General features: G+C 63.5%; 53 protein-coding genes. 14 read left to right on the top strand and 39 right to left on the bottom strand.

Translation table 11 applies throughout. The annotated features are described in order from the left end of the window. Positions 1-777: cbb3-type cytochrome c oxidase subunit I (locus tag CIK75_RS03415; protein WP_198962387.1), on the bottom strand; the 777-nt coding region annotated here is incomplete at its 3' end. A gap of 127 nt (positions 778-904) precedes the next feature. After that, complete coding sequence (locus CIK75_RS03420) at positions 905-2,335, bottom strand: replication-associated recombination protein A (protein ID WP_241895265.1); 1,431 nt, start codon at positions 2,333-2,335, stop codon at positions 905-907. A gap of 83 nt (positions 2,336-2,418) precedes the next feature. Here CIK75_RS03420 and dtd point away from each other — a divergent pair, with 83 nt between their 5' ends. After that, positions 2,419-2,859, top strand: a complete 441-nt coding sequence (dtd, locus tag CIK75_RS03425) for a D-aminoacyl-tRNA deacylase (protein WP_087000171.1) — start codon at positions 2,419-2,421, stop codon at positions 2,857-2,859. A gap of 40 nt (positions 2,860-2,899) precedes the next feature. On the opposite strand, the gene CIK75_RS03430 is transcribed toward dtd, so the two are convergent. From CIK75_RS03430 to hisS, 3 genes are all read right to left on the bottom strand, one after another. Next, the gene (locus tag CIK75_RS03430) at positions 2,900-3,817 is read right to left on the bottom strand and encodes a hypothetical protein (protein ID WP_096223222.1); all 918 of its coding nucleotides are present in this window, start codon (positions 3,815-3,817) and stop codon (positions 2,900-2,902) included. Between the two features lie 28 nt (positions 3,818-3,845). Then, complete coding sequence (gene aspS, locus CIK75_RS03435) at positions 3,846-5,657, bottom strand: aspartate--tRNA ligase (RefSeq protein WP_087000163.1); 1,812 nt, start codon at positions 5,655-5,657, stop codon at positions 3,846-3,848. A gap of 145 nt (positions 5,658-5,802) precedes the next feature. Next, complete coding sequence (gene hisS / locus CIK75_RS03440; RefSeq protein ID WP_096223223.1) at positions 5,803-7,140, bottom strand: histidine--tRNA ligase; 1,338 nt, start codon at positions 7,138-7,140, stop codon at positions 5,803-5,805. A gap of 231 nt (positions 7,141-7,371) precedes the next feature. On the opposite strand from hisS, the gene CIK75_RS03445 reads away from it, so the two are divergent. Beyond that, entirely contained in the window at positions 7,372-8,964 is a 1,593-nt protein-coding gene (locus CIK75_RS03445) for a DUF349 domain-containing protein (RefSeq protein ID WP_096223224.1), read from the top strand. A gap of 140 nt (positions 8,965-9,104) precedes the next feature. Then, positions 9,105-9,704 carry a type IV toxin-antitoxin system AbiEi family antitoxin gene (locus CIK75_RS03450; RefSeq protein WP_096223225.1) on the top strand — a complete coding sequence of 200 codons (600 nt, stop codon included), beginning with the start codon at positions 9,105-9,107 and terminating at the stop codon, positions 9,702-9,704. Positions 9,705-9,729: 25 nt separating this feature from the next. On the opposite strand, the gene CIK75_RS03455 is transcribed toward CIK75_RS03450, so the two are convergent. The 10 genes from CIK75_RS03455 to CIK75_RS03500 all read right to left on the bottom strand — a co-directional run bounded on the left by CIK75_RS03455 (position 9,730) and on the right by CIK75_RS03500 (position 20,782). Then, positions 9,730-11,958, bottom strand: coding sequence for a bifunctional (p)ppGpp synthetase/guanosine-3',5'-bis(diphosphate) 3'-pyrophosphohydrolase (locus CIK75_RS03455; RefSeq protein WP_241895272.1), 2,229 nt, complete (start codon positions 11,956-11,958; stop codon positions 9,730-9,732). A 251-nt stretch (positions 11,959-12,209) separates the two neighbouring features. Next, the gene (gene secF / locus CIK75_RS03460) at positions 12,210-13,217 is read right to left on the bottom strand and encodes a protein translocase subunit SecF (protein WP_086996805.1); all 1,008 of its coding nucleotides are present in this window, start codon (positions 13,215-13,217) and stop codon (positions 12,210-12,212) included. Then, entirely contained in the window at positions 13,210-14,928 is a 1,719-nt protein-coding gene (gene secD, locus CIK75_RS03465) for a protein translocase subunit SecD (RefSeq protein WP_086996808.1), read from the bottom strand. The genes secF and secD overlap by 8 nt, the downstream gene beginning before the upstream one ends. 93 nt (positions 14,929-15,021) lie before the next feature. After that, a complete protein-coding gene (yajC, locus tag CIK75_RS03470) occupies positions 15,022-15,438 on the bottom strand; it encodes a preprotein translocase subunit YajC (RefSeq protein WP_241895266.1) in 417 nt (138 codons plus the stop codon). 130 nt (positions 15,439-15,568) lie between these two features. Further along, positions 15,569-16,645: a Holliday junction branch migration DNA helicase RuvB gene (gene ruvB / locus CIK75_RS03475; RefSeq protein WP_096223227.1), complete on the bottom strand. Its 1,077-nt coding sequence runs from the start codon at positions 16,643-16,645 to the stop codon at positions 15,569-15,571. A 9-nt stretch (positions 16,646-16,654) separates the two neighbouring features. Next, the gene (ruvA, locus tag CIK75_RS03480; protein WP_096223228.1) at positions 16,655-17,278 is read right to left on the bottom strand and encodes a Holliday junction branch migration protein RuvA; all 624 of its coding nucleotides are present in this window, start codon (positions 17,276-17,278) and stop codon (positions 16,655-16,657) included. Between the two features lie 110 nt (positions 17,279-17,388). Then, the gene (ruvC, locus tag CIK75_RS03485) at positions 17,389-17,973 is read right to left on the bottom strand and encodes a crossover junction endodeoxyribonuclease RuvC (RefSeq protein ID WP_086996816.1); all 585 of its coding nucleotides are present in this window, start codon (positions 17,971-17,973) and stop codon (positions 17,389-17,391) included. 6 nt (positions 17,974-17,979) lie between these two features. Then, positions 17,980-18,738 carry a YebC/PmpR family DNA-binding transcriptional regulator gene (locus tag CIK75_RS03490; RefSeq protein WP_086996819.1) on the bottom strand — a complete coding sequence of 253 codons (759 nt, stop codon included), beginning with the start codon at positions 18,736-18,738 and terminating at the stop codon, positions 17,980-17,982. Between the two features lie 2 nt (positions 18,739-18,740). Beyond that, complete coding sequence (gene pdxT, locus CIK75_RS03495; protein ID WP_096223229.1) at positions 18,741-19,418, bottom strand: pyridoxal 5'-phosphate synthase glutaminase subunit PdxT; 678 nt, start codon at positions 19,416-19,418, stop codon at positions 18,741-18,743. A 128-nt stretch (positions 19,419-19,546) separates the two neighbouring features. Next, positions 19,547-20,782: a CapA family protein gene (locus CIK75_RS03500; RefSeq protein ID WP_241895267.1), complete on the bottom strand. Its 1,236-nt coding sequence runs from the start codon at positions 20,780-20,782 to the stop codon at positions 19,547-19,549. A 51-nt stretch (positions 20,783-20,833) separates the two neighbouring features. Here CIK75_RS03500 and CIK75_RS03505 point away from each other — a divergent pair, with 51 nt between their 5' ends. Further along, positions 20,834-22,855 carry a M3 family metallopeptidase gene (locus tag CIK75_RS03505; RefSeq protein WP_096223230.1) on the top strand — a complete coding sequence of 674 codons (2,022 nt, stop codon included), beginning with the start codon at positions 20,834-20,836 and terminating at the stop codon, positions 22,853-22,855. Next, the gene (locus tag CIK75_RS03510) at positions 22,852-23,562 is read left to right on the top strand and encodes a GNAT family N-acetyltransferase (RefSeq protein WP_096223231.1); all 711 of its coding nucleotides are present in this window, start codon (positions 22,852-22,854) and stop codon (positions 23,560-23,562) included. The genes CIK75_RS03505 and CIK75_RS03510 overlap by 4 nt, the downstream gene beginning before the upstream one ends. A 59-nt stretch (positions 23,563-23,621) precedes the next feature. Here CIK75_RS03510 and pdxS read toward each other — a convergent pair whose 3' ends face one another. From pdxS to CIK75_RS03565, 11 genes are all read right to left on the bottom strand, one after another. Further along, positions 23,622-24,536: a pyridoxal 5'-phosphate synthase lyase subunit PdxS gene (gene pdxS, locus CIK75_RS03515; protein WP_086996830.1), complete on the bottom strand. Its 915-nt coding sequence runs from the start codon at positions 24,534-24,536 to the stop codon at positions 23,622-23,624. A gap of 154 nt (positions 24,537-24,690) precedes the next feature. Beyond that, positions 24,691-25,251 (bottom strand): HIT domain-containing protein, encoded by a 561-nt coding sequence (locus CIK75_RS03520; protein ID WP_086996833.1) that lies wholly within the window; start codon positions 25,249-25,251, stop codon positions 24,691-24,693. A gap of 3 nt (positions 25,252-25,254) precedes the next feature. Next, positions 25,255-27,258: a threonine--tRNA ligase gene (gene thrS, locus CIK75_RS03525; RefSeq protein WP_096223232.1), complete on the bottom strand. Its 2,004-nt coding sequence runs from the start codon at positions 27,256-27,258 to the stop codon at positions 25,255-25,257. Between the two features lie 140 nt (positions 27,259-27,398). After that, entirely contained in the window at positions 27,399-28,160 is a 762-nt protein-coding gene (locus CIK75_RS03530; RefSeq protein WP_096223233.1) for an SDR family oxidoreductase, read from the bottom strand. A 629-nt stretch (positions 28,161-28,789) separates the two neighbouring features. After that, positions 28,790-29,242: an SRPBCC family protein gene (locus CIK75_RS03535; protein ID WP_086996841.1), complete on the bottom strand. Its 453-nt coding sequence runs from the start codon at positions 29,240-29,242 to the stop codon at positions 28,790-28,792. Between the two features lie 341 nt (positions 29,243-29,583). Continuing rightward, positions 29,584-30,837, bottom strand: coding sequence for an APC family permease (locus CIK75_RS03540; protein ID WP_096223234.1), 1,254 nt, complete (start codon positions 30,835-30,837; stop codon positions 29,584-29,586). Continuing rightward, positions 30,830-31,534, bottom strand: coding sequence for a GNAT family protein (locus CIK75_RS03545; RefSeq protein WP_241895268.1), 705 nt, complete (start codon positions 31,532-31,534; stop codon positions 30,830-30,832). The genes CIK75_RS03540 and CIK75_RS03545 overlap by 8 nt, the downstream gene beginning before the upstream one ends. A gap of 28 nt (positions 31,535-31,562) precedes the next feature. After that, positions 31,563-32,186, bottom strand: a complete 624-nt coding sequence (locus CIK75_RS03550; RefSeq protein WP_158225886.1) for a maleylpyruvate isomerase family mycothiol-dependent enzyme — start codon at positions 32,184-32,186, stop codon at positions 31,563-31,565. 32 nt (positions 32,187-32,218) lie between these two features. Next, positions 32,219-32,692, bottom strand: coding sequence for a DUF1990 domain-containing protein (locus tag CIK75_RS03555; protein WP_096223237.1), 474 nt, complete (start codon positions 32,690-32,692; stop codon positions 32,219-32,221). Between the two features lie 72 nt (positions 32,693-32,764). Beyond that, positions 32,765-36,391, bottom strand: coding sequence for a DNA polymerase III subunit alpha (gene dnaE / locus CIK75_RS03560; protein ID WP_096223238.1), 3,627 nt, complete (start codon positions 36,389-36,391; stop codon positions 32,765-32,767). Beyond that, positions 36,388-36,699: a DUF6504 family protein gene (locus tag CIK75_RS03565; RefSeq protein ID WP_086996855.1), complete on the bottom strand. Its 312-nt coding sequence runs from the start codon at positions 36,697-36,699 to the stop codon at positions 36,388-36,390. The genes dnaE and CIK75_RS03565 overlap by 4 nt, the downstream gene beginning before the upstream one ends. Before the next feature lie 177 nt (positions 36,700-36,876). On the opposite strand from CIK75_RS03565, the gene CIK75_RS03570 reads away from it, so the two are divergent. Next, positions 36,877-37,275, top strand: coding sequence for a polyketide cyclase (locus CIK75_RS03570; protein ID WP_096223239.1), 399 nt, complete (start codon positions 36,877-36,879; stop codon positions 37,273-37,275). 92 nt (positions 37,276-37,367) lie between these two features. Here CIK75_RS03570 and CIK75_RS03575 read toward each other — a convergent pair whose 3' ends face one another. From CIK75_RS03575 to CIK75_RS03590, 4 genes are all read right to left on the bottom strand, one after another. Continuing rightward, entirely contained in the window at positions 37,368-37,943 is a 576-nt protein-coding gene (locus tag CIK75_RS03575) for a GNAT family N-acetyltransferase (protein WP_086996861.1), read from the bottom strand. Between the two features lie 70 nt (positions 37,944-38,013). Then, complete coding sequence (locus tag CIK75_RS03580; protein WP_086996864.1) at positions 38,014-38,421, bottom strand: VOC family protein; 408 nt, start codon at positions 38,419-38,421, stop codon at positions 38,014-38,016. A gap of 10 nt (positions 38,422-38,431) precedes the next feature. Then, positions 38,432-38,872 carry a helix-turn-helix transcriptional regulator gene (locus tag CIK75_RS03585; protein ID WP_096223240.1) on the bottom strand — a complete coding sequence of 147 codons (441 nt, stop codon included), beginning with the start codon at positions 38,870-38,872 and terminating at the stop codon, positions 38,432-38,434. Positions 38,873-38,881: 9 nt separating this feature from the next. Then, positions 38,882-39,646, bottom strand: coding sequence for an SOS response-associated peptidase (locus CIK75_RS03590; protein WP_096223241.1), 765 nt, complete (start codon positions 39,644-39,646; stop codon positions 38,882-38,884). A gap of 35 nt (positions 39,647-39,681) precedes the next feature. On the opposite strand from CIK75_RS03590, the gene CIK75_RS03595 reads away from it, so the two are divergent. The 3 genes from CIK75_RS03595 (at position 39,682) to CIK75_RS03605 (ending at position 41,772) form a co-directional block, all read left to right on the top strand. After that, entirely contained in the window at positions 39,682-39,951 is a 270-nt protein-coding gene (locus CIK75_RS03595; protein WP_086996987.1) for a glutaredoxin domain-containing protein, read from the top strand. A 103-nt stretch (positions 39,952-40,054) separates the two neighbouring features. Further along, positions 40,055-41,140, top strand: a complete 1,086-nt coding sequence (locus CIK75_RS03600; protein ID WP_086996989.1) for an S-(hydroxymethyl)mycothiol dehydrogenase — start codon at positions 40,055-40,057, stop codon at positions 41,138-41,140. Further along, positions 41,140-41,772: an MBL fold metallo-hydrolase gene (locus tag CIK75_RS03605; protein WP_096223242.1), complete on the top strand. Its 633-nt coding sequence runs from the start codon at positions 41,140-41,142 to the stop codon at positions 41,770-41,772. The genes CIK75_RS03600 and CIK75_RS03605 overlap by 1 nt, the downstream gene beginning before the upstream one ends. Before the next feature lie 96 nt (positions 41,773-41,868). On the opposite strand, the gene CIK75_RS03610 is transcribed toward CIK75_RS03605, so the two are convergent. Both CIK75_RS03610 and CIK75_RS03615 read right to left on the bottom strand, forming a co-directional pair. Continuing rightward, a complete protein-coding gene (locus CIK75_RS03610) occupies positions 41,869-42,360 on the bottom strand; it encodes a hypothetical protein (RefSeq protein ID WP_143413257.1) in 492 nt (163 codons plus the stop codon). A gap of 147 nt (positions 42,361-42,507) precedes the next feature. After that, positions 42,508-43,260 (bottom strand): lipoate--protein ligase family protein, encoded by a 753-nt coding sequence (locus CIK75_RS03615; RefSeq protein WP_241895270.1) that lies wholly within the window; start codon positions 43,258-43,260, stop codon positions 42,508-42,510. 36 nt (positions 43,261-43,296) lie between these two features. On the opposite strand from CIK75_RS03615, the gene CIK75_RS03620 reads away from it, so the two are divergent. Next, entirely contained in the window at positions 43,297-43,923 is a 627-nt protein-coding gene (locus tag CIK75_RS03620) for a hypothetical protein (protein WP_086996879.1), read from the top strand. Here the strand turns inward: CIK75_RS03620 and CIK75_RS03625 are convergent. Together CIK75_RS03625 and CIK75_RS03630 are read right to left on the bottom strand one after the other, a co-directional pair. Continuing rightward, positions 43,920-44,783 (bottom strand): thioesterase family protein, encoded by an 864-nt coding sequence (locus tag CIK75_RS03625; RefSeq protein WP_086996882.1) that lies wholly within the window; start codon positions 44,781-44,783, stop codon positions 43,920-43,922. The genes CIK75_RS03620 and CIK75_RS03625 overlap by 4 nt on opposite strands. Positions 44,784-44,887: 104 nt before the next feature. Further along, positions 44,888-46,363 carry a YdiU family protein gene (locus CIK75_RS03630; protein ID WP_096223244.1) on the bottom strand — a complete coding sequence of 492 codons (1,476 nt, stop codon included), beginning with the start codon at positions 46,361-46,363 and terminating at the stop codon, positions 44,888-44,890. A gap of 42 nt (positions 46,364-46,405) precedes the next feature. Between CIK75_RS03630 and CIK75_RS03635 the strand changes: the two genes are divergently transcribed. Beyond that, positions 46,406-46,876, top strand: a complete 471-nt coding sequence (locus CIK75_RS03635) for a DUF2809 domain-containing protein (RefSeq protein ID WP_086996887.1) — start codon at positions 46,406-46,408, stop codon at positions 46,874-46,876. Positions 46,877-46,918: 42 nt separating this feature from the next. On the opposite strand, the gene CIK75_RS03640 is transcribed toward CIK75_RS03635, so the two are convergent. Next, positions 46,919-47,860 carry a LysR substrate-binding domain-containing protein gene (locus CIK75_RS03640; RefSeq protein WP_096223245.1) on the bottom strand — a complete coding sequence of 314 codons (942 nt, stop codon included), beginning with the start codon at positions 47,858-47,860 and terminating at the stop codon, positions 46,919-46,921. A gap of 120 nt (positions 47,861-47,980) precedes the next feature. On the opposite strand from CIK75_RS03640, the gene CIK75_RS03645 reads away from it, so the two are divergent. From CIK75_RS03645 to CIK75_RS03655, 3 genes are all read left to right on the top strand, one after another. Beyond that, positions 47,981-50,023: an NADH:flavin oxidoreductase gene (locus CIK75_RS03645; RefSeq protein WP_096223246.1), complete on the top strand. Its 2,043-nt coding sequence runs from the start codon at positions 47,981-47,983 to the stop codon at positions 50,021-50,023. 65 nt (positions 50,024-50,088) lie between these two features. After that, positions 50,089-51,444 carry an aromatic ring-hydroxylating dioxygenase subunit alpha gene (locus CIK75_RS03650; RefSeq protein WP_086996895.1) on the top strand — a complete coding sequence of 452 codons (1,356 nt, stop codon included), beginning with the start codon at positions 50,089-50,091 and terminating at the stop codon, positions 51,442-51,444. A gap of 26 nt (positions 51,445-51,470) precedes the next feature. After that, the gene (locus CIK75_RS03655; protein ID WP_198962388.1) at positions 51,471-52,604 is read left to right on the top strand and encodes a hybrid-cluster NAD(P)-dependent oxidoreductase; all 1,134 of its coding nucleotides are present in this window, start codon (positions 51,471-51,473) and stop codon (positions 52,602-52,604) included. A 104-nt stretch (positions 52,605-52,708) separates the two neighbouring features. Here CIK75_RS03655 and nrdF read toward each other — a convergent pair whose 3' ends face one another. From nrdF to nrdH, 4 genes are all read right to left on the bottom strand, one after another. Beyond that, on the bottom strand, positions 52,709-53,710 hold the full coding sequence (gene nrdF / locus CIK75_RS03660; RefSeq protein WP_256382346.1) for a class 1b ribonucleoside-diphosphate reductase subunit beta: 1,002 nt from the start codon (positions 53,708-53,710) through the stop codon (positions 52,709-52,711). Positions 53,711-53,841: 131 nt separating this feature from the next. Beyond that, positions 53,842-55,983, bottom strand: a complete 2,142-nt coding sequence (gene nrdE, locus CIK75_RS03665; RefSeq protein WP_241895274.1) for a class 1b ribonucleoside-diphosphate reductase subunit alpha — start codon at positions 55,981-55,983, stop codon at positions 53,842-53,844. Continuing rightward, a complete protein-coding gene (gene nrdI, locus CIK75_RS03670; protein WP_143413259.1) occupies positions 55,980-56,456 on the bottom strand; it encodes a class Ib ribonucleoside-diphosphate reductase assembly flavoprotein NrdI in 477 nt (158 codons plus the stop codon). The genes nrdE and nrdI overlap by 4 nt, the downstream gene beginning before the upstream one ends. A gap of 38 nt (positions 56,457-56,494) precedes the next feature. Continuing rightward, a complete protein-coding gene (gene nrdH, locus CIK75_RS03675) occupies positions 56,495-56,737 on the bottom strand; it encodes a glutaredoxin-like protein NrdH (protein WP_086996998.1) in 243 nt (80 codons plus the stop codon). Positions 56,738-56,908: the final 171 nt, after the last annotated feature.

Below are 56,908 nucleotides of genomic sequence, written 5' to 3' on the forward strand. Positions count from 1 at the left end.
GAAGAGGTGTTGCCACAAGATCGGGCCACCGGCGTCGGGGTCGTAGATATGTGCACCGAATCGTCGGTCGGCACCGAGGGCAAAGAGGGCGGCAGCCAATGGGGGGAAGGCCATGAGGATCAGCAGCGAAGTGATCAGGGCGTTCCAGGTGAAGATCGGCATGCGCCACATGGTCATCCCCGGGGCGCGCAGACAAATCACGGTCGTGATGAAGTTGACCGCACCCAGGATGGTGCCGAAGCCCGACAGCGCCAGCCCGAAGACCCAGAGGTCACCACCGACACCCGGACTGAACGTGGTGTTCGACAGTGGGGCGTAAGCGAACCACCCGAAGGCCGCGGCACCTTGCGGGGTGATGTAGCCGGCCATGGCAATGGTGGAACCGAAGAGGAAGAACCAGAAGGCCAGGGCATTCAGTCGGGGGAAGGCAACGTCGGGGGCACCCAGCTGCAGGGGCATGATGACGTTGGTGAAGCCGGCGAACAGCGGGGTGGCGAACATGAGCAGCATGATGGTGCCGTGCATGGTGAACAGCTGGTTGTACTGTTCCTTGGTCTGCATGATCTGCATACCCGGTTCCCACAACTCGGAACGCATCAACAGCGCCATGATGCCGCCGATGCAGAAGAAGGTGAACGAGGCGATCAGGTACATGTAGCCGATGACCTTGTGGTCGGTGGAGGTAATCCACGTGACGACGATGCGTCCCTTGGACACCGGCACAACCCGCGGGGCGAGGACCGTCGTCTCGTCGGTGGCGTATTCGTAGGTAGCCAAGGAACCCTCCTATCGGCACAAGCTCGATTCCGCCCGTCCCCCTGCCGGCCAAGCGGCCTTGGGGCCAGTGTGGCACCTACTCGTCGGTAGTAGAAGGGTTATTGTTCCCACGCTTCGCCCGGTGGCCTCAACGTCCGCGGATGATCCTGCGGATCCGCTGCAACCTTTCACCGATACCGCGTTCGCTGCCATTGGCCGTGGGCGCATAGTAATCGCGACCCACCAGATCATCGGGGGCGTACTGCTGTTCGGCAATCGAATGCGGGGCATCATGCGAGTAGACGTACCCCTTGCCGTGGCCGAGTTGTCCTGCGCCGGGATAGTGCGCATCACGCAGATGGACAGGGATCCCCTCGCCGCGGCCGGCCCTCACATCGGAAATTGCTGCGTTGATCGCCTGATAGGAAGCATTGGATTTGGGGGCGGTTGCCAGATGGACCACCGCTTGGCCCAGAATGATTCGCCCCTCGGGCATGCCGATCAGTTGTACCGCCTGGGCCGCAGCGACCGCGCTCTGCAGGGCCGTCGGGTCGGCCATGCCGATGTCCTCTGAGGCACTGATCATGATTCTGCGGGCAATGAAGCGCGGGTCCTCCCCCGCCTCGATCATTTTCGCCAGATAGTGCAACGAGGCATCCACGTCGGACCCGCGGATGGATTTGATGAACGCACTGATCACGTCGTAATGCTGGTCCCCGGCCCGGTCGTAACGCTGGACGGCAGCATCCATGGCCCGCTCCGCGTGGGAAGTATTCACGGGGATCGGTGAGGGAGCCCCTTCCCTCTCCTGGTCCGGGACAGCGCCGTCGTTCGCCGACGAATCATCGTTCCCGCTGGCTTCGCCCCAGGCAACACCGGCTGCCGCTTCCAACGCCGTTAACGCGCGCCGGGCATCTCCCCCACTGAGCCGGACCAGATGATCCAGTGCCGCAGGTTCCAGGGACACGGTCCCGTCCAGCCCGCGGGGGTCCTCCACGGCGCGGAGAACGAGATCGCGAATGTCCTCTTCTTCCAGAGGCTGCAACGTCAGCAGCAGGGAACGTGAGAGCAGCGGGGAAATCACCGAGAAGGACGGGTTCTCGGTGGTGGCGGCGATGAGGACCACCCACCGGTTCTCTACTCCCGGTAGCAGGGCGTCCTGTTGGGCTTTGGTGAAGCGGTGGATCTCATCCAAGAACAATACGGTGGTGATCCGGTTCAGATCCCTGTCAGTCAACGCCCGGTCCATAACCCGGCGGACGTCTTTGACCCCCGCGGTGATGGCGCTGAGTTCAACGAAGCGCCGCCCCGGAGCCCGGGCAATGACATGGGCGATCGTGGTCTTACCGGTTCCCGGTGGGCCCCAGAGGATGACGCTCGCCGGACCGGAGGGGCCTGGACCATCGACCCCAGCCAGTTGACGCAGCGGCGATCCGGGTTTGAGTAGATGTTGCTGTCCAACCAGTTCCGCCACCGTCTGCGGACGCATACGTACTGCCAGGGGCGGCCGTGGACGGGAGGAACCGTGGCCTGGCTCGTCCTCGGAGTCGTCATCCAGTGGACTCAACAAATCGTTCACCCATCCAGCCTAGTCCCCGCACGCCGGCGCCCCGGGGACCGCTACGGTTGATGGGTGATGTCGTACGAGCGAAGGGCAACGGTGTGAAGGCAGTCGTACAACGGGTCAGCAAGGCCTCGGTTGAGGTCCGAGGCCAGGAAGTCGCAGCCATCAACGAACCCGGGCTGATGGTGCTGCTGGGCGTTACGGGCACCGACACCGCAGCGGAGGCGGCGACCCTGGCGTCAAAGATCTGGCGTCTGAGGATGCTCGAGGAGGAAAAGTCCTGTTCCGATATCGACGCACCATTGCTGGTGGTCAGCCAATTCACCCTCTACGGTGAGGTACGCAAGGGGCGCAGACCAGGCTGGTCGGCTGCGGCACCACGGGCGATCAGCGAACCGCTCTATGAGGAGTTCATGGCCACTCTTCGCGCCCTCGGCGCACGGGTCGAGCACGGGGTCTTCGGCGAGCAGATGGATGTTTCCCTCGTGAACTCCGGCCCCTTTACCCTCGTGGTCGATACGACGGATCTGCCCGGTTGATCACCACGGTGGACCGTGACCGCCCGGGACGAGCATCGACCTAAGAACCGGCAGTGTCAGCCACGGAGGCCGCGTCGATTTTCCTCATGACTAGTGAGCGCTGGTGTTCCAGGGCCCTGTCGGCACCAGCAAGCTGACTCGGGCGGCATCTGGCGCCCGTGACACCCAAAAACAGCAGCCACACCACGCCCGTCATGATGGCGAAAACGGAGAACCATTCCCCGGACACCATCGCAGGAACACCCACCAATACACCCCAAGCCACCGCGGCGGCCAGCCAGGCGAAGCGGTTCCTGCGGACGGAACGTCGGATGGAGGGCCGGTGCCCTGTCGCCAAACGTGCCGCATGGATTTCATGGTTGTCAGCTGAGCCGACAGGGTGGTTGGACGCTGCCGCTGCGGGCCCGACGGATTGTTCCCGGGCCACCGCTGCACGGGCCTCGGCCGCGGTGAAGCAGTAGCGTCCGCGCAGCAAGGACTCGACCCGGTGGAACCACGTCGCCGAGCCCCAACCAGCCTCATCGGCCAGTCGACGTCCGGCCCCGTCCCCGAGGATGATACCGAACGTCAGGATCAGGGATCCGGCCACGGGCAGTACCCAGTTCGGTGGGCCGGGGAACACATTCTCGGGCAGCTGGCTGACCAGCGTGATTCCGCCGGCCAGCAGGATCACCGCAAGGATCCCCAACACCACCGAAAGCGAGAGTCGTCCCCGGGTCCGTCCGGTCCAGGCAGCATAGGCCAGCCCCAAGGCGACGGTGACCACCGGGAAGAGCAGCACCGCCGGTCCGCTGAAGGACGGCTGGGTCCAGCCGTCCCCGAACCCCATGCGCACACCGAGAATCACGATCATGATGCCCACGCTGACGATCAGCAGCTGGACGAGGCCGCGGCCGGTAGAGGCCAGACGGTCCCCGTCCAGGACAGCTGCGATCCGCTGATCGGCGGTGATTTTCATGGGGCTCTTCCGGGCCGGCAGCTTCGGGCTAGGAGGCGTCGGTCGCCGACTCGTCCTTTTGCTCCGCCTTTTCGGCCTTCTTCGGCTCGGGCTTCGCGTCGACGCCGGCCTCCTTGCGCTGCTGCGCGGTAATCGACGCCGGGGCCTGGGTCAGCGGGTCGAATCCGCCGCCGGTCTTCGGGAAGGCGATGACGTCGCGGATCGAATCGGTACCGGTGAGCAGCTGCACCACACGGTCCCAGCCGAAGGCGATGCCGCCATGGGGCGGGGCACCGTATTTGAAGCCGTCCAGCAGGAAGCCGAACTTCGACTGCGCGGATTCCTCATCCAGACCCATCATCTTGAAGACGCGTTCCTGGACATCGCGCTGGTGGATACGGATGGACCCGCCGCCGAGCTCATTGCCGTTGCAGACAATGTCATAGGCGTAGGAGAGGGCGTTCTCCGGGTCCTCATCGAAGGTGTCCATGAATTCAGGCTTCGGGGAGGTGAAGGCGTGGTGCACAGCGGTCCACTGCCCGGCACCGACGGCGACATCGCCGGAGGCCACGGCTGCTGCCGCGGATTCGAACATCGGGGCGTCCACGATCCAGACGAAGGCCCAGTCGCCTTCCTTGATCAAACCGGTGCGGTGCCCAATCTCCACACGGGCCGCGCCGAGTAGTGCCCGTGATTCGGAAGCCGACCCGGCGGCGAAGAAGATGCAGTCCCCGGGGTTGGCGCCAACAGTGGTGGCAAGGTTCTCCCGCTCGACATCGGTCAGGTTCTTGGCCACGGGCCCGGTCAGTGAACCGTCCTCCTGGACCAGGACGTAGGCCAGACCCTTGGCACCGCGCTGCTTGGCCCATTCCTGCCAGGCGTCCAAGGTCCGGCGCGGCTGCGAAGCCCCGCCGGGCATCACTACGGAACCGACGTAGGGTGCCTGGAAGACCCGGAAGGTGGTGTCCTTGAAGAAATCCTTCAGCTCGGTCAGTTCCAAACCGAAACGCAGATCCGGTTTATCCGACCCGTACTTCTGCATCGCGTCGGCGTAGGTCATCCGGGCGATGGGGGTGGGCACCTCCACGTCGATGAGGTTCCAGACGGCGCTGACGATCTTTTCGCCCAGGGCGATGATGTCATCCTGCTCCACGAAGGAAGCTTCGATATCCAGCTGGGTGAATTCCGGCTGGCGGTCGGCCCGGAAGTCCTCATCACGGTAGCAACGGGCAATCTGGTAGTACTTCTCGAAACCACCGACCTGGAGTAGCTGCTTGAACAGCTGCGGGGACTGCGGCAGCGCATACCAGGAGCCGGGTGCCAGACGGGCCGGCACCAGGAAGTCGCGGGCGCCTTCGGGGGTGGAACGGGTCAGGGTCGGGGTTTCGATCTCGACATAGCCCTGGTCGTGCAACAGTTCACGGGCCGCCCGGTTGACCTCGGAGCGCAGGCGGATGTTCGCGTGGGGGCCCGGACGGCGCAAGTCCAGGTACCGGTGGCGCAGACGTGCCTCCTCGCCGACCTCGACGTGCTCGTCGATCTGGAACGGCAGCGGCGCCGAGGTGTTCAGGACGACGACGGAGTCCGCCAGCACCTCGATCTCGCCGCTGGCGAGGGCAGGATTCTCGTTTCCGTCGGGGCGACGTTCGACCGTCCCGACGATCTGCAGGACGAATTCGTTGCGCAGGGAGTGGAAGTCGGCTTCGTCGCGGACCACGATCTGGGCCACACCCGAGGCATCGCGCAGATCCAAGAAGGCAACCCCTCCATGGTCCCGGCGGCGGGCTACCCAACCGGCCAGGGTGACGGATTGTCCGATGTGTTCGGCCCTGAGCGTGCCCAAGTCGTGAGTGCGCAGCACTGAAGTCCTTTCGAGGGGTTCCTCGCGTGCTCCCAGGGGTCCCCGGGCCCGGCACGCGTTGGTTCAATTACGGGTATTGATCGAGTTTACCGGCAGTGACGGGCCCCCCGGCAACCTGGAGCGGTGGCCGGGGCGCCCTGAACGGTCAGGAGGTGGTGATTCCCGGCTGCAAGTCTTCGATTGGAGGCGTCCATGCCTGCGGGTCGGCCACCACCTGCTCGCCGGAACGAATGTCCTTGACCTCGTGGGTGCCTTCCTCCGAGATGAACCAGACGTAGGGGATCCCGCGTCGATCCGCATAGCGGATCTGCTTACCGAACTTCTCTGCCCGCGCGGCGACCTCCACCGCAATACCGCGTTCGCGCAGAGCGGCGGCAACATCCTGGGCGGGGTACCAGGAAGCGTCGTCGTTCAGGGCGACGAGCACGGCGCTGGGAACGTCCCGGGTAGCCTTCAGGCCACCGTCGGCGAGCATCCGGGAGACCAGTCGACTAACACCGATGGACAGGCCGACGCCGGGGAAAGTGCGGTTGCCCTTGGAGGCCAACGATTCATAACGGCCGCCGGAGCAGATGGAACCGAGCTTTTCGTGACCGACGAGCACCGTTTCGTAGACGGTGCCGGTGTAATAATCCAGACCCCTGGCAATCGACAGGTCTGCCACGACCCGGCCGGGGGCCCGGCTGGTGGCGACGTCGATGACTTCGGCCAATTCGTTCAGGCCCTCTTCAAGCAGTTCGTGCTCCACCCCCAGCGCCCTGACCTGTTCAACGAAAGAGGTGTCGGTGGTGCGGATGGAGGCCAAAGCCAAAGCGGCACGGGCTTGCTCTGCGGTGGTGCCGATGTCATTGATCAGGGCCTCAGCCACCTTCTCGGGGCCGATCTTCTCGAGTTTGTCGATGCTGCGCAGGACGCCGGCGGTATCTTCTATCCCCAGGCCGAGGTAGAAGCCCTCGGCTAGTTTGCGGTTGTTCACCCGCACGGTGAAATCACCGATCGGCAGCTCGCTGAGCGCGTCGGCAATGACCAGGGCCAGCTCTACGTCGTAGCGGAAGGGCAGCGCTCCGTCGCCGACGACGTCGATATCCGCCTGGGTGAATTCACGGAACCTGCCATCCTGGGGGCGTTCCCCGCGCCAGACCTTCTGGATTTGGTATCTGCGGAAAGGGAACGCCAGGTGCCCGGCGTTCTCCACCACGTAGCGGGCGAAGGGCACGGTCAGGTCGAAGTGCAGAGCCAGCGCGTTGGGGTCGGCACCGGTGGCCTCGCCGTCGTCGTTCTGGAGCCGGGAGAGTCCGTAGACCTCCTTATCGATTTCGCCTTTGCGCAGCAGCTGCCCCACGGTTTCCACGGCCCGGGTTTCAATATTGCTGAACCCATGGAGTTCAAAGCTGCGCCGCAGGCTGTCCAGAACATGGAGCTCCACGAGGCGTTCGTTGGGTAGCCACTCGGGGAAACCTGACAATGAGGCCTTGCGTGCCATAGGGGTGAAGACTCCTTCGCGGGGATGGTGGGATGCTGCCCTCACGGATGGCGTCGCAACGGCGTGCGTGGGTCCGGGAGGTAACCGCACGATTCTATGCCGTTCGATGCCGCCATCGCGACCCGGTCCGCGGCAAACTACCTTGTTGCAGCACTGACTCGGTAGAGTTACGGGGGAAACACAGGGTTCCGGGGAACTTCCGGACCGACTCCGAACGAAAGAGTTTTAGCGGTGAACAGCTCCACGCAATCCGACGACAACGCAGGCCAGCCCGACGAGTCAACCAGCGGCGCGCCAGTAGGCACCCCCGAGCAAGCCTCCGAGCAGCAAGCCACGGCGCAGGAAGCGCCGATCCCCGAACCCGAAACGGCGGCACCCCAAGCTCCTGAGGCCGAAACCGAAACCCAGGAAGCCTCGGCGGACGACGCGTCCCCGAAGTCGACGGCGGCTCCCAAGCCGACGGCCTCCCCGCGCCCGGTCCCCACCCCCGCTGCCATGCCCCGTCCGCCGGCAGGACCACAATCCGCCAAGGCGGCCCCGGTGGTCCCCGCTCCCCCGGCCTATAGCAGCGATCTCGACGAAGCAGCGAAGTTCAGCCGCGTCACCGATGACGGCCATGTCTTCGTCATCGTCGAGGGCGAAGAATTCCCCGTCGGCCAGTACCCTGACGCCACACCTGCCGAAGCGCTCGCCTATTTCGTGCGCAAACACGACGACGTCGTCAGCCAGCTGTTGCTGCTGGAACAACGCGTGGCCGCCCACGCCCCCTCGACGGATATGAATAAGACTCTCGACCACCTGCAGCAGCTGGTCACCGAACGGATCATGGTCGGGGATTTGGTGGCCCTGCAGACCCGTTTGGACGCTGCCCGTCAGGAAGTCGCCGAGCGCCAGAAAGCGGAACGCAAGACGCAGGAAGAGAACCGGGCCCGCGAATTGGCGGCCCGGGAGGCGATCGTCGTCGAAGCCGAGGAACTCGCCGCCCAGGACCCGGCCACTGTCCAATGGAAACAGGGCAGCAACCGGATGAACGAGCTCTTCGAGCTGTGGAAGACAGCCCAGAAGAACGGTCCTCGTCTGGGCCGTTCCACCGAAGATGGCCTGTGGAAGCGATTCCGTGGGGCCAGGACCACCTTTGACCGTCACCGTCGTGCTTTCTTCTCGCGACTTGATGCGGATAACTCCGAAGCCAAACGCGTCAAGGAAGATTTGATCTCCCGCGCCGAAGCCCTCTCGGGTTCTACCGACTGGGGACAGACCGCAGGTGAATACCGCCGGCTGATGGATGAGTGGAAGGCCTCCAAGCGGGCCTCCCGTAAGGACGACGACGCCCTCTGGGCTCGCTTCCGCGCCGCCCAGGACGTCTTCTTCAACGCCCGTTCGCAGGCCAACGAGGAGCTGGACCAGGAATTCGAGGAGAACCTCACCGTCAAGGAGAAGATCCTCGCCGAGGCCCGCGCGCTGCTGCCGATCAAGGATCTGGCAGCTGCCAAGAAGGCCTTCGAACCGATCCGAGATCGGTGGGAGGCTGCCGGCAAGGTGCCGCGTTCGGCCATGCAACGCATGGAAGGCGGGATGCGCACGGTCGAGGATGCCCTGCGTGGCGCCGAGGATGAGAAATGGCGCCGCTCCAACCCGGAGACCAAGGCCCGCTCCAACAGCATGCTCACCCAACTCGAGGACACCATCGCCGAGCTGGAGTCCGAACTCGAAACCGCTCGGGCTTCGGGGGACGACCGCCGGATCAAGAAGGCGGAGGAAGCCCTGTCGGCCCGTCGCGCCTGGTTCGAAACACTGCAGGAATCTGCTCAGGACTTCGAGTAGGCTCCCACGCGTAGCTAGCGCCTCGTGACCCCGGGCGGTTTCCGAGGCACCAGGACGGAACGCTGAAGGGCCGGGCACCAGTATCCACAGACTGGTACCCGGCCCTTTTGTTCTCGGTAGCCCTTTGCCACAGTTGGTTCATGATCGATCCCACCGAGGCAACCCACGGCACCGTGCTCCTGCAACCGGGCAGACCCTTCGCCACACCAGAGCTGATGGTGCTCTCGCATGAGGGGGTTATCCGTCAGGTACTGCCCGGAACCTTCGTCTGCTCCGTCGTCGAGGACACCCCGGGGTTACGCGCCACCGCGGTGGCCACCCTCGCCGGCCCACGGCTCCTGGAGGTCGCCGTCATCGGGCGGCTGACTGCGGCCTGGGTCCATGGTTTCCACCCGGCACCGGACACCCTTGAACTGCTGGTCTCCAGGTTCCACCGCATCCCGTTGCACCGTGGTCAGGTGCGGCTGGCGCTCCATGAGTGCGTGCTCGAGCCGACGGAGGTCGATGAACGTTTCAGGATGCCGGTGACAACACCGATCCGCACGGGACTGGATCTTGCCTTCCATAGTGAACCGGCAGTGGCGCGCCGGGTCATCAGCCGCCTGATCGCTGCGCGCAGCGGTGCCTGCACTCGGGATGAACTGTTGGCCGCCATCGAAGCCACAGGGCGCCGACCTGGCAAACGTGCGGCCTGGGATCTGGTCCAGGGGTTGCCGTCGCTGGCTGCCGTGCCCCGATGAGGTTCCGGGCACCCACCGTCCCCGCCTATTTGCGGCGTCGCCCTTCGGAGGTCCGGTAGACGTCGTAGACACCATCGATCCTTCGGACCGCGTTCAAGACGTGATTCAGATATTTGGGATCACCCATCTCGAAGGAGAACCTGGAGGTCGCTACCCGGTCCTTGCCGGTCACCACACTGGCCGAGAGAATGTTGACCTGATTATCCGAGAGCACCTTGGTGACATCGGAGAGCAACGATTTTCGGTCCAGCGCCTCAGCTTGGATCTCCACGAGGAACACGCTGGATTGTGTGGGAGCCCACCTGACGTCGACCAGCCGTTCGGCCTGATCGCCCAGCGCCTGCAGATTCGCGCAGTCAGCGCGGTGCACCGAAATCCCCGAACCCCGGGTGACGAAACCACGGATGGCATCCGGTGGCACCGGTGTGCAGCAGCGGGCCAGTTTGGCCATCACATCCCCTGCCCCGGCGACCACCACCCCGGCATCATGGGTCTGTCGTGTGGTGCCGGGGGTGAACGAGGGGGTCTCGTCGAAGTCGGCTTCATGCGGGTGGGTCGGCCCCACCAGGGCCTGCAGATGTTCGATGACGTTCTGTGCCGAGGTGTGCCCGTCACCTACCGCCGCGTACATGGCGGCGATATCGGAATGCCGCAACTGCTGCGCGACGGCGGTGAGCGTATCGTGCGTCATCAGTTTTTGCAGCGGCAAGTTATTCTTGCGCAGCGCCTTCGTGAGCTGGTCCTTGCCCTTATCGATGGCCTCTTCGCGGCGTTCCTTGGTGAACCATTGGCGGATCTTGTTCCGTGCCCGCGGACTCTTGACGAACCCCTGCCAGTCCTGGCTGGGGCCGGCGCCTTCGGCCTTGGAGGTGAAGACCTCCACCCAGTCCCCGTGGTGAAGTTCGCTGTTCAGGGGGACGAGTTTGCCGTTGACCCGGGCGCCGATGGTGCGGTGGCCGACCTCGGTGTGGACGGCGTAGGCGAAGTCCACGGGAGTGGACCCGGCAGGAAGGGCCATCACCTCGCCCTTGGGGGTGAAGACGAAGACCTCTGCCGCGTTGATCTCGAAGCGCAACGAGTCCAAGAACTCGCTGGGGTCACGGGTTTCCTGCTGCCAGTCCATGACACTGCGGAGCCAGTTGAGGTCCTGACCGTCCTGGCCGACGGCCTTGGTTTTGGCGGCACCCGACTTGTACTTCCAGTGGGCGGCGATCCCGTATTCGGCCCGCCGGTGCATGTCGTGGGTGCGGATCTGGATCTCGATGGGTTTTCCATCGGGCCCCACGACGGTGGTGTGCAGCGACTGATACATATTGTATTTCGGCATCGCAATGTAGTCCTTGAAACGCCCGGGCAGGGGGTTCCAGCGGGCATGCAGGGTACCCAAGGTTGCATAGCATTCGCGCACGGAATCGACCAGAACGCGGACACCCATCAGATCGTGGATGTCGTCGAACTCCTTCCCGCGCACCACCATCTTCTGGTAAATCGAATAATAGTGTTTGGGCCGGCCGGTAATGGTCGCCCGGATGCGGGCCTGATGCAGGTCCTCGCCGATCAGCGTCCGGACGGTTGAGAGGTACTTTTCCCGTTCCGGGGTCCTGTCCCCCACCATGCGGACAATTTCCTCATAGACCTTCGGGTGCAAGGCCGCGAAGGAGAGGTCCTCAAGTTCCCATTTGATCGTGTTCATGCCCAGCCGGTGAGCCAGAGGGGCGAAGATTTCCAGGGTTTCGCGGGCCTTCTTGGCACTGGACTCGGGTGAGACGTAGCGCCAGGTTCTGGCGTTATGCAGTCGGTCGGCGAGTTTGATCAGCAGGACCCGAATGTCACGGGCCATGGCAATGACCATTTTGCGAACTGTTTCGGCTTGGGCTGCGTCACCGAACTGGACCTTGTCCAGCTTGGTGACCCCATCGACGAGCATGGCTACCTCGTCACCGAATTCGCGGGCCAGGTCCTCCAATGAATAGTCGGTATCTTCGACCGTGTCATGGAGCAATGCCGCCGCGAGCGTGCTTCCGGTCATGCCCATTTCGGCCAGAATGGTGGCGACGGCCACCGGATGGGTGATGTAGGGATCGCCGCTTTTGCGTTTCTGATTCTCATGGCAGCGTTCGGCCACGGTGAAGGCACGAGTGATCAGATCCAGATCCTCGCGCGGGCTATTCGCCCTCACGGTACGTAGCAAGGGCTCCAGGATGGGCGGCTGTCCCGAGGTACTGCGACCGGCGAAACGGGCCAGCCGTGACATGGTCCCTCCGCGGCGGCGGGCTGCCGGCGGCGGTGTCGCCGGCTCCGCCGGCTGATCGGCCGCGTCGTTCGCTGCCCGGGCTGTGGGTTCCGCCATGGCAGGTCCTCTCGCTGTACCCGGTTCGCACTACGCTTCCGGGGCCTGGGTGACGGGGAGGCCACGAGCAGCTAACCGCCCGTGGCCCCTCCGTTCCTCAAGGTTATAGCACCCGCGGGCCTCTGCCGTCACTTTGGCGTCCCGGGGATGACGAGTCAGCCGGCGGTGGCCGCCTGGGAATGCAGGTCTGCCCCGCGTTTGGCCAAAACCTTCTTATTGTGTTCGCGCACATCGGCCTCACCGTGACGCAGGACAGCGTAGAGCGGTGCCTGGATGAAGACGGTGCACAAGGTGCCCACGATGATGCCGACGAACAGTGCCAACGAGAGGTCCTTCAACGTGCCGGCCCCCAAGAGGTAGGAACCGATGAACAGGATCGAGCCCACCGGGAGCACGGCGACGACCGAGGTGTTGATTGACCTGACCAGTGTCTGGTTCACCGCGAGGTTGATGTGCTCAATATAGGTCCGATCCGTTTGTTCGAACGTATGCGCGGTGTTTTCCCGGATCTTGTCGAAGACCACCACGGTGTCATAGAGCGAATAACTCAGGATCGTCAGGAAGCCGATGATCGCACTGGGGGTGACTTCGAAGCCCGAGAGGGCGTAGATCCCGGCGGTGATGATCACCACCGTGAACAACCCGATGATTGCTGCCAGCGACATCTTCCAGGTGCGGAAGTACACCGCCATCAACAGGGCTACCAGAACGACGAACGCGATCAGGCCCAACAGTGCCTGTTTGGACACGTCGGCGCCCCAGGAAGGCCCCACGAAGGAGGAGGTCACCTCGGAGTCGGAGACCCCATAGGCATCCGCCAAGGCGTCACCGGCCTTGAGGGTCTGCTCGTTGGTCAGTCGCTCGGTCTGGACCCGCATGGTGTTGGCGGCGATGTTCGTGACGGTCGGCGCGTGGTCGGGGGCGATGGCCTTGATGGCCTCTTCGCCGACCTTGGGGTCGGTGTGTTTAACTTGCGAGATCGTGAATTCGGATCCACCGCTGAACTCGATGCCCAGGTTGAATCCGCCCTTGGCGATCGGAAGGATGATCGAGGCCAGGACCAGCACGGCAGCAATGGAAAACCAGAGTTTGCGTTTGGCGATGAACGGGTAGGACTTCTTACCCGTATAGAGCTCGTTGCCCCATGTTGCGAGATTAGGCATTATCGTCTTCCTTCGTCGCGACTGACTGGGAGTCCGTGGACCGCGATGCGGCTTGCTTACGTTCGGCGATGGTCTGCCGTCGGACGGCTTCCTTGGAGGCACCGGCATTTCGTTTGGCCGCGCTGGGTGTCGGTCGGAATTCCCTGATCCGTCCGGCCCCCTTATAGAGCGGTTCGGCGCCCAAGAGCGACGGATCCAAACCGGAGAGGCGGTGTCCTTCGCCGAAGAACCGGGTTTGGGCCAGAATCTGCAGCATGGGGTGGGTGAACAGGAACACGACGATGAGGTCGGCGATCGCTGTCAGGCCCAGGGTGAAGGCGAAGCCCTTCACGTTGCCCACGGCCACGACATAGAGCACGACGGCGGCCAACAGGTTGACCGCCTTGGAGGCGATGACCGTCTGTTTGGCGCGCTTCCACCCGGTTTCCACGGCTGACGGCAGACTTCTGCCATCACGGAGTTCGTCACGGACCCGCTCGAAGTACACGATGAACGAGTCCGCTGTGAGTCCGATGGCGACGATGATGCCGGCAATGCCGGCCAGGGAGAGCCGATAGTTTTGCGCCCACCCCAGTAGGACGATGGCCAGATAGGTCAGCACGCCCGCCACCAGGAGGGAAACGATGGTGACCAGACCCAGCAGGCGGTACTGGAAGAAGGAGTAGACAGCGACCAGGGCCAAACCGATGATGCCGGCGATCAGGCCCATCCGCAGTTGGTCGGAGCCCAGGGTCGCAGAAATCTGTTGGTCGGACTGAATCTCGAAGCTGATCGGAAGTGCACCGTACTTGAGCTTCTCGGCGAGAGCCTTGGAGGATTCCTCGGTGAAGTTGCCACTGATTTCCGCTTTGCCGTTGCCGATCTGCGCATTGGCGGTCGGGGCGGTGAGGACTTGGCCATCCAGGACGACGGCGAATTGGTGCTGGGGTCCCTGCATGGCAACCAGACGTTTGGTGACTTCACCGAACTTCTTGGCACCATCCGAGTTGAACTCGAGGTTGACGACCCATTTGCCGGTGTTGAACCCCTGATCTGAGGTCGACATCCCTGAGGTGGCATCGGCGATATCGGTTCCGGGAATGGCGACGGGCCCCAAAATGTATTTGGCCTGCTGGTTGGGATCGCAGGAAATCATCGGAACGTCGGGATCGCCGTTCTCGATATTGGACTTCGTGGTTTCATCCGCGCAGTCGTAGGCCTCGAACTTCTTCATCAACTTGGCGTCGATCCAGTTCTCATCCGAGCCGTTCTTCGGCTTGGCCGTGGGCTGGGGCAGGTCGGCCTTCTTGGTGCGCTCAGCCTTGGGGGTGGCCTCCCACGTACCAGCAGCGATCACCGGGCGGAACTCCATGTTCGCCGAGGCTTGGATCAGTTCGCGGGTCTTTTCATCCGGGGATCCCGGCATGGAGACCACGACGTTGCGACCCGACTGGGTGGTGATCTCCGCTTCGGAGACACCGGAACCGTCAACACGCTGGCGAATGATCTTCACCGCTTGATCCAGCTGTTCCTGGTTGATCTCCTGGTCCCCTTGGACCTTCGGGGACAGGATCATCTGTGTGCCGCCCTCCAAGTCCAGGGCAAGCTTCGGGGAGAAGGTCGATTGCTGGGTTGCGACGCCGCTGATCAACACTGCCGAAAGGGCGATGATCATGATGCCGAGCCACAACAGCGCGCGGCGCGCGTGTTTGATCGGGCCAGTGTTCTTCATTATGGGACTTCCTGCTCAAGACGTCGCTCAAGGACGTCGGAGTACGGCAGAACGCGGCGTCGGCCCCCAGGGGAGGCCGACGCCGCGATGCATCTAGTCGTTCGGGTTCTTGCCTTCGCCATCAAGCCGGCGCAGGGTCTCCTCGGGAGTTTCTCCGGCGGGTGCCTCGGCATCGTCCATCGGGACACCGGCGTCATTGCCTGACTCAGCGACGGGAACGACCTTGGCGATGGCCTGGGCGTGGACCGTGGCGGTGGTTCCGGGGGAGATTTCCAGAATGACCTTATTATCGTCGGTGTCGATCCCCACCACCGTTCCGAACAGGCCGAAGTTGGTCATCACTTCGGAGCCAACGCTCAGCTGCGAACGCAGCTCTTGCTGCTTCTTCTGCGCCTTCTTGCGTCCGCGGAACATCATGAAGATGAGGAACGCAAAAGCCAAAATGAGGATCAGGGTCATCGGGTCGAAGCCCGCGGGCTGACCCGCCTGAGCGAATACGGTGGAGGTCAAGAGTTACTACCTGTTTCTGTTCCGGGGACTTCCGCGCACGTTTTCGACAACGTCCACGGAGGGCAAGACACTATTGTATAGGCCTATTCTGGACGTTCCGTGACTGTTGGCCCCTTCCCGGCATGACGCATCAGCTGGCTGAGGGGTTCTCCGTGGAGTCCTGACGGCCGAATTGGCCGCCCGGGGTATCGTATTGAACCGCTTGGGCCGGCACGGCCAACCCCAGATGTTCCCAGGCGGCCGGCATGGCGATTCGCCCGCGTGGCGTGCGCCCCAGGAGGCCCTCCCGCACCAGGAAAGGCTCGGCAACGGTCTCCACCGTTTCCATTTCCTGTCCCACGGCGATGGCCAGGGTCGACAGGCCCACCGGTCCGCCACCGAACTTGGTGCACAGGGCTTCAAGGACGTTGCGGTCCATCCGGTCCAGCCCCCTGGAGTCGACCTCATACATGTCCAGTGCCGCGGAGGCGGTCCGGGCGTCGATCTGCTCAATCCCGTGGACCAGAGCCCAGTCACGGACACGGCGGAGCAGGCGGTTGGAAATACGGGGTGTTCCCCGCGAACGCAGGGCAATCTCGGCGAAGGCAGCGGAATTAACTGACATATCCATGAGCATCGCTGAACGCCGCAACACCAATTCGAGTTCCTCGGTCGCGTAGAACTCCAAATGTCCGGTGAAGCCGAACCGGTCGCGTAAGGGCCCGGGCAGCAGGCCGGCGCGTGTGGTGGCCCCGACGAGAGTGAAGGACGGGATTTCCAGGGGGATCGCCGTGGCCCCTGCCCCCTTGCCCACAACAATATCCACCCGGAAGTCCTCCATGGCCATGTACAGCATTTCTTCGGCTGGACGGCTCATGCGGTGGATCTCATCCAAAAATAGCACCTCGCCTTCGGTCAGCGAGGAGAGGATGGCTGCCAGGTCCCCGGCATGTTGAATGGCGGGACCGGAGCTGATGCGCAGCGGGGCGTTCATTTCTGCTGCGATGATCATGGCCAACGTGGTCTTGCCCAGCCCTGGGGGGCCGGAGAGCAGAACATGGTCGGCTGCCCGTTCGCGGATCCGCGAGGCTTCCAGGACCAGGGATAGTTGTTGCCTGACCCGGGGTTGGCCCACGAAGTCATGGAGGTTCTTCGGGCGCAGTGCCGACTCGAGCGCCCGCTCCTCCGGCTCCGAGGTGGAGGCGGTGATCTGCTGGTTCTCGGTCATGGTTCTAGCCTATCGCCCGCCGGTTGAGGCGCCACGACCGAGATCGCGCAACACGGATTTGAGGATGGTGCCCACCTGGCCGGTGGCCACGAGCCCGGGTTCGGCCTTCTCGGTGGCCACCACCGCCTTTTCGGCATCCTTTTCCGACCAGCCCAACCCGGTCAAGGCCTGGAGCACCTGGTCCTTCCACGCCGGCAGGGCGGTACCCTGCGGTGTCGTGGTGGATTCGCCCGTGGGCGTGAGCTTTCCGGCCAACTCCAGGACGATGCGTTGGGCCCCCTTGGGTCCGATTCCAGGAACCCGGGAAAAAGCCTTGGCGTCCCCGTCCGAGGCGGCCACCCTGACGTCTTCGGGAGTATGGGCCGCCAAAACCGCCAACGCCAGCCGCGGACCGATCCCTGCCACGGAGAGCAGGACCTCGAAGACTTCGCGCTCCCCCGCTTCGGCAAATCCGAAGAGCGTCATCGAGTCCTCGCGGACCACCATCGAGGTGTGGACTACTGCCTCTCGGCCCACGTGCAGCCCGGACAGGGTCTGCGGGGTGGCCTGGATGAGCATCCCGAAACCTGAGACCTCAATGACGGCACTGTTGAGGGCCACGTGGCTCACCACACCCTTAAGCGAACTGATCATTAAAAGACTTCCTCCGGCGTCGTCCTGGTATCGGCGACCGCAACACGGCATCCGAACATATCTACGAATACCTTACCTGCTGGCCTATGATTCCGGGCCCAGCGACTCGGTTAGCCTCGTTGACGTGTTGCTGCCTCGGCGGCAGCCCAGGCTCGTTGCGCCGGGGTCAAACCGCTGGAACCGGCAGTCACGCCGGTGGAGGCCTGCGAGCCGGGGGCCGCACCGCGCCACCCGTGCGTAATGGCCAAGGCGGCGGCATCGGCGGCATCGGCAGGTTTGGGTGGCTCGGCGAGGCGAAGGATCTTCGCCACCATCTTGCCCACGGCTGCCTTGCTCGCCTGTCCGCTTCCGGTGACAGCGGCCTTCACCTCGGTCGGTGTATGCAAGGCGACCGGGATGCCGCGACGGGCTGCGGCGACAATGACGATCCCCGAGGCCTGCGCGGTGCCCATCACCGTGCTGACATTGAGCTGGCTGAAGACCCGTTCGACGGCGAGGACGTCGGGGCAATGCTGGTCCAACCACGCGTCGATGCCTTCGGCAATGGCCAGAAGGCGCTGATCCAAGGGGGTGTCCGGGGACGTGCCGACCACCGTGACATCAACCAGGGAAGCCCGCCGGTTGGGTTCGACGTCGACCACGGCCAAACCACAACGGGTCAGTCCCGGGTCGACGCCGACCACACGCAACGCCATGGGGTGCTAGTCGTCCTCTTCGAGTTCGGCCATAACCTCATCGGTGAGGTCGGCATTGGAGTACACGTTCTGCACATCGTCGAGTTCTTCGAGGGCATCGGCAAGCTTGAGGAACTTACGTGCCGCTGCTGCGTCGATCTGGACCTGCATGGACGGTACGAACTCGACCTCATCGGATTCGTACTCGATGCCGGCCTCCTCCAACGCCTTGATCACGGACTGCAGGTCAGTCGGTTCGCAATGGACCTCAAAGCTGTCCCGGGATTCCTTGACTTCTTCGGCACCGGCGTCGAGCACTGCCATCAGCAGGTCATCTTCGGTCAGCTCGTTCTTCGGCACCGAGATCACGCCCTTGCGGGTGAACATATAGGCCACCGAACCCGGGTCCGCGACGGTCCCACCACTGCGGGTGATGGCCAGGCGCACCTCGGAAGCGGCCCGGTTCTTGTTATCGGTCAGGCACTCGATGAGCAGCGCAGAGCCTTGAGGTCCGCGTGCTTCGTAGATGATCTCGGCATAGTCGATGACCTCGCCGGTCAGTCCGGCACCGCGTTTGACGGCCCGGTCGATATTGTCGTTCGGCACCGAGGTCTTCTTCGCCTTGGCAACGGCGACCTCCAAGCCAGGGTTGCCTGCCATATCGGCGCCACCGGCGCGGGCTGCGACCTCGATGTTCTTGATGAGCTTGGCAAACGACTTCGCGCGCTTGGCGTCGATGGCCGCCTTCTTATGCTTGGTGGTTGCCCATTTGGAGTGGCCTGACATGCTTACGCTTCTCCCTTGATCAGCTGGATGAACAGTTCGTGGATCCGGCGCTCCCCCGTGACTTCCGGATGAAAGGATGTCGCCAACAGAGATCCCGAACGTACTGCAACGATTCTACTGTCCGTTCCCGGATCCGTGCCCGATAGCCCCGGCGGCACGTGGACGGAGGCCAAAACTTCGACCCCTCCACCCACCGATTCGACCCATGGCGCCCGAATGAACACCGCATGCACCGGTGCTGCCCGTCCCGCGCCATCCCGTGCGGTGTTCTCCTGGCGATCAGGCAGTCCTTTGAAGTCCAGATCCGTCTCGAAAGACTCGACTTGGCGGCCGAAAGCGTTGCGTCGCACGCTCATATCGATGCCACCGAAACTCTGCTGCGACACACCTTGGCGATCCGTGGCGGGGTCCAGAATCCGGTCAGCCAACAAAATCAGTCCGGCACAGGAACCGAAAACGGGGAAGCCGTCGGCAATTCGTTCCTTCACCGGTCCGGCCAGGCCGAACATCCGCGACAGCTTATCGATGGTGGTCGACTCGCCACCGGGAAGAACCAGACCATCGAGCCCCGTGAGTTCTTCGGCGCGGCGGACCGGAACCGCACGGGCGCCGGCGTCTTCCAACGCGGCCACGTGTTCACGGACATCACCTTGCAGTGCCAGAACACCGACAGTGGGCATCTAAGACGGCCTTTCCCTAAAGGATCCAGGATTCACACCGTGTGACGCGGCGGAAGAATGGGACGCTTCAGCATAGTTCCCCTCGACCGTCCGCCCCACCGTGCAGGACACGAGGACCCACGTCGACGTCATTTGGTGTCATCGGGCTGCCAGGGGCCTGCCCCGTCCGCATCGGCGCCCAAGCTATTGACCGTCGAACGGGTCCGTTTCAACGAGGCAGCGTCTTCGGCGGCCGTCGTACACGGGGTCTTTGCCGGCAGGGCACACCAGCGCACCGGATCCTGGGCCATGATGTGTCCTGCCCAGCGCGGGGCCGCGGTCTTCCAGTGATCGCCCTTCTTCACGAAACTGAACTTCAGGCTCAGGCCTTCCCGGTTCACCGCCAGATCGGTCGCGTGGGAGGACACCGAATTTCCCAGGCCGTAGGCAATCCACACGCCACCTCTTTTTTCCAGCGGCAGGACCGAATGCGTATGGTGCGAATAGACAGCGTCAAAGGCCCCGCTATCGGCCAGTCTGTGGGCGATGCCCTGTTGTTCTGCCGTGGGGCGTGTCGAATATTCTTCGCCGGCATGGAAACCGGCCAACACGACGTCGGCGCCCGCCTGCCGGGCCTTCTTCGCCTGGGCGATCATCTTCTCGGTATCGATCAGGTCGACCCTCCAGGGGGTATCGGCGCTCAACCCGTTGAGCCCGTAGGTCCCCGCCACGACCCCGACCCGGATTCCACCGGTCTCAAGGATCAGCGGCTGCTTGGCCTCCGCTGCACTGCGGTACGTCCCGGTATGCTCCAGCCCGGCCCGATCCATCGCGTCCAGGGTCCGTTTCACCCCTGCAGTGCCGCCATCGACGGCATGATTGGTGGCGGTGGTACAGGCGTCATAACCGGTGGAGGCCAGAGCAGGCAGGATCTGCGGAGGCACCACGAAGGAGGGGTACCCGCTATAGGGCCCCTGGTCCGTACCGACCGGGGTCTCCAACGAACAAATGGCCAGATCGGCATCTGCCAGGTAGGGCCGAAGCCCTGAAAGCAGCGGGACGAAGTCAGGTTCCGCGGCCGAGCCGTCGGCCCTGGCCTGTTCCCAGAGCGGCGGGTGGAGCAGGACGTCGCCGGTGACCATCACCGAAACCTCTTCGGCGGACGACGGCGTCGGGCTCGGTACGGTGCTGGCTGGCTCTTTCGTCGGGGTCTGAGTTTGGCTGGGACCCATGGTCTGGGCCGACGACCCGCCAGGGGTTGCTCCCCCGCCGGCTGGGCTGGATGAATCGGCGGCGGAACAACCGGAAATCAGCAGCAAACAGGCCATGAGCGGGACAAGCCGGCCCAGGGCCCGGTGACGGGTCGGCCATGAAGTGGGGTTCATCCCACGATGTTATGCGTCGCGTCCTGCCTCCAGGTGTGAAAAACTGCCTTCATGACGAATCCTCTGCTCAGCAAAAGTCCGCTGCCATTCGAAATGCCCGCGTTCGACATCCTGACGGCCGAGCATTACGTCGAAGCAGTCAGACACGGTATCGCCGAGCAACTGGCTGCCATCGCCACCATGACGTCCTCCGGCGAGGAACCCACGTTCGGCAATACCACCGAGGCGTTCGAGGCCAGCGGCGAAACCCTGCGTCGGGCGGTGATGGCATTTTCCAATGTGAGGCCTTCCCACGGAACCGAAGACATCGTGGAAGTGGACGCCGAAATCCAAGCGCTGCTGACCGAACACCAGGACACGGTCCACCTCGACGCACAGCTCCACTCCCGGCTGGCTGCCGTGGAGGCCAGCGGAGGCCTGAACGGTGAACAGCAGCGCCTCAGTTCCGAAACACTGCGCACGTTCAGCCAGGCGGGGGCAGGCCTCGACGATGCCGGCAAGGAGCGCCTACGGGCCCTGAACGCGGAAATCTCCGCCCTTTCGACCCGCTATGGCACGCTGTTGCTGGACGGCATGAATGATGCCGCAGTGCTCTTCGAGTCCGCCCAGGAACTCGAAGGCCTCTCGGAGGCAGAAATCGCGTCGGCGTCCCGTGCGGCTACGGCAGCAGGACACCAGGGTGGTTATCTGCTCACGCTGGTCCTCCCGACCCAACAGCCTGCCCTGGCCCGGCTCGAACGTGAAGAGTCACGGCGCAGATTATTCGAGGCATCGACCCGACGCGGGCAGGACGGGCAGAACCGGACCCTGGACTTGGGGGCTTCGATGGCGCGTCTGCGCGCTGAACGTGCAGCCCTGTTGGGCTATGAGCATCACGCGGCCTACGTATTGGAAGGCCAGACCGCCCCGTCGGTCGAGGCGGTGCGTGAGCGCTTGGCCGGGCTGATCCCCGGCGCCCTGGCCAACGCCGCGACCGAGGCCCAGACCATGGCCGAGCTGGCCGGCCGGGAGATCGCCCCCTGGGACCGCGCCTACTATTCGGCCCGGGTCCAGCGAGAGAAATATGCTGTGGACGCCGCGGCCCTGAAGCCCTGGTTCGAACTGGACCGAGTCATCCACGACGGGGTTTTCGCCGCAGCCACCCGGCTCTACGGGGTCACCTTCTCCGAACGCCATGACCTGCCCGTCTACCACCCGGAAGTCAGGGTCTGGGAAGTCACCGACGCCGATGGCAGCACGCTGGGATTGTTCCTCGGCGATTACTTCGCCCGTCCCACCAAATCCGGGGGCGCCTGGATGAACAGCATCCGCGACGGGGCCTCGTTCTTCGACGAGCTTCCCGTGGTGACCAATAATCTCAATATTCCTGCTCCGGCCGACGGACAGCCCGCACTGGTGACCCTCGACGAGTGCCGCACCCTCTTCCACGAATTCGGCCACGCCCTCCATGGGCTGTTCGCCAACGGGATCTACCCCTCTTTGGCTGGGACTTCGGTACCGCGAGACTTCGTCGAGTATCCCTCGCAGGTCAATGAAATGTGGCAGTTCGACACCGATCTGATCAGCGAATATGCCCGCCACATCGATACCGGCGACCCCCTGCCTGCCGGGGCCCTGCAGAAAATCCAGGACGCACAACTCTGGGGTGAGGGTTTCTCCACGACCGAATACCTGGCGGCAGCACTCTTGGATCTGGAGTGGCATTCCCTGGCCGCCGGAGAGGACCCGGGTGACCCGGTGGAATTCGAGGACCGGGTCCTGCGCGAAGCAGGGTTCTCCCCCGAGGTCATCGTCCCGCGCTACCGCACCGGCTACTTCAAGCACATCTTCGATGGCGGCTATTCCGCCGGCTACTACTCCTATATCTGGAGTGAAGTACTCGATGCCGACACGGTGGAATGGTTCACCGAAAACGGCGGTGGGACCCGGGCCAACGGCGACCGGTTCCGCAACGAACTTTTGGCCCGGGGCAATACCCGGGACCCGCTGGAGTCCTATACGGCCTTTCGTGGGCGCGAAGCCCGTTTGGCGCCGCTGCTGGTGCGCCGCGGACTCGCTGCTGCAGCACGGTGAGCACTATTGCCGGCGCACAACGCGCCTTCGCCGACTGGCATCGAACGTTAGCTGCGGCCACCGGTGGCCGGGAGTTCTCCACGCACGGGTGCCAATGGGTTTGGCAACCCACACGAGCCCGGCTGGTCCTGCTCTTCCCCACCCGCCCCGACGCCTCGGGGCTGCGCCCCGGTTTGGCAGAGGGAACGCGTTTGGGGGCGCGTGAGGTCCACGTCTTCCTCAACGCTGCAGCCCGTGATGGTGCTCTGACCGAGTTGGGTTTCCGTGACGCGCCACCACTTTTCTGGCATGGCGGTTCACCGGCGGACGTGGCGGCAGCGAGCAGCGATGCCCAACCGTGGAAGGGAAGCATCGACCTGTCCTCCGAGCTCCCCGAAGCCACCGGGGCTGACCGGGAAGAAATGGCGGTCCTCCAGCCGGGCCGCCGGATTGAACATGCCGTCGCCCGAGGTGCCGATGGGACACTCTCGGGGCGGGGCTTCGCCCAGTTGCACGACGGCGGGGACCTCTCCATCCAGTCTCTGGAGGTAGGGCCTTCCTGGCGGCGCCAGAGGGCGGGAACCGCCATCCTGGATGCCTTGGTCCAACGCCTCGACTCCGAGGAAGGCAAGGGCCAGGTATTGGCGGCGTCTACCCCCGGCGCCTCGACCTTCTTCCGCACCAATGGTCTGGAGCTGCTGGGCAAGGGACGCCATCTGGTCCAGTAGAAAACACGAACGGCTGGCCACTCTCCAGGAGTGGCCAGCCGTTGGTGATGCTGTGGTGTTTACCAGCCGCGCTCGGAGAGGCGGTGCGGTTCGGGCAGCTCCTCCACGTTGATGCCGACCATGGCCTCGCCGAGGCCGCGTGAGGCCTGGGCAATCACGGAGGGGTCGTCGTGGAAGGTAGTGGCCTTCACGATGGCTGCGGCACGCTGGGCCGGGTTCCCTGATTTGAAGATCCCCGAGCCGACGAACACGCCGTCGGCACCGAGCTGCATCATCATCGCGGCATCCGAAGGAGTGGCGATGCCGCCGGCGGTGAAGAGCACGACGGGCAGCTTGCCGGCCTCGGCGACTTCCTTGACCAGTTCGTAGGGGGCCTGCAGCTCCTTGGCAGCCACATAGAGCTCGTCTTCGGGCATGGAGGACAGCTTCGCTATTTCGGCGCGAATCTTGCGCATATGACCCGTGGCGTTGGAGACGTCGCCCGTACCGGCTTCACCCTTGGAACGGATCATTGCGGCACCCTCGTTGATGCGGCGCAGGGCTTCCCCGAGGTTGGTCGCCCCGCAAATGAACGGGACCGTGAAATCACGCTTATCGATGTGGTTCACGTAGTCGGCGGGTGTGAGCACTTCCGATTCGTCGATGTAGTCGACGCCGAGGGACTGCAGCACGCGGGCCTCCACGAAGTGACCGATCCGTGCCTTCGCCATGACGGGAACCGATACGGCTTCGATGATGCTGTCGATCATATCCGGGTCCGACATGCGCGATACGCCGCCCTGCGCACGGATATCTGCGGGCACCCGTTCCAGTGCCATGACGGCAACGGCGCCGGAATCCTCGGCGATTCGGGCCTGCTCGGCGGTCACGACATCCATGATGACGCCGCCCTTGAGCATATCGGCCATGCCACGCTTCACCCGGGGGCTACCTGTGGTGGAGGACTGCGCGGAGGTGTTCTCAGTGCTGGACACGGATGGTCCTTTCAAAACGGGGGAAAGTACGCTCCATCCTAAGCCAGTGTGCCGGCGATCACCGCCCCGGATGACGCCACCGGTCAGCGATGGGCGTGCTTTCCGTCAGTCGATGACGCAGATGCTCCAACACAACTGATGCTCGAGGGCTGCCTCAGTCCTGTTCCCACGCGTCGGCGATGTCCTGACGGATATCGCCCAGGACCGCGGGGATGGCCTTGGTCTGGGCAATAATCGGGAAGAAGTTCCCGTCCCCGCTCCACCGGGGAACCACATGCTGATGCAGGTGCGCGGCAATACCAGCCCCGCCGGCCACTCCCTGGTTCATCCCCAGATTGAAGCCGGAAGGGTTGGCCACCGCCCGGAGGACGCGCATCGCTTGTTGGGCTGCAGCACCCATTTCTGCGGTTTCCTCCACGGTGAGATCCGTGTAATCGGGGACGTGGCGGTAGGGACACACCAACAGATGCCCGGAGTTATATGGAAAGAGGTTGAGCACCACGAACACCGTTTTGCCGCGGTGGACGATCAATGATTCCTCGTCGCTGCGCTGCGGTCCGGTGCAGAACGGGCAGTCGTCCTCGCTTTTGACCTGCCCCTGGCCCCGTTTGATGTAGGCCATGCGATAGGGCGTCCAGAGGCGTTGGAAGGAGTCCGGGACCCCGGCCAGTTCGAAGTCGTCGGTGATCTCCTCGTCGTGTTCCGGGGTCCCCACGGGCTACGCCTCCCGGTTCTGCACGGCGGTCACGATGCGCTCGATGGCCTCGGCCACCGGCACCCCGTTGTCCTGGCTTCCATCGCGGAATCTGAAGGAGACGGCGCCGGCCTCGGCGTCTTCTCCCCCGGCGATCAGGGTGAAGGGGATTTTGTTCTTGGAGGCGTTGCGGATCTTCTTCGGGAACCTCTCGGTGCCCAGATCCGCTTCGACGCGGATGCCGCGGGCCTTGAGCTGGCCCACGATGTCCTGGACGTAGTCGTTGAAGGCCTCGGCCACGGGAATGCCGAGCACCTGAACCGGGGCCAGCCAGGCGGGGAACGCGCCGGCGTAGTGCTCGATCAGTACACCCATGAAGCGTTCCACGGAACCAAAGAGGGCGCGGTGGATCATCACCGGCCGCTGGCGAGAGCCATCTGCTGCCTGGAATTCGAGTTCGAAGCGCTCGGGCAGGTTGAAGTCCAGCTGGATGGTGGACATCTGCCAGGTGCGCCCGATGGCGTCACGGGCCTGGACGGAGATCTTCGGGCCGTAGAAGGCGGCTCCGCCCGGATCCGGGACCAGTTCCAAACCGGATGCGGTGGCTACCTCCTCCAGGGTGCGGGTCGCCTCGTCCCAGGCATCGTCGCTCCCGACGTATTTCTCGGGGTTCTTGGTGGAGAGCTCCAGATAGAAGTCGTCGAGTCCGTAGTCCTTGAGCAGGTCCAACACGAATTCCAGCGCGTTGGTCAATTCGTCCTTCATCTGCTCGCGGGTGCAGTAGATGTGGGCGTCGTCCTGGGTCATGCCACGCACGCGGGTCAGCCCGTGCACGACGCCGGATTTCTCGTACCGGTAGACGGAACCGAATTCGAACATGCGCAGGGGCAGTTCGCGGTAGGAGCGGCCCCGGGAGGCGAAGATCAGGTTGTGCATCGGGCAGTTCATCGGCTTGAGGTAGTAGTCCTGGCCGGGCTTGCGCACCGAGCCGTCCTCGTTGAGTTCCTCGTCCACGTGCATCGGGGGGAACATGCCGTCGCGGTACCAGTCCAGGTGACCGGAGATCTCGTAGAGGTGGCCCTTGGTGATATGCGGGGTGTAGACGAACTCGTAGCCGGCCTCTTCGTGGCGTTGGCGCGAGTAGTCCTCCATGGCCCGGCGGATGATGCCGCCCTTGGGGTGGAAGACCGGCAGGCCCGAGCCGAGCTCGTCGGGGAAGGAGAAGAGGTCCAGTTCGGCACCGAGTTTGCGGTGGTCGCGGCGTTCGGCCTCGGCCAGGCGCTCCTGGTAGGCCTTCAGATCGGCCTTGGTCGGCCAGGCGGTTCCGTAGATGCGCTGGAGCTGCTTATTCTTCTCGTTGCCCAGCCAGTAGGCGGCAGCGGAACGGGTCAAAGCGAAGGCATTGGAGATCAGTTTGGTGTTGGGCAGGTGCGGGCCGCGGCAGAGATCGCACCAGATGGTGTCCCCGGACTTGCGGTCCACGTTGTCGTAGATGGTGATCTCACCGGCACCGACCTCGATGTTGGCGCCCTCGGCGACCGCGTCGGCGTCGCTGGACTTGCCCAGGATCTCCAACTTATATGGCTCTCCCGCCATGGCGGCACGGGCTTCGGCCTCGGTCACGACGCGGCGGGCGAACTTCTGGTTCTGGTTGACGATCTTGAGCATCATCTTCTCGAGGGTCTTCAGATCCTCGGGGGTGAAGGGCTCTTCGACGTCGAAATCGAAGTAGAAGCCGTCGGTGATGTAGGGGCCGATGCCCAACTTCGCCTCCGGGCGCAGTTGCTGGACGGCCTGGGCCATCACATGGGCTGTGGAGTGGCGCAGAACCTCAAGCCCTGCCGGTGAATCGATGGTCACCCGTTCGACGGTGGTCCCGGCTTCGAGTTCGCGGGACAGGTCGCAGAGGACGTCGTCGACCTGCATGACGACGACGCTGCGATCGTCGAAGTACAGCTCGGCGCCGGTGGTGCCCGCAGCCACCTCTCGCTGTACGCCGTCGACACTGAGGGTGATCTGCTCTGACACGTGGGTCTCCTGAATCGTGGTGGGGCTTCATGACTTGTGGCATACGGTGACCACAGCCAGCCGGGATCCAGCTTAACGGACCAGATCATGCCCGAACCAATCGGATCCCGGCTGCCGGCCCCACCCGCCCCGGAATCGGGTCAGCGCAGTTTGATGGATCCGCCGTCTGCCATGACCGTTTGTCCGGTCATGTAGCGGGAGTCATCGGAGCACAGGAACGCGACGATGGGAGCCACATCGGTCTCCGGATCGCCGAAACGTCCCAACGGCACCTTCTCCTCGGAGGCGGCGAACATCTCCGGGTAGTTCTTCTTCCAGTTCTCCACGCCTTCGGTCATGGCCATCGGGCACACCACGTTGACCCGGATGCCATCGGGGGCCCATTCGTTGGCGACGACCCGACTGAGTCCGCGGATGGCTTCCTTGGCCGCAGCATAGGCCGCCTGGGTCGGCTGGCCTTCGAGCCCGGCGCCGGATCCGTAGTTAACCACGGCCCCACCGGTCTTTTTCAGTTCCTGGTAGGCAGCGAGCATGAAGTTCCGGGTCGCGAAGAAGCCGGTGTTGAAGGACAGGTCCCACATGGCATCGGTATGGTCCAGGAAGGACCCTTGCTTGGAGGCGTGGGCGTTGTTGACCAGGGCGTCCAGATGACCGAAGCGTTCCACGGCGCGCGCTACCGCCTTCTTCGCGACCTCGGGATCGGAGACATCCCCGGCGACGAATTCCACGGCCTGGCCGAGTTCCTCCACGATGGCAGCTCCGGCGTCCTCGTTGAGGTCCACCGCCACGACCCGTGCGCCTCGGGCCACGAACGCCCGGGTTACCGCACCGCCGATACCAGCGGCACCGCCGGTGACGATGATCGCCTTGTCCTCGAGATTGCGAACTGGCTGGTTATCCATGATGACTCCTTCGATTTAGTGTCTTTACGACAGTATACTCTCGTTGTCCGGACCGTGACGAATGCTGGTGTTCTCCACGAGGCCTAGGCGGCGGTTCGGTGATCCCCTCACGGCAGGCACCGCCCAGCGTGAAACCACCAACTCCCTCCTCGTGGATGCCAGCCACAGGGCAACCAGACTCCCCTCGCAGCCCCGACGGCCGACGTCGACCCGGGTTGCACTGCGCTGGGCCTGATTCTGCTGGCCGCCCTGGCCCCTGCCACCTGGACCATCGCGACCACGGGCGCACACGCCCATTTCGGGGAACTGACGTTGCGGATCCACATCGGGTTCTGGGCCACGGCCCGGCCCGGAGGACCCGCAGCAGCGGGCCGGCTTCCTGCGCTGGCCACCGGGGCCGAACCTGCTGACCGCCGTCCTGCCTCGACTGCGGCAGCTAACCCACCCCGACCGAGGCCAGCGCCTACCGCCCAGCCACAACGCGAAAGACCCACCCATATCCGGGGCACCACATCCAGACCGACGCCAGCAACTCGCTACTCGCGGTTTCCGGTCAGAGTTGCGCCCGGGAAACTCGGGTCACGTCCGTGGACACCAGATCCTCGGTCCGGCGGCCCGTTCTGCGTCCACTATCGTTTCGCGAGTGCGGCGTCCTCGATGGCAGCCAGCATGCCAGTGAAGTTCGACGTCAGCATCTTGTCGATCAACGGGCCCGTGAATCGACCAATTGGCCCACCCCGGGGAACGTATCGGTAGTCGAACGTCGCGAAGGAGCCGTCCTCGTCGGGCAGGAGCATGAGCGTGGACTCGGCCCGCTTGATCGGCACCGCCAGGCTCGGCTGGTTTTCTGTGTCGATCCTGCGCCCCTCCTCCCACGTGGTGACGGTTTCATCCATGCTGCCCATCGGCTTCAGTTCAACGCGGCGGCGAGCGCCCACACCGCTGGTCTGCTCGCCGATGGCTCTCGTGGACCTGAGACCATTCCAATGCTTCGCGAGATTCGGGAAGTCGGCGTACAAGGCCCAGACTGAACCGATGGGCGCAGACATGCGCCGTTGCACCATGATGTGACGTTCAGGCATGAGGATCACTCCACGTGATGGGCCGGCTGAAGGACTATCTACAGTCCCGTCAGTGTGGTGGCGTTCGCGGCGGTCGTCAAGGGGTCAATTGCCACGAGTTTCCGCGCCGTTTTCGGTAATTACCCCCACCCCGGCTGAGAACAGCGCCCACCGCCCGGCCACGAAGCGAAGTGCCCCCGGGACGGTGGAGCAGCCCCGGCCCACCCATGGAAGACCGCCCACATCCGGAGCACCGCACCCAGACCGCCCCAGCAATCCGCTCCGCGCGAACTCGGTCCGGACCCCTTCCCTGTTATGGCCAAAGTTCCAGCACAACGGATAGGGTCCGGGCACCATCCATGTCAGGACGCTCTTCCGATCCTGATCAGCCGCAGGACGATCCCCGCGGCGAACATCACGATCCCGATCGCCACCGACAGTGGCGGCAGCGTGGCGATCAGGGCCACGCATGATCCGGCACCCAGGACTTGCAAGGCCTGAGGATACCTGCGGTCGACAGCGGGCTGCGTGAATGCAGCGGCATTGGCGACCAGATAGTAGACGAGGACGCCGAAGGAGGAGAAGCCGATCGCCTCGCGCAGATCTGCGACGGAAATGACCGCGCAGATCACCACGGCGAGTACCATCTCCGCCCGATGCGGAACCCTGTAGCGGGGGTGCACCGCGGAAAGCCACTGTGGCAGATCGCGTTCGCGGGCCATGGCCAAGCTCGTCCTTCCGAGCCCGGCAATGAGGGCCAGGAGTGCGCCTAGGGACGCTGCCGCGGCCCCGAACCTGACGACGAAGCCGACCCAGGGCAGGGATCCGGCATCAACGGCCGCCGCCAGCGGGGCCACGTGGCTCGCCACCCCACCGGGGCCCAGGGTCGCCAGCAACGTCACGGCAATCACCGCGTAGACCAAGACGCTGATGCCCAGTGCGATGACGATGGCGCGGGGAATCGTTCGTTCGGGGTGGCGGACTTCTTCACCCATCGTCGCGATTCTGGCGTATCCGGCGAAGGCAAAGAACAGCAAGCCTGCGGACTGCAGGATCCCATACCAGCCGTGGGCCAGCAGGCCAGCACCCAGGATGCCTGACGGGGCGCGGGCAGGACCTCCCCACGCGGCTGCCGCCCCGATCGCCAAGGCCGCCAACACCACCACCACGATGACGCGGGTGACCGCTGCAGTGCGGGTGACCCCGAAGTAGTTGACCGCTGCCAGAACCAGGACAGCGGCGATGGCTACAGGACGTTCCCACCCGGACGGGGCGGCATAAGCGGCGAAGGTCATGGCCATGGCTGCAGCGCTTGCCGTCTTTCCGATCACGAACCCCCATCCGGCCAGGAACCCGGGCCAGGAGCCGAGCCGTTCGCGCCCATAGACGTAGGTCCCGCCCGAGGTCGGATAGACGGCAGCAAGCTGGGCGGATGACGTTGCGTTGCAAAAGGCCACGATGGCCGCAACGAGCAAACCGATCAGCAGTCCCGATCCTGCCGCGGCCGCCGCCGGGGTGAAGGCCGCAAAGATGCCTGCACCAATCATCGAGCCAAGACCGATGACCGAGGCGTCAAAGGTATTCAGTCGCCGGGCCAGGGCCTGGGGTTCAGCCATCGTCAGTTTCCTGCGATCCATCCGTGCACAGCACCTGGTACATGACATGGTCCTGCCACCGCCCGGCGATCTTCAAGTACTTCGGCGCCGTGCCATACCGGGTAAACCCGTTGCGCGCCAGGACACGTTGTGAGGCGTGGTTCTCAACCAGGGTCTCCGCTTGCAGTCGGTGCAGTCCCAACTCATTAAAGGCACATTGCCTGGCTTCGGCCACAGCCCTAGTGGCCAGGCCGGCCCCATTGTGTTCCTGGCCGACCCAAAAGCCCAGACTGCCTGACTGAAGCGCGCCACGGGTGATGCCATTGAGGTTGATCCTGCCGACCAAGGCGCCGGTCTCGTCGGTGATCCCCCAGGCAATCATGGTCCCGGCGGCCCGCGCTTCAAGGGCCCGTTCCAGCAACTCGCGTTGTCCGGCGATGGTGAAGAAGGATTCGGGCCTGACCGGTTCCCAAGGCGCCAGAAACGAGCGGTTCAGTCGAAGCAGTTCTGCGAGTTCGCCGGCGTCGTCGGAGGACAGGGACCGTGTTTTTCGCTTCACCGTTTGCGCAACGGCCTTCTCCTCGGGCATGCACAGGACGCTACCCGAAACCGAGCCCCGCATCCTGCGGCTCAGCACAAAGGCTGGTCTTCGGCGCGGACCCGCCCCGGGGGGAATCAGGCCATCCATGCCGGAGGCTTCGTAGCCGTCGTCGTTCATGGCCAGCTACTGCTTCGGTCCCCGACGCTCACCACGGGGCCAGCGTCGCGGTCGGATCCAGTGGTCCCCGACCGGCCAGCCAGGCCATGACTCGTCGGCGGTCACCGGAGGATCCGAGCCTTTCTGCGACCGTGGCCAGCAGAATAGGAAGATCCCACTCGACATATTCATCCGGCCAATCGGCAGGGGTGTAGCCCAGTCCCAGATCGACATGGTGCATCTCTACTTCGCGCAGCCGGTGCGCGGGGCATCCCGAAACCCCGTAGTGTCCACCGCCCAGAAAGTCGCCATGAGGCCACCCGGCTGCTGCATTGAGCATGAAGACTTCTTCGAGCTGCGATTGGCTGTTTTCCACGTCGGCAATAATCTCCGCGGCGGCCCGCCCTGCTCCGGCTTCAATCTCGTTGCCACGCTGCTCGGGTCCGTTGGCATACTTCGGCAGGTCCTCTCCACGAAGCGCACCAGAAAGTCGACGTGCATGGGCGTCGGCGTTGCGGGCCAGATGGGTCAGAACGTGCCCTACGCTCCAGCCGGGTAGACGGCTGGGGGCCCGAACCTGCTCCTCCGTCAGGTGGGCAACCCGCGTTCTTAATCGTGTCTGCGCTGCACAGCAGAGTTCTGCCGCACGCTGTGGATTGCTCTCCAAGTCCATCTGCGCACCAACCTTTCTATCAGAGCCGGCAATCATCGCAGCGCGCGCAGATAACGTCGTCGCACGATGTGCTGGGCGATGAGCAGCACAGGGTAGAGGACCCGCCAGGGTTGTTGTGGAGCCGCCCGGGTGAGCGAGCGGACCGTGAAGTGCACGGCGTCGCCCCGGCGGTGCACGATGAAGGCCTCTTCACCACTGACGGGGTGCCCCGGCCTAGTGCGGTAGGAAAAACCGACGCGGTCGTGTTCGATGACCACGTCGGTGACCTCCACGGGTTCGATGATCGTCATCCCGAGGACGTGCACGGTGACATCCAGGCGGTCCCCCGGAGCCGCTGGGGCCGTTGAGTTCACGCAAAACCCGCTGGCAGTCTTCACCCGCCAACGCATGACATCCACTGTTACGCGCTCCCAGAGCGCGTCGCCTTGGCCCAACAGTGCCGAGGCCTCCGAGCGACGGTATCTGGGGTCGGTCGATGGCCATTCCTCAAGTTTCGGGCTGGTCATCCGGTGCCTCTCCCTTGGTTCGTGTCCTACGGTGACTTGTCCTGCTTCAGCCTACTGGCGGTGGGACCCGGCTCATGATCCGACGTCGAACTCCGGCCAGTCCTCGGGAACCTCACCGGGCAGCCGGTGGTCCAGGCCTTCGTCCTTCATCCGGGTAGCCAACGACAAGGCGCCCTCGCTGCCGGGCTTCTTGGTCGCGGACAGTGACTGCTTCGCACTGACACGGTTCGGGTCGCTGAGGTGTCCCGGCCCCGGGAGGGAGGCCTGGTCAGCAAGGTCCCACGCCTGGAGGGCCTGCAGGCTGATGCCGCGGGGGCCCGTCCGCCGGGTGATCCCGTGGACCAGCAAAAGCCGGGTGGAAAATAGCAGCGGCCCGGAGTTCTGCTGGGCTTCGTGGAAGAAGGTGCAGTCCACGCAACCGGTTCCGTCGTCCAAGGAGATGAACACGACTCGTCGGCCACCACGCATGGGTGGCGTCTGCGTTGCAACCCGCACCCCGGCCACCAGAACCTCGGTTCCGTTGCGTAATCCCCGCAGATCCTCGGCATGGGTCGCCCCCAGTTTCGCCAATACCGGGGCATGGGTGGACATCAAATGGCCGCTGACGTCAACCGACATCAGATCCAATTCGGTCCGGACGGTTTCCTCCATGCTCTGTTCGACGTGTCCCACGGCCAATCCGCCCAGTTCCACGTCGCTCATGGGCAAGGGCAGCTGCCCGGCAATGGGGCGGTGCCGTGGGGGCAACGCCTTGGCGGGCCTGGCTGCCAGATGGGCCATCAGGTCCGCACGGTTGCCGCGCCCAGCCACCTTTTGCAGGGAATCGAAGGCCCCTAGGGCGGCAAAAGTCCGCAACGAGGAACGATTCAGCCCCGACCGGTCGCGCACATCAGCCAGCGAGTCGTAGGGCTTTCCGGCAACGACGCGCTTCACCTCGTTTCCCGAGACCCCGTGGATCCCGCTCAGGGACAGCCGGATGCCTAACCGTCCGGCTGGCATCGTTCCCGGTGCCCGGTAGACGGGTGGAACCGTGGCCGGGGGCAGCAATCCCTTCAAACGTTCGACCCGGTAGGAGGCGTCAGAGCAGTTGATATCCAGTGGCAGGATGGGGATGCCCATCCGCCGAGCCTCCGCTACCAGCAAACGTTTGGGATACATTCCGGGATCGTGTTCCCAGATACCGGCTAGGAACGCCTCGGGGTGGTGGGCCTTCAGCCAGGCCGACTGGTAAGTCGGCACGGCGAAAGCTGCCCCATGGGCCTTGCAGAAGCCGAAAGAGCCGAAGGCCTTCAATGTCGCCCAGACCTCGTCGATCACGGCCAGCGGATAGCCCCGCTCCAGAGCTCTGGAACGGTAGAGTTCCTCCACCCGTGGTTCGGCCTGCTCGTTGCCCAGCAGCCGCCGATACACATCTGCCTTGGCCAATCCGCACCCGGTCATCACGTCGAAGATCCGTAGTACTTGTTCGTGAAAGACCGTGACCCCATGCGTCTCGGCCAGTGCTGGTTTAAGGTCAGGGTGAGGATAGTTTTCAACCGCAAAGCCATGCCGATTTTCCAGATACGGTTTGACCATATTTGATTGCATGGGCCCGGGCCGGAACAACGAGATATCGATGATGATGTCGTTGAATTCGCGTGGTGCCAGTTTGCCGATCAGTTCACGCTGCCCGGGAGATTCGATCTGGAAGCAGCCCAGCGTGTCGGTGGTGCGGATGAGTTCGAAGGTCGGTTCATCATCCAGCGGGACCCGCTGCAGGTCGATGGTCCCGTCGGTGTCCAGATACTCCGGAAGCCCCCCGTCAGATGTTTTCGAATGGGCGCCGGCGCGGGCAACCGCATCCCCGTCCCCATGGATCCGGACGACCTCGGAGACCGCATAGGCCATCGCCGATTGCATGCGCACCCCCAGCACATCCAGTTTGAGCATGCCCATGGGGTCCATATCGTGCTTATCGAATTGGCTCATCGCCAACCCGAGTCCGCTGGGCTGGACCGGGGTCCGGTCCAGCAGGGTGTTATCCCCCAGGATCACCCCGCACGGGTGCATGGAGATGTGGCGGGGCAGTCGGTCCAGCCGCTCGGTCAAATCCACCAGCAGGTCCAGCTGCTTCTCGGCCCCCATCCGTTCGGCAAAGGGGCGCAGCTCCGGCTTCTCGTCCAGGGCCTCGCGGAAGTTGCTGGCCGAGAAACGCCACAGCTGTTTGGCGATGACATCCAGGTCCCCGTCTCCCATGCCCAGCGCCTGCCCCGCGTCCCGGACCGCGCCACGGGCCCGGTACCCGTTCTGCATGCTCATCAGGGTGACCCGCTCTGAACCAAACCGTTTGAAGATGTGCTCATAGACCCGATGTCGTTCGGCGGATTCGACGTCGATGTCGATATCGGGAAGGGTCGTCCGGTCCCGCGAGAGGAAGCGTTCGAAGAGCAGGTCGTGGGCCAACGGGTTCACATGGCTAATGCCCAGGAGGAAGTTCACCACGGAAGAAGCGCCGGATCCCCGGGCGGCATTGCGCACGCCCAGGGTAGTGATCATCGAGCTAACCTCGGCCACGGTGAGGAAGTAGGTGCCAAAGCCCAGGTCGGAGATGGTTTCCAGTTCCATCGCGAGGCGATCGCGCAGCGCACGGGAACCGGCGTCCTGAGGGATCAGGCGGGTAATGCCTGCTTCGCAGCGTGCCGCCAGTTCCGCATCGGGGTGACCGCTGATACCAATCACGCTGGCTTCGGGGACCACGGGGATTCCCCAGCCGGCGTCGTCCACCGGGTCCATCCGTGCCCAGTCGGCCATGGCCGAGGTGTTGCCCAGCAGTTCCCCAGCGGCTCTCCCCTCCCCCGCGTCCCGCGCAATTTCCCGGGCCAAGGCGTTCATCCGTCCGGGGCTTTTGAGCCATCCCTGCCCGTTTGGTTGCAGATCGCCAAGAGTTTCCAACGAGCTCAAGGCACGGGCAGAATCCAGCACGTCGGCAGTAGCCGCACCATCGGGGTCTGCATAGCGCACGGCGTTGGTAAGTACTGCCGGAACATGAAGGGCCTGGGCGACGCGGAGCATCCGGATGGAATGCGCTGTGCTGAGCCGCTCCCCCGGGGTGTTCAGGTGGGTGACCAGCTCGAGGTGCACCACATCTCTACCCACCGCCTGCAGCCATCCGGCCAGCGCGGTCCTGGCGCGTGGGAGTTCACGGCGCAGGGCCGCCTGACCGACATCGGAATCTGGTCCCAGCAGCACTTTCAGTACCGTACCGGCCTCCGGGTCGGTGGCACACGACGCTAACTGCGCACGAGTCACCCCCACGGGTTTGCCTCCGGTAGCACCCCGGTGCGCCGCAGTCCCCTCATGGGCTAGGGAGACCAGCCGGCACAGAGCCCGGTAGCCGGCCCCGTCGCAATGTCCTTTAGCCAGTACGATGACACGCCCTTGGAGCTGTAGTCCCGGGCGCCCCCGGGCAGCATGCGCCGGAGGATGCCGGGCGTTATCAGCGCCGGGACCCAGCACCGCTAGGTTCACCCCGAGGATCGGATCCAGTCCGGTCTCCCGGCACGCCTTGAGGTGTTTGACGGCGCCGTAAAGGCCATCGCGTTCGGTGCTGGCCAGGGCATCAGCCCCCTCGGCAGCGGCCTTCAGGGCGAGGTCTTGGGGCCAGGAAACCCCGTAATGTGCGCTGAACGCGGAGGCCACGTTCAAATGCGTGAAACTCATGCACTCTCCAGCAAGGCATCGTGGATCCGGATGAGTCGCCAGCGCCCGCTCTCCACATCGCGGGAGACCTCGAAGGTGAGCAGCGGCCCCTTGCCGGCGAGCCTGACCTGTAGTTGCCATATCTCATGGTCGACAAGTCCCGGACCGCGGCCGCGTTCTGCGCGGATCTCCTCGGCCCACCAGCGGCGGCGCTCAAACCAGCGCACGGGATCGGCGGCAACACGGTATTCCCGTCCCTGCCACCGCATCCGCAAAGGTAAGCCTGCGGTGCTGCATTCCACGTCGACTGACTGGGTGAAAAGCCCCATCTGATACCTCCAATTCGCCCCGGACGACGGCATAGGTCTCGGGGCCCTAAATCATGGAAGGGGCCGCAAAACTGCCTGTGCGCGACGATCATCCCATTCTATTCGAATCTTTGTTCTAAGCAAGATCAGACTAGAAAGTATGTACGACACTTTGGGTTTCTGGATAGGATCTGGACCATGACATGGCCGGTGCGACACCTCACCCAGACCATTGACGCTGGAATCGACCGGGTCATCGCCGTTGCCGCTGACCCTCTGCAGCTCCCTCATTGGGCCGAGGGTCTGAGCTCCGGCATTCGCAACGAAGAGGGACGATGGATTACCGATTCCCCGATGGGCGCAGTCGAGGTGAGGTTCGTCGGCCCGATCAAGTCGGGCGTCCTCGATCATGACGTGGTCCTGCCGGACGGGACCGTCGTGCGCAATCCCCTCCGTGTACTGAGCAACGATCAGGGCAGCGAGGTCGTGTTCACCCTCTTCAAGAAAACGGGAATGAGTAACGCCGAGTTCGAACAGGATGCCAACGATGCTCGGGAGGATCTCGCCCGGTTGAAGGCGCTGGTCGAGGGCGGCTGACATGACACGCTGACGGCGGAGAGCACGCCCTTCTCCTTCATCAGCGGACCAGGGTTGCCTTCTTCTTCCTCCCGCGGGTAGCGGAGGTCCTGTTAGGATGCTCCGTCGCCGGGCAGGAGGGAGAACAGCACCATGTCATGGCGTTCACCGAAGCGTGCGGCCTTGGATCGCTGGATACCTTCGCGGGTGAAACCGGCCTTGAGTGCCACCTGCTGGGAACCATGGTTTTCCGACGCGGCTTCGAGGCTGACCCGTTGGGCTCCCAGATCTTCTATCGCCCACCGGCTCACGGCCTTGGTTGCCGCCGTAGCCACTCCACGGCCACGAGCCCATGGCGCCACCCAATATCCCACTTCCACCGTGGCGTTCGTCTGGTCGACATCAACCAGCCCGCAGGAAGCCAGGACAGCGTCCGTGCTTTCATCCACCACGGCGAAGGAAGCTCCGGCCTGCTCGCGCCAGGTTGCTGCGGAAAAATCGGCAAATGAGACCGCGTGATCCTGCGTGTATGGATACGGCACGGTCGTCCACCGGATGATTTCCGGGTCTTGGCAGGCCTGGTAGATCGAGTCCGCATCCTCGGGGCTCCAGGGGCGTAAGACGATCCCCGCCCCACCGTTCGTGGAACTTTTCAAGATCGGGTGCGTCGTGCTCCACGTCAAAGTCATGATGAACACCCTAGGGGATGCCCTGCCCGGGTCACGAGACGTCACTCGCAGGAGGCAGGAGCACCGCCGCTCAGTCAGTTGCTTGGTTAATGCGCACCATGTTCCCTGAGGGGTCACGGAAGGCACAGTCGCGTGGTCCCCACGGTTGATCGATTGGCTCCTGGAGCACTTCGGCACCCGTGGCACGGACTTTTTCGAAGAGGGCGTCGACGTCGTCCGTGGTGAACACGGTCATGGGCAGCACACCTTTGGCCAGGAGTTCTTGGAGGACATCCCCGTCCTGCTCTGATCGACCTGCATGTGGATTAGAGAGCACGATTTCCGCCCCTGGCTGGGAGACGGTACCCAGGGTGACCCACCGGTGCCCGCCACCGGCGACGTCGTTGACCACCTCGAGCCCGAGTCCGTCGCGATAAAAGGCGATGGCCTCGTCGACATCGTTCACGGTGATGTGGCAGTACTTCAAGGAAATGTTCATGTATCCAACGCTAGTCCTGGATAACTGGGGGTGCTTCTCGGATCCTGCTCGGTTTCAAGGAGGTAGGTCGGGAGGTTAACCGCGCCAAACAGCCCGGCATGGCCTGCAGTGCCGCATGGTCCAAGGCCCGGTACTGCGTCAGGGAAACACCGGCGATCCGGGTGAAGCTCGAACTGAACGACCCCAGTGACGTGCAGCCCACGGCCAGGCAGGCATCGGTGACCCCGACCCCACCCCGCAGCAAGGTCATCGCTCGTTCGATGCGTCGGGTCATCAGGTAGGCATACGGCGATTCACCATAGGCGGCCTTGAACCTTCGGGAGAAATGGGCCGGGGACATCAGTGCCGTGCCGGCCATGGTGGGCACATCGAGAGGATCAGCGAAGTCGCGGTCCATTAGATCCCTGGCGCGACGCAACCGCATCAGCTCCTGCAGTTCGTGCGCTTCCATGCCCTCAGATTACTCCGCGAAAAGGTCCTGAACCGGCTCGATGAGCTCGGGACCGTTGTTCCGCACGTTGCCCACGGCGGAGCCCACTTCCCGGAGAGACCAGCCTCCGGCAACCTCATAGGCTTCGGATCTGACTTGCTCGACCAGTGGGGCAGCTTCCCGGTCGCCGGGGTTCAACCATTCGGACATCGTCTCCCGATCCAAGGGGATGGGCAACCGATCGTGCAGTCCATGCAGTTCGTCGAGCACCGTGGATTCGCCCGTCTCGTCGGGTGAGGCCATCGTGAGGATGCTGCAGCTGAGCAGCCAGCGTTCGGCGTCGTCCTCTGCCTTGGACGCGTCCTTCCACCATTCGTAGATGCCGGCGAAGAAGATCAGCGAGCCGTCCTGCGGATGAACGAAGTACGGGCGTTTGGAAGCGGTCTTGCCGGTCCCTGACTTCTTCCATTCGTAGTAGCCCTCGGCGGGGACGGCGCACCGGCGGGCCTTGATGGCAGAACGAAAGGTGGGTTTCTCCAGAACGGTTTCACTGCGGGCGTTGAAAGCCCTCACCCCCACGGAAGGGTCCTTGGCCCAGATAGGTACCAAACCCCATGTGGCCACGTGCACCTGACGGACGACTTCGTCGTCGACCAACCGCTCCAACACAATCGGAACATCGCTGGTCGGGGCGACGTTCCACGATTTACGCAGTTCCAGCGCATCGTCGGCTTCCGCCTCGGCTTCGGCTACCAGGTCACCAATGGCCCGGGCCATTACGTATCTCCCACACATGGAATAAGGATCTCATAGTGCCGGTTGTGCTGGACATGACTGATTTGAAGACTGAGGACTACATCCCCGAAGCCGGGACCGTCACCATGTTCACGACCTCCTGGTGCGGATACTGCAGAAACCTAAAGAAGGCCATGGACGCCGATGGCATCTCCTACCGGGAGGTCAACATCGAGGACGTCGCGGGAACCGCCGAGATCGTCGAGGAGTTCAACGGCGGTAACCAAACGGTCCCCACCTTGATCTTCTCCGATGGTTCGGCCGTCACGAATCCCCGTATTGAGCAGGTTCGCGAGCGTCTCTAGGCGCTCTATGACAGGATGAAAGGTGCCCGCGGTTTTTTCCGTGTGGGCACCTTTTTTCTGAACTGAATGGGCCGTGCAGGGCATGGCCGAGAGGATGGAAACCATGGCACAAAAGGTCAAGGCTGTCGTCGTGAAGGCCAAGGACGCACCGGTGGAAATCGAGACGATCGTCGTTCCGGATCCCGGTCCCGGCGAAGCGGTCGTGGACATCCTCACTTGCGGGGTCTGTCACACCGACCTGCACTATAAGCTCGGCGGAATTGGCGATGACTACCCCTATCTGCTGGGGCATGAGGCCACCGGCGTGGTCAGCCAGCTCGGTGAAGGCGTAACCAATGTCCAGGTCGGCGACCGCGTCGTCCTGAACTGGCGTGCCGTGTGCGGGGAATGCCGCGCTTGCGCCAAGGGCCAGCCGCAGTATTGCTTCGATACTGCCAATGCGGCTCAGCCGATGACCCTCGAAGACGGTACCGAGCTTTCCCCCGCGCTGGGCATTGGTGCCTTCGCCGAGAAAACTTTGGTCGCCGCGGGCCAGTGCACCAAGGTGGACGACGACGTCGATCCAGCTGCCGTGGGCTTGCTGGGCTGCGGAATCATGGCCGGTATTGGTGCGGCCATCAACACCGGCGAGGTCAAACGCGGCGAATCCGTGGCGGTCATCGGTTGCGGAGGTGTCGGCATCGCCGCTATTGCCGGCGCGAAGCTGGCCGGGGCCACCACCATCATTGCCGTGGACATCGACCAGTCAAAGGTCGACATGGCCCTGGAGCTCGGTGCCACGCATGGGGTGAACTCTAAGGAGAAGGACCCGGTCGAAGCCATCCAGGCGTTGACCGGTGGCTTCGGCGCCGACCTCGTCATCGATGCCGTCGGCCGCCCGGAAACCTATCAGCAGGCCTTCTACGCCCGTGACCTGGCCGGCCGGGTGGTGCTGGTGGGCGTCCCCAATCCGGAGATGAAGCTCGAACTGCCCCTCGCCGACGTCTTCGGCCGCGGCGGGTCACTGAAGTCCTCCTGGTACGGCGACTGCCTGCCTTCCCGCGACTTCCCCATGCTCGTCGAACAATACAAGCTCGGAAGACTGGATCTGGATGCGTTCGTCACCGAACGCATCGGGCTGGGCGATATCGAGGCGGCCTTCGACAAGATGCATGATGGCACCGTCTTGCGTTCGGTGGTGGAGCTCTAATGGCCGCACAGATCGAAAACCTGGTGACCTCCGGAACGTTCAGCCTCGACGGCGGAACATGGGATGTAGACAACAACGTGTGGATCATCGGTGACGAGGCCGAAGTCTTCGTGATCGACCCGGCGCATAAGCCCGCTGCCATTGTCGAAGCGGTGGGCGGACGCAAGGTCACCGCCATCCTGCTCACCCATGGGCATGACGACCATATCCGTTATGCGCGCGATTTCGCCGAGATGGTCAACGCTCCGATTTACATGAATCCCGAGGATCAGATGCTCTGGGAGGATGTCTTCCCCGGGACGACGCCGGATCAGGAGATCTCAGATGGCGATACCTTCGACATCGCCGGTACGACGTTGAAGGCGATCCACACTCCTGGCCACTCCCCCGGATCCACCTGTTTCTACGCCGAGGAGTTGGACACGGTCTTCTCCGGGGACACCCTGTTCAGCGGTGGCCCCGGTGCCACCGGGCGCAGCTATTCCAGCTACGAGACGATTGTGGCCTCGATCAGGGACCGACTGTTGGTGCTGCCGCAGAACACCATCGTGAACACCGGCCACGGTGATGCGACCAGCATCGCTGCCGAAGCCCCGCAATTGCAGGAATGGCTGGACCAGATCAGCAAGTAGTCGAAACTGGCGGCCGACAGGCCCCCGATAGATCTACCGCGTGGCGGGAGCCCGAAAGGGGTCCCGCCACGCGGTGTTTCACCAGCTCCCACAGCCCTAGGCGCCTTGCTCTCGTCGCGGCCTTCGAAACTCGTGGGCCACACTGCCCAGCGAATCCACTTCGGCAGTCCTGGCCTGGACCACCGAAACCGACCGTCTGACAGTTGCGGAGGAATCCTTGAAGGGAACCTGCACCACCTGGAGCACGTTGATGATTCCGTCGTACCGCCGGACGGCTTCGGTCAGCTCGATGCTATGGGCATAGCGGTGAAGGACCAGATCTCGTCCTTCTCCCAAGCGAGTTGGCCCGGGTTCCAGCCGGAGGGAACCGACCACGACACCGGCGATGAGTTCATGAAGGATCCGGTGACCACGGGAGAATCCCGTCTCGCGGATGATCAGCTCCGGCTGGTGGATCCCGGTCAGTCCCACGGTATAAGCGACCGGAACCCCGCGGCGTCCGATCGCGTGTTCAATGAACCATTCCCCCGGCAATGGCGCCAGCCGCCCCTCGAGCCGGCTGGACGTAATGCTGCAGCTCCTACACATGATGCCTCCTTAGGGCACCGGTCTCCCCGCCGGAGTCTCAGCGCCTAGCCACCAGCATCGAGCCGTGGTCGTGAACCGTGAGGGCGCAGCTTCCTGCTGTGCACAACGGGGGTGTGTGCACGCCTGTGGGTGTCGAGTCGACGGAGGTTATCCCACCAGGGCTTGTGGGTCGATGACGGTGGTGTGCTGGGCATAGGCCCGCAGCAGCGCCTGTTCAACGGCTTCCACGGTGGTTCCAGGAACCAGGTCCTCCGCGGCACCAGCCGTCGTCGGGTCGAAGTCCAATCCCATATCCGCGTAGACGGCCTCCAGAACCACGCGCAACGGGGCAGAGTCTTCGATGACGAACACACTGGCGAACAGCCAGGCACCGGAAACAACCCGTTGTGCGGTGCCCACAAGTTTCACCGGGGATGCGGTGCTGGAGCCGGGGCCGGGCCGGCCATGGACGCTGAATTCACCGGGACAGTACTCCCCGGGGATTTCACCCACCACGGCGTCGATGCCCAGGCTCTTCAGGGCCTCGGCATAGAGGCTGCCCAAAACCTTGAAGCGGTCCTGATGGCCAAGCATCGACTCACCTGCTGGTTCGACATGATCGACGATCAAGGTGCCCTGGTGGTAGGCAGCTGCCCGGCCGCCAGCTTTTCGGACCACGGGGTCGAAGCTCAGGCCACGAGCCGAGGCGGTGGCCTGTTCATAGCCGGGAAGCCTGATATCCCGTTGGCCGAAGGCCACAGTGGGTTCGGGGCGGTAGAGGCGCAGTGTCGGCCCGGACTTCCCGTCGCGAACCCGTTCAAGCAGCTCGATGCCTTCGAGCAGGTCAGCTTCCGGGTTTCCACTCGCCTCGGAACGCCACACGGTCAGGGGCTGATGCGTGGCGGAATTCCAGGAAGTCATGGTGACGATTCTAGTTGTGGGCGGTCCGCATGAATAATGGGGGTCGTGCCTGAACCAATCCTGACCTTGATCCTCCTGGGCGGTTCCTCCGGATCCGGAAAGTCCTATCTCGCCGAGCGCTACGGCCGCCCGCATGTCGAGCTGGATAACTTCTACCGTGAATTGGCCGAGGATTCCCCGCAGACCCCGCTGCCCCACACCGCCTACGGCGAGGTCGACTGGGACCATCCCGGAACCTGGAACTGTGATGCAGCGGTCAACTCCGTCCTGCACCTGCTACGCACCGGCAGCATGGAAGTCCCGCATTATTCGATTTCCACGTCGAGCTACTCCGGCTATTCGACCGTCACCATGGCCGGCGGTCCCGTCGTGGCCGAGGGAATCTTCGTGGATGAGATCCGGGCGCCACTCATCGCTCATGGGGTGGACGTCCGCGCCTATTACATAGACGTCTCCCCCATCACGACGGCGGTGCGTCGGTTGGTACGCGATATCAAGGAACGCCGGAAGCCGCTTCCGTTCTTGCTGCGTCGTGGCTGGGCCCTGTACCGGGCCGAGGGCTCAGTACGGCGCCGCTACGTGAACGCAGGCTTCATCCCTACTCCCAAGGCCAGGATCCGGTCCATGCTCGCGTCAGCCTCCACGGTGCCTGACCCGCGCTAGCGTGTGGGCATCGGACGGACGGTGAGGATCTGTTCGCTGCGCCCGAAGGGCCCCTCGGTGTCATGCAACACGGCAGAGGTCAGTCCGATCCCGTCCGAACCGTAGGTCTGCTGCGACTGAATGCCCAGCCATTGACCGACGGGACGGCGGTACATGTGAATCTGCAGGTCGACGTTCGGGAACATCCAGGATTCCGGTCCCGGAGCCACCCTCGGTGCTACCCCGTTGGCCGTATCGACCATCCCCAACAGCCGGACCATATCAGGGGTGTCGAAGCCATCGACCATCTGCTGCGGGTTGCGCAGCCACACCACGCCCTTGCCCAAACGGTGTCCGGGTTCGACCCGTAGTTCCAGCTGCTCGATGTAGCCGCCGGGCCACATCTCCATTCCGTCCCAGACGGGTAGGTCTTCGGGGTGGGTGACGTCAGCGTCCTCGACACCGGCGACGAGCTGTGAGTCGTGGGTCTTCAGCCTCCACCCGCGGGCCACGATGGCGGTCCGGCCCTGACAAACCATTTGCGCCTCAACCAGTTCGATGGTCTTGCCGGGCCTGATCATCTGCGTGGTGATCTGCACGTCGCCACCGTGGATGATCCCCAGGATATCCAGGCTGACTCGTGCCATGCGCATATCCTCGCGGGGCTCGAAAAGCTCGAGCTCGCGGACCAGGAGCCCGGTGGCCGGCGCCATATGTTGCTCGTGCTCGTTCCAGGCACCTTGGGTGTGGATGGTGGAACGGTAGCTGCCTTCCCCCAGTGGCACGTAGAAGCTGGAGGGGCGTGAGCCGTCGGGCAGCTCGAGGAGATGGGTTCCGGAAGCGTCCGGGCGGTCCTGGTGGCCGATGGTCGAGGCAGTCATGAAGGCATCCTTTCAGCGCCTCGGGGATCGGCGCTAACCGTTCCACCCTATCGGTCGTTCTTGGTCCCGCAGTACCTGATCCGCTGGTGTCGAAACGGGCAGCCTCAGGTGCCGCAGAAGGTGACGTATGGGCCGAATTCCGTAGGCGCACCCGTGCCATACCGCTCCAGGCCCGGACGCACATCATAGGGCGCAGAGACGGCTTCCAAAAGGTGGTTCAACGGTTCCAGGTCCCCTCCCGTGGCTGCCTCAAGGGCTTCTTCCACCAGATGGTTGCGCGGAACGTAGGCGGGGTTGATCCGGTCCAGCCCCGCAGGGTCGGGCCCCAGGGCCAGCCACCTTCCGGCCCAGTCCTCGAAGGGCGCAGGGTCGGCGAAAAGGGTACGGACGAATGCTCGCTCGCCCCGGGCCACATCCGCCAAGGCACGGAAGAACGAAGTGTAGTCGGCCCCGCTGGCAGCCAATAGAGCGGTCGTGGCTTCTACGAGGTCGTGGGCCGGCTGGTCGCGGCTCTCGACGCCGGTGGCTGGTGGCAGGCCCAATTTCTCGAACATACCCGCGGACCAGGCCTCGCTGTAGCGGGTCCTGAAGGTGCGCAACGATTCCATGGCCAATTCCACGGCCCGGTCCTCATCGTCGTCAAAGAGCGGCAGCATGGCCTCTGCCAGACGGGCCAGGTTCCATTCGGCCATCACCGGCTGATTCCGATAAGCATAACGTCCTTGCGCGTCAATGGAGCTGAAGACCGCGGCGGGATCGAAGGCGTCAATGAACGCGCAGGGCCCATAGTCGATGGTTTCCCCCGAAATGGTCATGTTGTCGGTGTTCATCACCCCGTGGACGAATCCGACCAACATCCATTGGGCAATCAAAGTAGCTTGGTCGGCGACAACCGCGTCGAACAGGGCCAGATGGGGTCGCTCGGCCTCACCTGCCTCCGGATGATGGCGGAGGATGGCGTAGTCAGCCAGACGGTGCAGCAGATCGGGGTCGTCCAGCGCGCGGGCATATTGGAATGAGCCCACCCTCAGATGGCTGGAAGCAACGCGAGTGAGCACGGCGCCGGGCAACCGGCTTTCACGTAATACTCCGTTTCCTGTGGCGGTAACCGCCAGCGAGAGCGTGGTCGGGATTCCCAGTGCGTGCAAAGATTCGCTCAGAATATACTCGCGCAGCATGGGCCCTACGGCGCCAAACCCGTCACCACCACGGGAGAAGGGCGTCCGTCCCGAACCCTTCAGGTGCAGGTCACGGAGGTTTCCATCAGCGCCGCGCAGCTCTCCCAAGAGCAGTGCCCGGCCGTCCCCGAGCCGCGGGGAGTACGAACCGAACTGGTGCCCTGCATACCCTTGGGCAACGGGTGTCGCCCCTTCGGGCGGGTGGGCCCCGGTCAACACGGAGATCCCCTCGGCGCTGCGAAGGTATTCGGGGTCCAGCCCGAGCTCCCGTGCCAATCGCTCATTCAGAACCAATAGTTCCGGTGCCGGGGGTTCTTCCGCTGCCCAGGAAATGGAGAGTTCGGGGAAATTCCGGGCGAACCCGTTCTCGAGAACAACGGATTGCTGTAGTGCTGGACTCATGCTTCGAGCCTACCGCCACCACGGCGGCGTTAGACTTCCTCCATGCCATCGCCCGGACTGACATCATTCCTCGGGTCACGTCGTTTCATTCTCTGCGTGGCAGCCGTTTCCGTCATCCCCGTGGGCCTGACAGCACGTTTCCTGCTGCCGGCTGGACTGGCTGATATTGCTGGCGGGGCGCTCTACACAGTGCTGATTTATCTGGTGGTCGGTTTGATCAAACCTGCCTGGCGTCCCTTCAGGGTGGCGATCTGGGCGTTCTGCGTCAGTACCTTGGTGGAGTTGCTGCAGCTGACAGCACTGCCCAGTGCCCTCTCCGCCGTCGTTCCACCGATCCGTCTGGTCTTGGGTACGACCTTTTCCCTCACCGATCTACCCGCTTATGCGCTAGGGGCCTTTCTGGTCCTCTCATTGGACTGCTTGCTGATGCGTCAGAGGCAACGGCAACGGAGATCCCGGCAGACCGCTTCGACTTCGCTACGGCAAGCGCGCGATGGTTCCCACTCAGAGTAGGTGAGCGGGCAACCGAGGCGACGGTGAACAGCCGGCGACAGCTCAGCCCGACGCCGGCAGCGGAGGACTGGTGTCAAGCGCGTGGACTCCGGCCGCTGTCTCGCCGAGCACTTCCAGTGCCGAAGCCAGCAGTGGTTGGGACCGGCTCCCTCGACGGACCACAGTGCGGATATGCCGTGACGGTGCGGGATCCCCGCGCAAGGGAACGCGGGTTGTGGCATACCCTGCCGGCATCCGGGCGAGCCGCGGAACCAGCGATACCCCGAACCCTGCGGCCACCAAGGCCGCCCCGGTGTCCCACTCGACGGCTTCATGTGCGACGGTCGGGGTGAAGCCTGCCTCTGCGCATGAAGTGAAGACCAATTGGCGGTGCGGACGGTTCGGCCGATCCACGATCCACGACTCCTCGGCGGTCTCACGCAGGGTAATCCAGGCACGTTGCGCAAATGGATGCCCGTCGGGGACCAGCAGGTCAAGAGGATCATCAAGAAGGAACTGCTGGTCAAAGCGGCCATCGGCCGTCGCTGGCACGGTGTCGGTGGCGACGATCACTGCTAGGTCCGCTTCCTCGGCCAGCAGGAGGTCGAAGCACTCCAACGGGTCGGCCTCGATGATCCGCACTTCAAGCTCCGGACGCCACGAGCGCAGAGCGGTGACCACCGGGGGCAAGAGGGCCGCCGCTGCGGTTGAAAAACCGCAGAGTCTTAACTCACCAGCGTGCTCGCCCGACTCGGAAGTGATCAGTGCCTTGATGGTCTCCCAGCGGGCGAAAAGGTCGTCGGCCTGGCTCAGGAGGATTCGGGCCGCAGGGGTCAGGCGAACCCCGCGTCCCTGGGGGATCAGCAGCACGACTCCGAGATCCTCGGCCAACCCCCTCAATTGATGTGAAACGGCCGAAGGAGTGTAGTGCAGCGCCCGCGCCGTCGCCGTCACCGTGCCGTGGGCGGCCAACATCCGCAGGACGTGAAGTCGGCTATCAATCATGCAATAACTGTACACGGTACTGTGACGAATCTTTCGCTTTTCTTCAGCATTCGCGAACACCACACTAAAGGTATCAGGTGGCCACGACAGCGCATCTGGACACCGGGAGGAATCATCCCCATGCACGCGACAGACCCACTGCTCCAACCCTTTACGCTGAAGAACCTGACATTGCGCAACAGGATCGTCAGCACCTCCCACGAACCGGCGTACGCGGAAGGTGGCATGCCCACCGATCGCTACCGTGCCTACCACGTGGAACGGGCCCGCGGCGGAACCGGCCTGCTGATGATCGGTGGATCCGCCGTCGTCTCCCCCGACAGCCCCCCGGCCTTCGGCAACCTGCTGCTCTACCGGGACGAAGTCTCCGGATGGATCCGCAAGCTCACCGACGAAGTGCACGACGCCGGCGCGGCGGTCATGTGCCAAATCACCCATCTGGGGCGGCGGACCAGTAACTACACCGGCGATTGGCTGCCGGTCCTCTACCCCTCCCATCAGCGGGAGCCCGCCCACCGCGCCTTCCCCAAGGTGGCAGAGCCCTGGGATCTGCGCCGGGTGGTGTCCGATTACGCAGGGGCAGCCCTGCGTTGCCAGGAGGCCGGATTGGACGGCATCGAAATCCAGTCCTACGGACACTTCCTGGACGCCTTCCTCTCTCCGGCAACCAACGACCGCCAGGACGTGTGGGGTGGAAGCCACGAACACCGCATGGCCTTCCCTCGGGCGGTCATCCAAGCCGTCCGTGCCGCGGTCGGGCCAGATTTCATTGTTGGTATCCGCATGTCCATGGATGAGGATCGAGCCGATGGCCTCCGGCAGGACGAGGCCCTCGAGGCGCTGCAGCACTACATCGCCGATGGAATCGATTTCCTCAGCGTGATCAAAGGCACCATCGATAGCGACGCCACGCTCTCGCGGGTGATTCCTTCCATGGGGACCCCCTCGGCCCCGTTCCTTGATTTCGCCGGTGCCATCAAACGCGAGATCGACATCCCGGTAATGCACGCCTCGCGGATCGCCGACGTCTCCACCGCCCGGCACGCCATCGGTGCCGGCCTGTTGGACCTGGTCGGTATGACCCGCGCACAGATCGCCGACCCACAGCTCGTGGCCAAGCTGGCGGCCGGGCAGGAGGACAGGATCCGCCCCTGCGTCGGCGCGAACTACTGTCTGGACTCCATCTACGCATCGGGCGACGCCAAATGCATCCACAACCCCGCCACGGGACGTGAACTCCAGTTGCCACACACCATCGTGTCCGGTGGTGCAGCACGAAAGAAGGCAATGGTGATCGGGGCGGGGCCGGCGGGGTTGGAATGCGCCCGTGTTTTGGCCGAGCGCGGTCACGCCGTCGTGCTCTTCGAAGCGGGCGATGCCCCCGGGGGCCAGGTGCTCATCGCCGCCTCTTCACCGCGCCGACGCGATCTGATCGGGATCATCGATTGGCGGGTCAGTGAGGCCAAGCTGGCAGGCGCTGACCTCCGGTACGGTGTCTACGCCGATCGGGAGATGGTGTTGGCAGAGAACCCCGACGTCGTCGTGGTCGCGACCGGTGGCACCCCGAACCGATCGTTCCTGGCCGCCGGTGAGGATCTGGTAGCCGATAGCTGGGACGTACTAGGACAACTATCGAAGATGCCGTCCACGGCGCTGGTCTACGACGACAACGGGGCCGAGCCTGGAATGGATGCCACCGAACGACTGGCACTGGCCGGCACCCGCGTTGAACTCGTCACCCCGGAGCGCACCGTGGCCCCCGATGTGGGCAGCATGAACTCCCCGGGCTACCTGCGTGCCTTCTCCGAGCACGACGTCACCATCACCTTGGCCCACCGACTCGTCTCGGTCATGCCGGCAGCCCACGGGCAATTCAGTGCTGAACTTCGCAGCGACTATTCCGGCCAGGTGATGACGCGAACCGTGGACCTCGTCGTCGTCGAACACGGGAATCTGCCCAACGCCGAACTGTACTTCGAGCTGCTGGCGGACTCGGCCAACGCAGGGGAAGTCGACTACCAGGCACTGCTGGCCGGAGAACCACAACCCGTGGATCCCGAGGCCTCCGGGAAGTTCCAACTCTTCCGCGTCGGCGATGCAGTGGCCAGCCGGAACATCCACGCAGCCATCTACGACGCCTTCCGGCTGTGCCTGCCGATGTGAAACAGATCGAGCCGCGTCGGCCGGCCACGCCATCAGCATCCACCACGGCACCCCGGAGGAAGACCATGAACACCACACCCGTCAGCACCGAAACAACCGGGCGAGCCCAACCGATCCCGGCCCGCCTGACCCAGCTGGTGCACCAGCGGGTTGAAGGATTGAGCCTTGATTCCGAGTTCTACACATCCGCGTTGGTCCATGATCTGGACATCGCCGCAATCTTCGCCAAACACTGGATCTATGTGGCGGCCGACGCCGAACTGCCCGAGCCCGGGGACTACGTCACCATCACCGTCGGCCCCTACTCGGTGATCCTGGTGCGCGACGACGACGATCAGGTCAGCGCCCTGCACAACGTCTGCCGACACCGGGGCGCACGAATCCTCAACGACGCCAGCGGTTCGGTCGGGAACCTGGTGTGCGGATACCACCACTGGACCTACGGGACGGACGGCTCGCTGCTGCACGCCGACTCGCAGCCCGCCGATTTCGACCGCAGCTGCTTCGCTCTGAAAAAGGTCGCGGTCAGGAGCATCGCTGGTCTGATCTTCATTTGCCTCTCTGCGGAGCCGCCGGAGGATTTCGATTCGGTGGCCCAGCGAATCGAATCCTATCTGACCCCGCATCAACTGATGCGTACCAAGGTCGCAGCGCAAGAGGACCTCGTCGAAGAGGGTAACTGGAAGCTCGTGATGGAGAACAACCGAGAGTGCTATCACTGCGACGGGCACCCGGAACTCTCTTGCTCGCTGTTTCCCACCTACGGCTATGAACCCGACGGTCTGCCGGCGCGGCTGCGGCCGGCCTACGACCGCTACCTGCGTGCCGAAGCGGATCTGCGGCGCGTCAGCGCCGATAACGGGTTGCCGTTCGAGCGAATCCAGGAACTCGAGACTCCCGTGACCGGGTTCCGCATCCAGCGGGAACCGCTCGACGGGGCCGGCGAGTCCTTCAGCCCGGATGGGCGGATCGTCTCGAACAAGCTACTCGGCGATTTGACTGAGCCCCGGCTGGGCCGGCTCTCGATGCATTGGCAGCCCAATGCATGGTTCCACTTCCTCAGCGACCACGCCGTCACGTTCTCGGTGGTGCCGCTGGCTGCCGACCGGACCCTGCTGCGCACCACCTGGCTCGTCCACGAGGACGCGGTGGAAGGTCACGACTACGATCTACAGGAGCTCAAGCGAGTCTGGAAGCAGACGAACGCACAAGATGGGGTCTTCGTGCAACGCGCCCAGCGCGGCGTGTCCAGCCCCGCCTACCAACCGGGACCCTACGCACCGAACGAATACCAGGTGGAGGCCTTCTGCTCCTGGTACATCAACCGGTTACGAGCCCACGTCGAAGCGGAATCCTGGAACGGATCCTCTGCGGCTCTGGACGACGCAGCCGGTGGCGACGGATTGGAAGTGTTCCCATGACCCAGATGGCCGAGCACACTCGGGCCGTGCACACACCAGTATCTCCGGCCGACCCGGCTGCCCCCGATGCCTACGTCCTGCGCTGCGTCGATGTCCGTGACGAGACAGCCGATGTCAAGACCTTCGTCTTTGAGCCCGAAGGGGAGGAAGGATTCGGATGGGTGGCGGGCCAGTTCCTGACCCTGAGCCAGGAGATCGACGGCGCCGGGGCCAGCCGGTGCTACTCCATCAGTTCGGCACCGTCGGGTAGCCGGCGGCTGGAGATCACCGTCAAACGCATCGCGGGTGGGCCATTCTCCAACTGGCTGCACGAGAACTTGCGCCCGGGCCGAGCAATCAGCGCGCACGGGCCGGTGGGCGGTTTCACACCGACCGAGCTCCAGCTAACGCAACCTTTCGAGCTGGACTACGAGGCGAGGGCGCAAAGGCAGCGCTATCTTTTCCTTGCAGCAGGCTCCGGCATCACGCCGATCATGGCCATCCTGCGCACGCTGCTGGTCAAGGGCAACCCGATCGATGCCGTTCTGGTCAACAGCCTCCACGGTCCGGACGACGTCATCTTCCGTCGGGATCTGGAAACCTTCTCCGTCCGGCGCGGGCTGCGTGTGGAACTGGTCAGCAGTACGCTCGTCACTGCCGACCAAAGGCGCGGGACGAAGCTACCTGCAGGTATCGGAATCTCCCCCGGACGGCTTGATACGGAACTGCTGCGCAGCCTTGTTCCCGATCTCGTGGACCGTGAGATCTTCTCCTGTGGTCCCGCAGGATATCTGGACGGAGTTCGGACCATGCTCGATGCCGCGGGATGCGCCACAGATCGCCGGCACGAGGAGAGCTTCGACATCGGAGTCCACCAAGATGCGGCATCCGCCGGAATCCCCAGTACCACCAAGGCTGGTGCGTTCACCGTGACCTTCGCGCGCAGTGGGCGAAGCATCGACTGCCCGGCAGGCTCCTTCGTCCTCGACGCGGCCCTCGCCGATGGCGTGCCGGTCCCCTCGTCCTGTGGTTTGGGGATGTGCGGTACTTGTAAGAGCGGTCTGTTGGAAGGCGCGGTCGAAATGAATCATGCTGGCGGCATCCGGCCACGCGAAATAGCCGAGGGCAAGATCCTGCTGTGCTGTTCGCGACCGACGGAAGACCTGGTGATTGATGCCTAGGTTCGCTGCATCGGCGGTCTGCCGCCACAGCTCAAACGTCGGAGGGCTCCGGCACTGATGCGCCGGAGCCCTTCGAACGGTTCGTGCAGAACCTGCTGGGTTTGCTAGAAGTCCCAGTCCTCGTCTTCGGTGTTCACGGCCTTGCCGATCACATAGGAGGAGCCGGAGCCGGAGAAGAAGTCGTGGTTCTCGTCGGCATTCGGGCTCAGAGCCGAGAGAATGGCGGGGTTCACGTCCGTCACCGAGGACGGGAACATCGCCTCGTAACCCAGATTCATCAGCGCCTTATTGGCGTTGTAGTGCAGGAACTTCTTGACGTCCTCGCTCAGGCCCACACTGTCGTACAGGTCGTGGGTGTACTGCACCTCGTTCTCATACAGTTCGTAGAGCAGTTCGAAGGTGTAGTCCTTCAACTCGGTCTTGCGCTCCTCGCTGAGACCTTCCAGACCCTTCTGGAACTTATAGCCGATGTAGTAGCCGTGTACGGCCTCATCGCGGATGATCAGGCGGATCAGATCAGCAGTATTGGTCAGTTTGGCGCGTGAGGACCAGTACATCGGCAGGTAGAAGCCGGAGTAGAACAGGAAGGATTCCAGCAGGGTTGAGGCGATCTTGCGCTTGAGCGGATCCTCGCCGTAGTAGTAGGACTCGATGATCGAGGCCTTCTTCTGGAGGTTCACGTTCTCCGTGGACCAGCGGAATGCCTCGTCGATGTCCTTGGTGGAGGCCAGCGTGGAGAAGATCGAGGAGTAGCTCTTCGCGTGCACGGATTCCATGAACGCGATGTTCGTGTAAACGGCCTCTTCATGCGGGGTGATGGCATCGGGGATCAAGGAGACAGCCCCGACGGTGCCCTGCAGTGTGTCCAACAGGGTGAGCCCCGTAAAAACGCGCATGGTGAGGAGCTTCTCGTCCTCGGTGAGCGTGTTCCATGACTGGACGTCGTTAGACAGCGGGATCTTCTCCGGGAGCCAGAAGTTGTTGACGAGGCGGTTCCACACCTCGACGTCCTTCTCGTCCTGGATGCGGTTCCAGTTGATGGCCTCGACATGATGCTGCAGCTTGACCTGATCGGTCATTTCATCCCCTGACTTTGACTTTCTAATGCGGGTTGCCTGTGTATTCCGTGAGCGGGACGACGGCGGGAAGATTCCCGCCGTCGTCCCGGTCCGGTGTCCTGGATGCCGGCTGTCGGCGTCCAGGTGGAAGGACGAGGTTTATTCAGCGCCTGCGACTCCTAGAGTGCGCAGGAAACGCAGCCCTCAACCTCCGTGCCTTCCAGCGCGAGCTGGCGGAGGCGGATGTAGTAAAGCGTCTTGATGCCCTTGCGCCATGCGTAGATCTGCGCCCGGTTGATGTCACGGGTCGTGGCGGTGTCCTTGAAGAACAACGTCAGCGACAGGCCCTGGTCAACGTGCTGGGTTGCGGCTGCGTACGTGTCGACGATCTTTTCGTAGCCGATTTCGTAGGCATCCTGGTAGTACTCCAGGTTCTCGTTGGTCAGGTACGGAGCCGGGTAGTAGACACGGCCCAATTTTCCTTCTTTACGGATCTCGATCTTCGCGGCCACCGGGTGGATCGAAGAGGTCGAGTTGTTGATGTAGGAGATCGAGCCCGTCGGAGGGACGGCCTGCAGGTTCTGGTTGTAGATACCGTGCTCCATGATCGAAGCCTTCAGTTCCTCCCAGTCCTGCTGGGTCGGGATGTGCACATTGGCGAAAAGCTCGCGGACCCTTTCGGTCTGCGGAACCCATTCAGCCTGAGTGTACTTATCGAAGAACTCCCCCGAGGCGTACTTCGAATCCTCAAACCCATCGAAGGTTTCGCCCGTTTCCATGGCCAACTTATTCGAAGACTTCAGGGCGTGGAAGAGCACGGTGTAGAAGTAAATGTTCGTGAAGTCCAGGCCTTCTTCGGAGCCGTAGTGGACGTGTTCACGTGCCAGGTAGCCGTGCAGGTTCATTTGACCCAGACCGATGGCGTGCGACTGCTTATTGCCCTCAGCAATCGAAGGAACCGAACCGATGTAGGACATATCCGACACTGCGGAGAGCGCGCGAATCGCTGTCTCCACCGTGGCGCCGAGGTCAGGGGAATCCATCGCCTTGGCGATGTTCAGCGAGCCGAGGTTGCAAGAGATATCCTTGCCGATCTCCTCGTAGCCCAGGTCTTCCTTGTACACCGACGGTGAGGACACCTGCAGGATCTCCGAGCAGAGGTTGCTCATGATGACCTTGCCCTTGATGGGGTTGGCCCGGTTCACCGTGTCTTCGAACATCACATACGGGTAGCCCGATTCGAACTGGATCTCCGCGAGGGTCTGGAAGAACTCGCGGGCGTTGATCTTGGTCTTCTTGATCCGCGAATCATCGACCATTTCGTAGTACTTCTCCGTGACGGAGACGTCGGAGAAGGGGATGCCGTAGACGCGTTCGACGTCGTAGGGCGAGAAGAGGTACATATCCTCGTTCGTCTGGGCCAGCTGGAAGGTGATGTCGGGGACGACCACGCCCAATGAGAGGGTCTTGATGCGGATTTTCTCGTCCGCGTTCTCCCGCTTGGTATCGAGGAAGCGGTAGATATCCGGGTGGTGGGCGTGCAGGTAGACGGCTCCTGCACCCTGGCGGGCACCGAGCTGGTTCGCATAGGAGAAGCTGTCTTCAAGAAGCTTCATCACGGGGATGACGCCGGAGGACTGGTTCTCGATCTGCTTGATCGGGGCACCGTGTTCGCGGATGTTCGTCAGCGACAGGGCAACACCGCCACCGCGCTTGGAAAGCTGAAGCGAGGAGTTGATGCCACGGGCGATGGACTCCATGTTGTCTTCGACGCGCAGCAGGAAGCAGGAAACCAGCTCGCCGCGCTGGGCCTTGCCGGCGTTGAGGAAGGTGGGGGTGGCTGGCTGGAAGCGACCATCGATGATCTCGTCGACCAGTTGCGTGGCCAGCTCTTCGTTGCCACGGGCCAGGTGCAGGGCGACCATGCACACGCGGTCCTCGTAGCGTTCCAGGAAGCGCTTTCCGTCGAAGGTCTTCAGCGTGTAGGAGGTGTAGAACTTGAAGGCGCCCAGAAAGGTTTCGAAGCGGAACTTCTTCTTATAGGCATGTGCGTAGAGGCCGCGGACGAAGTTCATCGTGTACTGGTCGATGGTTTCGCGTTCGTAGTACTCGTGCTTCACGAGGTACTCGAGCTTCTCGTCGAGGTCGTGGAAGAAGACCGTGTTGTTGTTCACATGCTGCAGGAAGTACTGCCGTGCCGCCGCACGATCTGCGGCGAACTGGATCTTCCCCTCCTTATCGTAAAGGTTGAGCATGGCGTTGAGCTCGTGGTATCCCAAGCCCTGAAAGGCCTCAGGGACTTCCTTGGTGTCGGTCTTCACGGTTGGCTCTGCGACGGTGGTGTCCAAAACTCTTCCAATCCTTGGCGTACACGGGTGACGTCTTCCGACGTCCCCATGAGTTCGAAACGATATAGCACGGGAACCGAGCATTTGGCGGAGATCTTGTCTGCCGCCAAGCAGTAGGTGGTTCCAAAGTTGGTGTTGCCGGCGCCGATGACGCCGCGCAGCAGCTGTCGGTTTCCCTCGTTGTTGAGGAACCGGATCACCTGCGGGAGGATCGACCGCGCCCCTTTCTCCCCACCATAGGTGGGCAGAACGAGGACATACGGCTGAGAAGCCAGCAGTTCTGGTTCGCTGGCATAGAGGGGGATCTGCGCCGCTTCAAGCCCCAGTTTCTCCATGAACCATTTCGTGTAGCCGGAAACGGAGGAGAAGTAGATCAGGGAACTCTCAGTGGTGTTTGCGGTGGCCGGACGCGTGGTCCGCTCCTCCACCGCGATGTCGCCAGACATGAGACCGGCCTCCAACTGCTGGTGATGGGTGTTGTTGCCTAGGCTACGTTCGAGGCGGCCATGGCCAGTTCCTCGATCTTGTCCGGGCGGAAGCCTGACCAGTGGTCGGCTTCGGTCATGACGACGGGGGCCTGCATGTAGCCGAGGGCCCGAACGCGCTCGAGGGCATCCGCATCCTGGGAGATGTCGACCTTCTGGTAGGCAATGCCCTTCTTGTCCAGCGCTCGGTAAGTGGCGTTGCACTGCACGCATGCTGGCTTGGTGTAAACCGTGACGGTCATGGCGTTGATCCCCTCGTACAAAATATGTGGTCTTCTTCGTGGTGTGTTCCCGGATTCCCGGGGGTCCGAAAGCGGGCCATCCGAGCGTTGGCGGGAGTAGAAACTGTTCCCGCCCCGTGGGGCGCTTCCTGAGATTTCAATACTACATGTAGTACAAGGTTCAGCAAGCAA

Origin of the sequence: Glutamicibacter sp. BW78, from assembly GCF_002332245.1 — a bacterium.
GTDB lineage: Bacteria > Actinomycetota > Actinomycetes > Actinomycetales > Micrococcaceae > Arthrobacter_H > Arthrobacter_H rhombi_A.

What these genes read in the sequence shown, in the direction of transcription:
- CIK75_RS03430 (WP_096223222.1), bottom strand. Translation starts at nt 3,817, where the DNA reads ATGAAAATCACCGCCGATCAGCGGATCGCAGCTGTCCTGGACGGGGAC.
- hisS (WP_096223223.1), bottom strand. Translation starts at nt 7,140, where the DNA reads ATGGCACGCAAGGCCTCATTGTCAGGTTTCCCCGAGTGGCTACCCAAC.
- CIK75_RS03450 (WP_096223225.1), top strand. Translation starts at nt 9,105, where the DNA reads ATGATCGATCCCACCGAGGCAACCCACGGCACCGTGCTCCTGCAACCG.
- CIK75_RS03455 (WP_241895272.1), bottom strand. Translation starts at nt 11,958, where the DNA reads ATGTCACGGCTGGCCCGTTTCGCCGGTCGCAGTACCTCGGGACAGCCG.
- secF (WP_086996805.1), bottom strand. Translation starts at nt 13,217, where the DNA reads ATGCCTAATCTCGCAACATGGGGCAACGAGCTCTATACGGGTAAGAAG.
- secD (WP_086996808.1), bottom strand. Translation starts at nt 14,928, where the DNA reads ATGAAGAACACTGGCCCGATCAAACACGCGCGCCGCGCGCTGTTGTGG.
- ruvB (WP_096223227.1), bottom strand. Translation starts at nt 16,645, where the DNA reads ATGACCGAGAACCAGCAGATCACCGCCTCCACCTCGGAGCCGGAGGAG.
- ruvA (WP_096223228.1), bottom strand. Translation starts at nt 17,278, where the DNA reads ATGATCAGTTCGCTTAAGGGTGTGGTGAGCCACGTGGCCCTCAACAGT.
- ruvC (WP_086996816.1), bottom strand. Translation starts at nt 17,973, where the DNA reads ATGGCGTTGCGTGTGGTCGGCGTCGACCCGGGACTGACCCGTTGTGGT.
- CIK75_RS03490 (WP_086996819.1), bottom strand. Translation starts at nt 18,738, where the DNA reads ATGTCAGGCCACTCCAAATGGGCAACCACCAAGCATAAGAAGGCGGCC.
- pdxT (WP_096223229.1), bottom strand. Translation starts at nt 19,418, where the DNA reads ATGCCCACTGTCGGTGTTCTGGCACTGCAAGGTGATGTCCGTGAACAC.
- CIK75_RS03500 (WP_241895267.1), bottom strand. Translation starts at nt 20,782, where the DNA reads ATGAACCCCACTTCATGGCCGACCCGTCACCGGGCCCTGGGCCGGCTT.
- CIK75_RS03505 (WP_096223230.1), top strand. Translation starts at nt 20,834, where the DNA reads ATGACGAATCCTCTGCTCAGCAAAAGTCCGCTGCCATTCGAAATGCCC.
- CIK75_RS03530 (WP_096223233.1), bottom strand. Translation starts at nt 28,160, where the DNA reads ATGGATAACCAGCCAGTTCGCAATCTCGAGGACAAGGCGATCATCGTC.
- CIK75_RS03535 (WP_086996841.1), bottom strand. Translation starts at nt 29,242, where the DNA reads ATGCCTGAACGTCACATCATGGTGCAACGGCGCATGTCTGCGCCCATC.
- CIK75_RS03540 (WP_096223234.1), bottom strand. Translation starts at nt 30,837, where the DNA reads ATGGCTGAACCCCAGGCCCTGGCCCGGCGACTGAATACCTTTGACGCC.
- CIK75_RS03545 (WP_241895268.1), bottom strand. Translation starts at nt 31,534, where the DNA reads ATGAACGACGACGGCTACGAAGCCTCCGGCATGGATGGCCTGATTCCC.
- CIK75_RS03550 (WP_158225886.1), bottom strand. Translation starts at nt 32,186, where the DNA reads ATGGACTTGGAGAGCAATCCACAGCGTGCGGCAGAACTCTGCTGTGCA.
- CIK75_RS03555 (WP_096223237.1), bottom strand. Translation starts at nt 32,692, where the DNA reads ATGACCAGCCCGAAACTTGAGGAATGGCCATCGACCGACCCCAGATAC.
- dnaE (WP_096223238.1), bottom strand. Translation starts at nt 36,391, where the DNA reads ATGAGTTTCACGCATTTGAACGTGGCCTCCGCGTTCAGCGCACATTAC.
- CIK75_RS03565 (WP_086996855.1), bottom strand. Translation starts at nt 36,699, where the DNA reads ATGGGGCTTTTCACCCAGTCAGTCGACGTGGAATGCAGCACCGCAGGC.
- CIK75_RS03570 (WP_096223239.1), top strand. Translation starts at nt 36,877, where the DNA reads ATGACATGGCCGGTGCGACACCTCACCCAGACCATTGACGCTGGAATC.
- CIK75_RS03575 (WP_086996861.1), bottom strand. Translation starts at nt 37,943, where the DNA reads ATGACTTTGACGTGGAGCACGACGCACCCGATCTTGAAAAGTTCCACG.
- CIK75_RS03580 (WP_086996864.1), bottom strand. Translation starts at nt 38,421, where the DNA reads ATGAACATTTCCTTGAAGTACTGCCACATCACCGTGAACGATGTCGAC.
- CIK75_RS03585 (WP_096223240.1), bottom strand. Translation starts at nt 38,872, where the DNA reads ATGGAAGCGCACGAACTGCAGGAGCTGATGCGGTTGCGTCGCGCCAGG.
- CIK75_RS03590 (WP_096223241.1), bottom strand. Translation starts at nt 39,646, where the DNA reads ATGTGTGGGAGATACGTAATGGCCCGGGCCATTGGTGACCTGGTAGCC.
- CIK75_RS03595 (WP_086996987.1), top strand. Translation starts at nt 39,682, where the DNA reads ATGACTGATTTGAAGACTGAGGACTACATCCCCGAAGCCGGGACCGTC.
- CIK75_RS03600 (WP_086996989.1), top strand. Translation starts at nt 40,055, where the DNA reads ATGGCACAAAAGGTCAAGGCTGTCGTCGTGAAGGCCAAGGACGCACCG.
- CIK75_RS03605 (WP_096223242.1), top strand. Translation starts at nt 41,140, where the DNA reads ATGGCCGCACAGATCGAAAACCTGGTGACCTCCGGAACGTTCAGCCTC.
- CIK75_RS03610 (WP_143413257.1), bottom strand. Translation starts at nt 42,360, where the DNA reads ATGTGTAGGAGCTGCAGCATTACGTCCAGCCGGCTCGAGGGGCGGCTG.
- CIK75_RS03615 (WP_241895270.1), bottom strand. Translation starts at nt 43,260, where the DNA reads ATGACTTCCTGGAATTCCGCCACGCATCAGCCCCTGACCGTGTGGCGT.
- CIK75_RS03620 (WP_086996879.1), top strand. Translation starts at nt 43,297, where the DNA reads ATGGGGGTCGTGCCTGAACCAATCCTGACCTTGATCCTCCTGGGCGGT.
- CIK75_RS03625 (WP_086996882.1), bottom strand. Translation starts at nt 44,783, where the DNA reads ATGACTGCCTCGACCATCGGCCACCAGGACCGCCCGGACGCTTCCGGA.
- CIK75_RS03630 (WP_096223244.1), bottom strand. Translation starts at nt 46,363, where the DNA reads ATGAGTCCAGCACTACAGCAATCCGTTGTTCTCGAGAACGGGTTCGCC.
- CIK75_RS03635 (WP_086996887.1), top strand. Translation starts at nt 46,406, where the DNA reads ATGCCATCGCCCGGACTGACATCATTCCTCGGGTCACGTCGTTTCATT.
- CIK75_RS03640 (WP_096223245.1), bottom strand. Translation starts at nt 47,860, where the DNA reads ATGATTGATAGCCGACTTCACGTCCTGCGGATGTTGGCCGCCCACGGC.
- CIK75_RS03645 (WP_096223246.1), top strand. Translation starts at nt 47,981, where the DNA reads ATGCACGCGACAGACCCACTGCTCCAACCCTTTACGCTGAAGAACCTG.
- CIK75_RS03650 (WP_086996895.1), top strand. Translation starts at nt 50,089, where the DNA reads ATGAACACCACACCCGTCAGCACCGAAACAACCGGGCGAGCCCAACCG.
- nrdI (WP_143413259.1), bottom strand. Translation starts at nt 56,456, where the DNA reads ATGTCTGGCGACATCGCGGTGGAGGAGCGGACCACGCGTCCGGCCACC.
- nrdH (WP_086996998.1), bottom strand. Translation starts at nt 56,737, where the DNA reads ATGACCGTCACGGTTTACACCAAGCCAGCATGCGTGCAGTGCAACGCC.